Origin of the sequence: Neorhizobium galegae bv. orientalis str. HAMBI 540, assembly GCF_000731315.1 — a bacterium.
GTDB classification, from domain to species: Bacteria; Pseudomonadota; Alphaproteobacteria; order Rhizobiales; family Rhizobiaceae; genus Neorhizobium; species Neorhizobium galegae.
In genome coordinates this window covers 3893715-3951385 of record NZ_HG938353.1, presented here as the reverse complement: position 1 = coordinate 3951385, position 57671 = coordinate 3893715, and the positions used below count along the sequence as shown (strand labels likewise).

46 protein-coding genes and 1 pseudogene (2 of these 47 cut by a window edge) are annotated in these 57671 nt (G+C 62.3%); 38 read left to right on the top strand and 9 right to left on the bottom strand.

The window, feature by feature from the left end; genetic code table 11:
* Window positions 1–705, bottom strand: the 5' portion of a protein-coding gene (locus RG540_RS19130; protein WP_038591187.1) for an HpcH/HpaI aldolase family protein. Its footprint begins 51 nt before the window's first position; only the first 705 of its 756 coding nucleotides appear in the window; it begins with the start codon at window positions 703–705; the stop codon falls past the left edge of the window.
* 195 nt (window positions 706–900) lie between these two features.
* Here RG540_RS19130 and RG540_RS31185 point away from each other — a divergent pair, with 195 nt between their 5' ends.
* The 3 genes from RG540_RS31185 to RG540_RS19115 are packed head-to-tail and all read left to right on the top strand — an operon-like array spanning window position 901 to window position 3205.
* Entirely contained in the window at window positions 901–1608 is a 708-nt protein-coding gene (locus RG540_RS31185) for a GntR family transcriptional regulator (RefSeq protein WP_051909526.1), read from the top strand.
* On the top strand, window positions 1605–2699 hold the full coding sequence (locus RG540_RS19120; protein ID WP_038591184.1) for an LLM class flavin-dependent oxidoreductase: 1095 nt from the start codon (window positions 1605–1607) through the stop codon (window positions 2697–2699). Before RG540_RS31185 ends, RG540_RS19120 begins: the two co-directional genes overlap by 4 nt.
* Window positions 2696–3205 carry a flavin reductase gene (locus RG540_RS19115; protein WP_046601858.1) on the top strand — a complete coding sequence of 170 codons (510 nt, stop codon included), beginning with the start codon at window positions 2696–2698 and terminating at the stop codon, window positions 3203–3205. The genes RG540_RS19120 and RG540_RS19115 overlap by 4 nt, the downstream gene beginning before the upstream one ends.
* Window positions 3206–3248: 43 nt before the next feature.
* Here the strand turns inward: RG540_RS19115 and RG540_RS19110 are convergent, their stop codons facing one another.
* Window positions 3249–4526, bottom strand: a complete 1278-nt coding sequence (locus RG540_RS19110) for a cysteine desulfurase-like protein (protein ID WP_038591181.1) — start codon at window positions 4524–4526, stop codon at window positions 3249–3251.
* Window positions 4527–4775: 249 nt separating this feature from the next.
* Between RG540_RS19110 and RG540_RS19100 the strand changes: the two genes are divergently transcribed.
* Window positions 4776–5468, top strand: a complete 693-nt coding sequence (locus RG540_RS19100) for a GntR family transcriptional regulator (RefSeq protein WP_038591175.1) — start codon at window positions 4776–4778, stop codon at window positions 5466–5468.
* A 42-nt stretch (window positions 5469–5510) separates the two neighbouring features.
* Here the strand turns inward: RG540_RS19100 and RG540_RS19095 are convergent, their stop codons facing one another.
* On the bottom strand, window positions 5511–6329 hold the full coding sequence (locus RG540_RS19095) for a sugar phosphate isomerase/epimerase family protein (RefSeq protein WP_038591172.1): 819 nt from the start codon (window positions 6327–6329) through the stop codon (window positions 5511–5513).
* A gap of 401 nt (window positions 6330–6730) precedes the next feature.
* On the opposite strand from RG540_RS19095, the gene RG540_RS19090 reads away from it, so the two are divergent.
* From RG540_RS19090 to RG540_RS19010, 17 genes are all read left to right on the top strand, one after another.
* A complete protein-coding gene (locus RG540_RS19090; RefSeq protein WP_038591169.1) occupies window positions 6731–8362 on the top strand; it encodes an ABC transporter substrate-binding protein in 1632 nt (543 codons plus the stop codon).
* Window positions 8363–8471: 109 nt separating this feature from the next.
* On the top strand, window positions 8472–9485 hold the full coding sequence (locus RG540_RS19085) for an ABC transporter ATP-binding protein (RefSeq protein WP_038591167.1): 1014 nt from the start codon (window positions 8472–8474) through the stop codon (window positions 9483–9485).
* Entirely contained in the window at window positions 9482–10465 is a 984-nt protein-coding gene (locus RG540_RS19080; protein ID WP_038591164.1) for an ABC transporter ATP-binding protein, read from the top strand. Before RG540_RS19085 ends, RG540_RS19080 begins: the two co-directional genes overlap by 4 nt.
* Window positions 10466–10477: 12 nt before the next feature.
* A complete protein-coding gene (locus tag RG540_RS19075; RefSeq protein WP_038591160.1) occupies window positions 10478–11404 on the top strand; it encodes an ABC transporter permease in 927 nt (308 codons plus the stop codon).
* A 12-nt stretch (window positions 11405–11416) separates the two neighbouring features.
* Window positions 11417–12298, top strand: coding sequence for an ABC transporter permease (locus RG540_RS19070; RefSeq protein WP_038591157.1), 882 nt, complete (start codon window positions 11417–11419; stop codon window positions 12296–12298).
* Between the two features lie 378 nt (window positions 12299–12676).
* A complete protein-coding gene (locus RG540_RS19065; protein ID WP_038591154.1) occupies window positions 12677–13330 on the top strand; it encodes a TerC family protein in 654 nt (217 codons plus the stop codon).
* Between the two features lie 279 nt (window positions 13331–13609).
* A complete protein-coding gene (locus RG540_RS19060) occupies window positions 13610–14566 on the top strand; it encodes a VOC family protein (RefSeq protein WP_038591151.1) in 957 nt (318 codons plus the stop codon).
* A 15-nt stretch (window positions 14567–14581) separates the two neighbouring features.
* The gene (locus RG540_RS19055; protein ID WP_038591148.1) at window positions 14582–15310 is read left to right on the top strand and encodes a PIG-L deacetylase family protein; all 729 of its coding nucleotides are present in this window, start codon (window positions 14582–14584) and stop codon (window positions 15308–15310) included.
* A 16-nt stretch (window positions 15311–15326) separates the two neighbouring features.
* Window positions 15327–15998: a 4-carboxy-4-hydroxy-2-oxoadipate aldolase/oxaloacetate decarboxylase gene (gene ligK / locus RG540_RS19050; RefSeq protein ID WP_038591146.1), complete on the top strand. Its 672-nt coding sequence runs from the start codon at window positions 15327–15329 to the stop codon at window positions 15996–15998.
* Window positions 15999–16051: 53 nt separating this feature from the next.
* Entirely contained in the window at window positions 16052–17107 is a 1056-nt protein-coding gene (locus tag RG540_RS19045) for a 4-oxalomesaconate tautomerase (protein WP_080724984.1), read from the top strand.
* 15 nt (window positions 17108–17122) lie between these two features.
* Window positions 17123–17995: an NAD(P)-dependent oxidoreductase gene (locus tag RG540_RS19040; RefSeq protein ID WP_038591142.1), complete on the top strand. Its 873-nt coding sequence runs from the start codon at window positions 17123–17125 to the stop codon at window positions 17993–17995.
* A gap of 181 nt (window positions 17996–18176) precedes the next feature.
* Entirely contained in the window at window positions 18177–18911 is a 735-nt protein-coding gene (locus tag RG540_RS19035) for a GntR family transcriptional regulator (protein WP_155414832.1), read from the top strand.
* Between the two features lie 161 nt (window positions 18912–19072).
* A complete protein-coding gene (gene ligM, locus RG540_RS19030; protein WP_038591138.1) occupies window positions 19073–20485 on the top strand; it encodes a vanillate/3-O-methylgallate O-demethylase in 1413 nt (470 codons plus the stop codon).
* A 92-nt stretch (window positions 20486–20577) separates the two neighbouring features.
* A complete protein-coding gene (locus RG540_RS19025; protein WP_038591136.1) occupies window positions 20578–21501 on the top strand; it encodes a methylenetetrahydrofolate reductase in 924 nt (307 codons plus the stop codon).
* Between the two features lie 81 nt (window positions 21502–21582).
* Window positions 21583–22833 (top strand): LysR substrate-binding domain-containing protein, encoded by a 1251-nt coding sequence (locus RG540_RS19020; protein WP_051909524.1) that lies wholly within the window; start codon window positions 21583–21585, stop codon window positions 22831–22833.
* Between the two features lie 93 nt (window positions 22834–22926).
* Window positions 22927–23706, top strand: coding sequence for an IclR family transcriptional regulator (locus RG540_RS19015; RefSeq protein ID WP_038591133.1), 780 nt, complete (start codon window positions 22927–22929; stop codon window positions 23704–23706).
* Window positions 23707–23882: 176 nt separating this feature from the next.
* Complete coding sequence (locus RG540_RS19010; RefSeq protein ID WP_038591131.1) at window positions 23883–24896, top strand: amidohydrolase family protein; 1014 nt, start codon at window positions 23883–23885, stop codon at window positions 24894–24896.
* Window positions 24897–24950: 54 nt separating this feature from the next.
* On the opposite strand, the gene RG540_RS19005 is transcribed toward RG540_RS19010, so the two are convergent.
* Entirely contained in the window at window positions 24951–25754 is an 804-nt protein-coding gene (locus RG540_RS19005) for an MBL fold metallo-hydrolase (RefSeq protein WP_038591128.1), read from the bottom strand.
* 197 nt (window positions 25755–25951) lie between these two features.
* On the opposite strand from RG540_RS19005, the gene RG540_RS19000 reads away from it, so the two are divergent.
* From RG540_RS19000 to pbpC, 12 genes and pseudogenes are all read left to right on the top strand, one after another.
* On the top strand, window positions 25952–27031 hold the full coding sequence (locus RG540_RS19000) for an acyltransferase family protein (protein WP_038591125.1): 1080 nt from the start codon (window positions 25952–25954) through the stop codon (window positions 27029–27031).
* Between the two features lie 60 nt (window positions 27032–27091).
* Window positions 27092–27673: a DUF2239 family protein gene (locus RG540_RS18995; protein WP_038591122.1), complete on the top strand. Its 582-nt coding sequence runs from the start codon at window positions 27092–27094 to the stop codon at window positions 27671–27673.
* A 165-nt stretch (window positions 27674–27838) separates the two neighbouring features.
* Complete coding sequence (locus RG540_RS18990; protein WP_038591119.1) at window positions 27839–28642, top strand: SDR family NAD(P)-dependent oxidoreductase; 804 nt, start codon at window positions 27839–27841, stop codon at window positions 28640–28642.
* 325 nt (window positions 28643–28967) lie between these two features.
* Window positions 28968–30824 carry a TRAP transporter large permease gene (locus RG540_RS18985; protein ID WP_038594265.1) on the top strand — a complete coding sequence of 619 codons (1857 nt, stop codon included), beginning with the start codon at window positions 28968–28970 and terminating at the stop codon, window positions 30822–30824.
* Window positions 30825–30870: 46 nt separating this feature from the next.
* Entirely contained in the window at window positions 30871–31890 is a 1020-nt protein-coding gene (locus RG540_RS18980) for a TRAP transporter substrate-binding protein (protein WP_038591116.1), read from the top strand.
* Between the two features lie 35 nt (window positions 31891–31925).
* A complete protein-coding gene (locus tag RG540_RS18975) occupies window positions 31926–32801 on the top strand; it encodes an IclR family transcriptional regulator (protein WP_046600749.1) in 876 nt (291 codons plus the stop codon).
* A 16-nt stretch (window positions 32802–32817) separates the two neighbouring features.
* Window positions 32818–33987, top strand: coding sequence for an acetyl-CoA acetyltransferase (locus RG540_RS18970; protein WP_038591111.1), 1170 nt, complete (start codon window positions 32818–32820; stop codon window positions 33985–33987).
* Window positions 33984–35612 (top strand): annotated as a pseudogene (locus RG540_RS33185) (acyl-CoA synthetase); the annotation flags it as partial. The gene RG540_RS18970 and the pseudogene RG540_RS33185, both read left to right, overlap by 4 nt.
* Before the next feature lie 21 nt (window positions 35613–35633).
* Complete coding sequence (locus tag RG540_RS33530) at window positions 35634–36488, top strand: PCC domain-containing protein (RefSeq protein WP_167551694.1); 855 nt, start codon at window positions 35634–35636, stop codon at window positions 36486–36488.
* Between the two features lie 2 nt (window positions 36489–36490).
* Entirely contained in the window at window positions 36491–37240 is a 750-nt protein-coding gene (locus tag RG540_RS18960) for an SDR family NAD(P)-dependent oxidoreductase (RefSeq protein ID WP_038591108.1), read from the top strand.
* Between the two features lie 137 nt (window positions 37241–37377).
* The gene (locus tag RG540_RS18955; protein ID WP_038591105.1) at window positions 37378–42825 is read left to right on the top strand and encodes an alpha-2-macroglobulin family protein; all 5448 of its coding nucleotides are present in this window, start codon (window positions 37378–37380) and stop codon (window positions 42823–42825) included.
* Between the two features lie 16 nt (window positions 42826–42841).
* A complete protein-coding gene (gene pbpC, locus RG540_RS18950; RefSeq protein ID WP_038591102.1) occupies window positions 42842–44923 on the top strand; it encodes a penicillin-binding protein 1C in 2082 nt (693 codons plus the stop codon).
* 881 nt (window positions 44924–45804) lie between these two features.
* Here the strand turns inward: pbpC and RG540_RS18945 are convergent.
* The 5 genes from RG540_RS18945 to RG540_RS18925 all read right to left on the bottom strand — a co-directional run bounded on the left by RG540_RS18945 (window position 45805) and on the right by RG540_RS18925 (window position 51216).
* The gene (locus tag RG540_RS18945; RefSeq protein ID WP_244446589.1) at window positions 45805–46659 is read right to left on the bottom strand and encodes a dipeptide ABC transporter ATP-binding protein; all 855 of its coding nucleotides are present in this window, start codon (window positions 46657–46659) and stop codon (window positions 45805–45807) included.
* Window positions 46656–47513: an ABC transporter ATP-binding protein gene (locus RG540_RS18940; protein WP_080724982.1), complete on the bottom strand. Its 858-nt coding sequence runs from the start codon at window positions 47511–47513 to the stop codon at window positions 46656–46658. The genes RG540_RS18945 and RG540_RS18940 overlap by 4 nt, the downstream gene beginning before the upstream one ends.
* Window positions 47514–47515: 2 nt before the next feature.
* Complete coding sequence (locus RG540_RS18935) at window positions 47516–48382, bottom strand: ABC transporter permease subunit (protein WP_046600831.1); 867 nt, start codon at window positions 48380–48382, stop codon at window positions 47516–47518.
* Window positions 48383–48459: 77 nt separating this feature from the next.
* The gene (locus RG540_RS18930; RefSeq protein ID WP_038591099.1) at window positions 48460–49464 is read right to left on the bottom strand and encodes an ABC transporter permease subunit; all 1005 of its coding nucleotides are present in this window, start codon (window positions 49462–49464) and stop codon (window positions 48460–48462) included.
* A 156-nt stretch (window positions 49465–49620) separates the two neighbouring features.
* Window positions 49621–51216, bottom strand: coding sequence for an ABC transporter substrate-binding protein (locus tag RG540_RS18925; RefSeq protein WP_038591096.1), 1596 nt, complete (start codon window positions 51214–51216; stop codon window positions 49621–49623).
* 528 nt (window positions 51217–51744) lie between these two features.
* On the opposite strand from RG540_RS18925, the gene RG540_RS18920 reads away from it, so the two are divergent.
* From RG540_RS18920 to RG540_RS18900, 5 genes are all read left to right on the top strand, one after another.
* Window positions 51745–53178, top strand: coding sequence for a M20 family metallopeptidase (locus tag RG540_RS18920; RefSeq protein WP_038594248.1), 1434 nt, complete (start codon window positions 51745–51747; stop codon window positions 53176–53178).
* 131 nt (window positions 53179–53309) lie between these two features.
* A complete protein-coding gene (locus RG540_RS18915; protein WP_038591093.1) occupies window positions 53310–54665 on the top strand; it encodes an aspartate aminotransferase family protein in 1356 nt (451 codons plus the stop codon).
* Between the two features lie 74 nt (window positions 54666–54739).
* Window positions 54740–56200, top strand: coding sequence for a cardiolipin synthase (cls, locus tag RG540_RS18910; RefSeq protein ID WP_038594245.1), 1461 nt, complete (start codon window positions 54740–54742; stop codon window positions 56198–56200).
* Between the two features lie 63 nt (window positions 56201–56263).
* Window positions 56264–57094 carry an endonuclease/exonuclease/phosphatase family protein gene (locus tag RG540_RS18905; RefSeq protein WP_038591091.1) on the top strand — a complete coding sequence of 277 codons (831 nt, stop codon included), beginning with the start codon at window positions 56264–56266 and terminating at the stop codon, window positions 57092–57094.
* Between the two features lie 87 nt (window positions 57095–57181).
* On the top strand, window positions 57182–57671 hold the 5' portion of the coding sequence (locus tag RG540_RS18900) for a threonine ammonia-lyase (RefSeq protein WP_038591088.1). The gene runs 485 nt beyond the window's last position; only the first 490 of its 975 coding nucleotides appear in the window; it begins with the start codon at window positions 57182–57184; its stop codon lies off the right edge, out of view.

Here is a 57671-nt window from a genome sequence, read left to right as displayed (position 1 = left end):
CCTCGTATCGCTTGAGAGCAGATAGAAGCTGATGCCGGCCTCCGACCATTTGCCGATGTCATCGGCGGAGGGGCGGAAGATGCCGACGGCCTTACCTGCCTTGCGCGCGGCTTTGGTGATCTTGAGAATGGCCGCGTCCAGCTTCTCGGCTCCATCCGGCCCTATCGCGCCGATCGAAACGGAGAGGTCGCCGGGGCCGATGAAGACCACATCGATGCCTTCGACGGCGACGATTTCCTCGACATTGGCGAGTCCTTCCGCGGTCTCGATCTGAATTGCGAGGACGAGGGTTTCATTGGCCGATTTCAGATAGTCGGGAATGCGGTAGCCGTAGCCCGCGGCACGTCCGGGGCCGACGCCACGTTCGCCGATCGGCGGATAGCGGGTTGCCAGAACGGCGGCCTTGGCCTGGGCGGCGGTCGAGACGCGCGGCACCAGGACGCCGGCAGCTCCGGCATCCAGCACGCTGGCTATCGATTCCGGGGCGTGGCCCGGAACGCGCACCATGGCGGGCACGCGATGGACATCGGAGGCACGGACGAGGTTTTCGATCAGCTCACGGCCGATCTGGGCATGCTCGGTGTCGATGCAGATGAAGTCGAGGCCCGCCGCAGCGGTCACCTCGATTGCGACGGGATGCGGGATCGCCGCGAATGTGCCGATGACGCGCTCGTAACCGATACATTTCCTGCGGAAGTCGCTCATCGGGATACCTTCTGAAATCTGCTGAAACAGCTTTGAAACCTGTGGCAAATTAAAGTTTAAGCCTAAAATTCCGAACGCTGCAAGTGAATTAAACAGTATACGAAAACTGATGATCTCTCGCAGGTAAAGCGCAGAATTACGAAAATATGCTTGAAATACGGTAAAATCGGTATACGGTTTTGGCAGGAGATTTCTATGTTGAAACCGAGCGACAATCTGGTGGATGCGATCTATGCCGATCTGCGGCTGAAGCTGCAGCGGAGCGCCGTTTCGCCGACCGACCGCCTGGTGGATACCGAAATCGCCAATGCCCACGGTATTTCCCGCATGCCGGCGCGCGAGGCGCTGCTTCGGCTGGTTTCCGAAGGTTATCTTGTCGGCACGACGCGCGGCTTTGCGGTGCGGGAATTGTCGCTGGAGGACATTTCCGGGCTTTTCGAGGTGCGCCGCCAGCTCGAGCCGCGCGCCGCAGCCTGCGCCGCCCGCGACATGACGCCGGAGATCGAGGCGGAGATCACGACGGCGATGAACCGGGTGGAACGGGCGTTGAGCCAAAGCGATATTCCAGCCTTGCTGGCGGCCAATGTCGATTTCCGCAATGCGTGGCTTAAGGCGGTCAACAATCCGCATATGGCGGCGACGATTTCCCGCTTCATCGATTATTTCCAGTCGGTGCGGCTCGGCACGTTCGCCGACCCGGCTACGGCCTATCAGTATATCAACGGTCTTTCCCGCATTCATGCGGCCTTCCTCGCACACGACCCGCTGATGGTCCAGGACCGCATGATGCTTTTCATGTTCGCGGCGGAGGAAGCCTACCTTTCCGTCCGGCGGCGCCAAGTGGAAGAGGCGGAGACCGCGCGTCCCGCTCGCAGAAGAATACAAAAGAGAGGAACAGCATGATCAAGCCGCATCCGCTGAAAGGCCCCAGCAGACTGAAACTCGGCGTCTTTTCGCCGAATGCGGACGGGGGGCTTGCGATTACCGACGTGCCGGAACGCTGGCAGGCACGCTGGGAAGACAATCTCAATGCCGTGCAGATCGCCGATCGCGGTGGGCTCGACTTTTTCCTGCCGATCGCCCGCTGGAAAGGTTTCGGCGGCAAGAACCGGGTGCGCGAATGGTCCTTCGAGACCTTCACCTGGGCCGCCGGCCTTGCTTCCGTCACCGAGCGGATCGGGCTGTTCATGACCGTGCATGTGCCGCTCGTGCATCCGCTTTATGCGGCGAAGGCGCTGGCGACCGTCGATCATATCAGCAACGGCCGGGCGGGCCTCAACATCGTCTGTGGCTGGAACCCGAAGGAATTCGGCATGTTCGGGGTGCCGCTGGTCGAAAAGGGTTATGATCAGGCTGACGAATGGCTGGAGATCATGGAACGGGCCTATACGTCGGACGCGCCATTCGATTACGACGGCACCTATTACAAGCTGAAGGACGTCGTCAGCCGGCCAGCCAGCCTGCAGTCGCCGCGGCCGGTCACCATGAATGCGGCCTTCGGCGGGCCGGGTCGGGATTTCGCGGCCAAGAACTGCGAATACTTGTTCACCACCTTCACCGAGATCTCCGAAGCCGGAAAACACGTGGAGGACATCAAAGCCCGCGCTGACAAGCTCGGGCGCGATGTCGGCGCCTATACGGTCTGCCACGTCGTTTGCCGTGAAACCCAGCAGGAGGCGGAGGATTATTACGAGCGTTATGCCGTGACGATGGCCGATCACGCGGCGGTCGATGCGCATATGGCCGGCAAGAAGGAATTCACCCAGTCGCACGACAAAAATGCTTACGATCTTTATCGAAAGCGGTTTGCCGGCGGCGCCGGCGGCTATCCGTTGATCGGTACGCCGGAAAAGATCGTCGAAGACATGATCGCGATCGCCGAACAGGGGTATTCCGGCATTGCCATGTCCTTTGTAAACTACACCTATGAGCTGCCTTTCTTCTGCGATCGCGTCGTGCCTTTGTTGAGAAAAGCGGGACTGAGGGTCGAATGACGATAAATATTCCAAGCGACGAAGTGGACGCGACGCGGCTCGCCTTCCGGGAAGGCATGGCGCAGCTGGCGGCGGCAGTGAACATCGTCACCACAGACGGGCCGGGCGGGCTTGCGGGCTTTACGGCGTCAGCTGTCTGCAGCGTGACGGACCGGCCGCCGACGCTGCTCGTCTGCCTCAACCGATCGAGTTCGGTCGCCGGCATGTTCGAGAGAAACCGGGTGCTCTGCGTCAATACGCTGGCCGCAGGCCACGAGCCGATGTCAAAGCTATTCGGCGGTTCGACGCCGCAGGACGACCGGTTCGCTGTAGGCGATTGGGTGCTTGCCGCGACGGGATCACCGCGGCTAACCGATGCGGTCGTGTCTTTCGATTGCGAAGTGGAAAATGCGGTCGAGAGCGGCACGCATCACGTGCTGTTCTGCCGGGTCGTCGGGATCGTCCACGGCCCGGAGGATGAAGAAGCACTCGTCTATTTCCGGCGCCGCTATCATCATCTCAAGTGAGATGGAAACCTCCGCGGGAGTTTGTCCCGCGGAGGTCTTTGCATCACCTGGTCTTGGCGATGATCTCGCCGAGCACCGTGTCAAAACGGTCGATCTCTTCCGCCTTGTTGTAGTGGACCATGGAGACGCGCATGCAGCCCGTTTCCATGGTCAGCCCGAGGCGCTTCATCAGGCGCGGCGCAAACATGTGGCCGTCGCGGCTGCCGATGCTGTTCTTGCCGAGTTCGGACGACAGATATTGCGGCGTCAGGCCCGGAATATTGAAGCAAATGGTCGGAACGCGCTTTTCCACCTGCGCTTCGTCGGACACGCCGTAGATCGTGGCGCCGTGCTTCTTCAACACCGACAGCATCTTTTTCGACAGCGTCTGCTCATAGGCGCGGATGGCGCCCATGGCGGCGGCAAGCGCATCGCGGCGGGAATGTTCGCCTTCGGGCAGGAACCTGCGGCCGAGCTCTTCGAGATAGAGAACGGCAGCATTCATGCCGGCGACGTTCTCGTAGGTGAAGGTGCCGACTTCGATCTTGTAGGGCGGCACGTCCGGAATGAAGTCTTCCTTGAAGGTGGGCAGCTTGACCAGCGCGTCATAACGCCCCCAGAGGAAGCCCATATGCGGCGAAAAATTCTTGTAGCCGGAGCAGACGAGATAGTCGCAATCCCAGGCCTGAACGTCGATCAGCGCGTGCGGGCCGTAATGCACGCAATCGAGGAAGACCTCGGCGCCGGCCGCATGCGCCAGCTTGCCGACGGTTGCCACGTCGACGATCGTGCCGATCGAATGGGCGGTCACCGTGCAGGCGACCAGGCGGGTCTTGTCGTTCAGGAGCGGCTTCAGGTCGTCGGTATGCAGCATTCCATCTTCGCGCATCTTCCACCAGACGATCCTGGCACCGTCTGCCTCCAGCGCCATCCAGGTGGCGATGTCGGCGTCATGGTCCATGTCGGTGACGATGATCTCGTTGCGCTCCTGGAGCATCTTTGCGATGCCGAGGCTGACGAGGCGGATGAATGAGGTGGCGTTGAGGCCGAAGGAGATTTCCTCCGGACGGTAGGCATTGACCAGCAGGCCGACCGACACGCGAGCTTCGGAAATGGTGCGGTCGACGCCCTGGCTGTGGAGATAGGGTGCCATGCGCTGCACGTTGCAGTCGACGAGGTGGGCTGCGACCGCATCGACGACCGCCTGGGGCACCTGGGCACCGCCGGCATTTTCGAAGAAGATGAAGTCCTTATATTTCTGGAGAGCCGGAAATTTCAGCCTGAGTTCGTCGACCGGAAAAGCCTTGGCGAGGTTATCGCCTGCCGTGACATGCGTGTTCATGGATTTCTCCCAGGGTGTCGTCTTCATCGAAGAAGAGGGGATGCAGGTGACAATAAGCCTCCCCCTTATTTATGTTTGTTCGCAGCCCAATGAGCATTTGATCAAACTTTCAAATGTTCTATTGTGCCATTGGCATTTGATCAAGGGGAAACGCGTCGCGAACGGGAGATGGCCGGACGCCGGGAGACTTGAAGAGCGCGGCCCGTTATGCGAGGCCTGGTTGTGATATGAATGGATCAGAGGACAAGAATGGCGGATAGCGGGCTTTTGAAGGTCACGTCGCGCGTGACTGTTCAGGATACGGTCTACGAACAGTTGCGCCGGGCGCTGATGTGGGGTTCCTTTGCCCCGGCGCAGGCGATCACTATTTCGTCGCTGGCGACCGAGTTCGGCACCAGCCACATGCCGGTGCGCGAGGCATTGAGACGGCTCGCGGCGGAGAACGGGCTAGAGATCGGCCATAACGGATCGGCGCGGGTGCCGGCGGTTTCCCGCGAGCGGCTCGACGATCTCTGCCAAGCGCGCATCGCGCTCGAAGGTCTGGCGACGGAACTCGCCGCCGCGCATATGACCGATGAGGATATCGACCGTTCGGAAGCGCTCGCCCGCGAGCATGACGAGACCGGCAAGGCCGGCGACGTCTATGGCATGCTGCGCAAGAACCAGGCATTCCATTTCGGCATCTACGAGGCATCGCGCTCCGAAGTGCTGCCACAGCATATCGAAATGCTCTGGCTGCGGTTCGGCCCCTATATGCGGATGCTGACCAATTACGTGGAAAAGGAATTCGACAAGGGCGTTGTGTACCCGTTCTCGTCCTATCATTTCAGGATCGTCGCGGCGCTTCGCGAGCGGAATGGTGCGCTTGCGCGGGAGATGATGGTGGGGGATATCCTCGCCACCCAGTCGCACCTGCGGGATATGTCCCCGGAACTGCGGTAACCCCGGCGCTGTGCGCCGGGGCGTGGGCTTTTAAAGTCTGGCTTACTGGCCGAGGCCGAGGGAAGCGAGATACTCGACCGAAGCCGGAATCTTCGACTTGTCCTTGATCTCGACGATCAGGCGCGGATTGCTGGTGAGATCGGCAAGTGCCTGGAAGACCGACGGCCAGAGGATATTGCCTTCGCCGAGCGCCCAGTGGCGGTCTGCGTATCCGTCGGCGTCCTGTAGGTGGACGTGCTGCAGGCGGTTGCCGGCTGCCTTCACATAATAATCGACCGGCGGTGCGCCGGTAGAACCATGCGCGTAATGGGCATGGCCAGTGTCGATCGAGACCGCGACGGCCGGCGAGTTGAAGCTGTCGGCGAGTGCCACGCGGACGTGCTGGTCGATATCCTCGATGTTTTCTAGAACGATCACGGCGCCGATATCCTCGGCCTGCTTGACGGCGTCCCTCATCGTCAGATGCACATGCTCGACGACGCGCTCGGGCTCGCCCTTGTTGTTGTCGAGGTTGTTGTAGGACCAGGTCGTATAGGGGCTGTGGGCGACCATCTGCGTCGCGCCGATCGCGGCGCAGACGTCGAGGCCCTGCTTCAGGCGCTTGGCGACGACGGCGCGGATATCCGGGTCATTCGAGGCAATGGTGAAGCCCCAGAACGGGCCGTGGATGCCCAGGCGGCCTTCAAAACCATCCAGCAGCTTCCTGGCGCGCTCGGCGAGCAGCGTCCAATCGCCGTTCAGGACGTCGGCGGTGGTGAAATCCTGGAGTTCGAGATCGCGCTGTTTTTCGAAAAGCCAGTTGCGGTGAACTTCGAGCTCGCCAAGCGTCATGGCGGCGCCGATCACGGGGAGGGAGGACATGGAAAACTCCATCAAAAACAAAGGAAATATCGGGGAGAAGGACACGCAGGAAGAAATCTGCGCAGGCTCCCCATCTCAGAATTTTGTGTCGGTAGTATTACATTTGTAACGCAAGATGATGAAATTTGCATCCGTGTTCAATTTCATCCAATCGCCAAGTTAGCGTCACGGAACTGATACACAGGCTGGCCAAATAGCCCCTGCAAATCAGGGGGTAGTCGTGAGCTGCAGCAAGACGCTTCTCATCGTTGTTCATCGGACCGGGCGGCTTTCGCATTCGAAGCCCGAGCGGATGGCGTGCCGTTGGCGGGCCAAGCTCTGCGAACCCCTTAAGCCGTCACCGCTCAAGCTCGCAGGGCTGATCGAGCTCGTCCATTAACCGAAGCCAAAGGACAATTTCCATGGTCAACTTCACCCGCCGCAGCACGCTCGGCCTTGCTGGCGCCGCTGCCGGTTCGCTGATCCTGCCACGCTTCTCGTTCGCCCAGGGCGCCAAACGCCCGTCGATCACGATCGCCGTTCAGAAGATCACCAACAACAACACGCTCGACATCTGGAACGAACAGTCGAACGTTGGCGAGCGCGTTTTCTTCCCGAACCTCTGGGAAGGCCTCATCCTGCGTGACTGGATGGGCAACCAGGGGCCGCTTCCGGGTCTCGCAACCGAATGGAAGCGCATCGACGACAAGACGCTCGAACTGAAGCTCCGCAAGGGCGTCAAGTTCCACAACGGCGACGAACTGACCGCAGAAGACGTCGTCTTCAGCTTCTCCGCCCAGCGCCTGTTCGGCACCACCCAGCCTGCCGGCGGCAAGACCATCTTCGCCGACGACAATAAGCCGGTGACCGCCAAGGAATTGCCGGCCGCCATCCCGGGCATCGGCCGCCGCCTGTGGCCGGCACTCGCCGGCGTCGAAGCCGTCGACAAATACACCGTCCGTTTCCACAACGCGACGCCGGATGTCACGCTCGAAGGCCGCCTCTACGCCTTCGGCAGCCAGATCGCCAATCGCCGCGCCTGGGACGAAGCCAAGACCTACGTTGATTGGGCCCGCAAGCCTGTTACGACCGGTGCCTACATGGTCGGCGAATACAAGCCGGACGTTTCGCTGACGCTCGTCGCCTTCGACGAATACTGGGGTGGCCGTCCGCCGCTCGCCCAGATCCGCTTCGTGGAAGTTCCGGAAGTCGCTTCCCGCGTCAACGGCCTGCTTTCCGGCGAATACGACTTCGCCTGCGACCTGCCGCCGGACCAGATCGCGACCGTCAAGGCTGCCAAGGGCTTTGAGGTTCAGGGATCGACGATCAACAACCACCGCATCTCGGTCTTCAACACTCGGAACCCGATCCTTGCCAACCCGCTGATGCGCCGCGCCATGACGCATTCGATCGACCGCCAGGCGATCGTCGAAGCGCTGTGGGCCGGCCAGACCAAGATCCCGGCTGGTTTGCAATTCCCGTTCTACGGCCCGATGTTCGTCGAAGGCTGGAAGGTTCCGGAGTTCAACGCCAAGCTTGCCCAGGACCTGATCAAGCAGGCCGGTTACAAGGGCGACGTGATCCCGTTCCGCCTTCTCAACAACTACTACACCAACCAGACCTCGAACGGTCAGATCATGGTTGAGATGTGGAAGCAGGTCGGCCTCAACGTTCAGATCGAAATGAAGGAAAACTGGGGCCAGATCCACGATCCGGCTGGCGTCAAGGGTGTTCGCGACTGGTCGGCCTCGGCCGCCTTCAGTGATCCGGTCTCCTCGATCGTCGCTCAGTTCGGTCCGAACGGCGAGGTGCAGCAGAAGAAGGACTGGACCAATGCGGAAGCCAACCAGATGGCGTCGATCCTGGAAACCAGCACCGACGCGGCTGCCCGCAAGAAGGCTTTCGCCCGCATGCTGGAAATCTGCGAGCGCGAAGACCCCGTCTACCAGGTCCTGCACCAGAACGCCGTGTTCACGGGCATGAAGTCGTCGCTTAAATGGAAGGCCGCTCCGGCCTTCGCGATGGACTTCCGCTCCTCCAACTGGGCGATCTGATCGGATTGTTCTCCTCTGCTCCGGCGACCATGCGGCCGCCGGAGCATCTGTTTTCAAAACGGTAATGTCTTCGGTCCGGAAACGGCGGAAGGCAGGAGTATGGCGGGATATGGATAGAGCATCGTCCAATCTGGTGGAGCTGCGTGACCTGAAGGTCGCCTTTGACGGCGTCCAGGTTCTGCACGGCATCGATCTCAATGTGGGCCGGGGCGAAGCAGTCGGTCTCGTCGGAGAATCGGGATGCGGAAAATCGGTGACGTGGCTCGCGGCTCTGGGACTGCTTCCCGGCAAGGCGAGTGTCAGCGGTTCCGTTCAGCTTGATGGGCAGGAACTCGCCGGCGGTCCCCGTGAGGTTTTCGAGCGGGTGCGCGGCGGCCGGATCGCGATGATCTTCCAGGACCCGTCGAGCTCGCTCAATCCGGTGCTCAGGATCGGCCGCCAGATCGTCGAGGCTCTGTCGTTGCATCGTGGCCTCCGGGGCGATGCGGCCAAAAGAGAGGCGCTGCGGCTGCTGGACATGGTCGGCATTCCCGATGCCCGCCGCCGTTTCGATCTCTATCCCCACGAATTCTCGGGCGGTCAGTGTCAGCGGCTGATGATCGCCATGGCGCTTGCCGGCGAGCCGGACCTCTTGATTGCAGACGAGCCGACCACCGCGCTCGACGCGACGATCCAGGCGCAGATCCTCGACCTGCTGATCCAGCTCCGGGCCGAGACCGGCATGGCGACGGTGTTCATCAGCCACGATCTCGGTGCCGTTTCCCAGGTCTGTGAGCGCGTCTGCGTCATGTATGCCGGCCGGATCGTCGAGGAAGGCAGCGTCGCTCAGCTTTTCTCCGAGCCGCGTCATCCTTATACACGCGGTCTTTTCGACGCGATCCCGCGGATCGACGGTCCCCGCCAGCGGCTGATCCCGATCCCCGGTACGGTTCCGAACCCGAAACATCTGCCCGAAGGCTGTTCGTTTTCGCCGCGCTGTTTTCGCGCGGTCGAGGCCTGTCGGAGCGAGCGCCCTTCGCTCGAAACGTCGGCCGACGGCCGGCAGCTCGCCTGCTTCCGGCCGGTTCCGGCCAATGAGCCTGTCGAGACAAGAACCAGAATGACCGAGGACATGCTGCAATGACCGCCCTTGTCGAAGCGGACAATCTCGTTCGCGTCTATCAGATCCGTCGCGGCCTGTTCGCACAGCCGCATCCGGTGCGTGCCGTGGACGGCATTTCGCTGGCGCTGAAGCCTGGCGAGACGCTTGGGATCGTCGGCGAGTCGGGGTCCGGCAAATCGACGCTCGGCCGAATGCTGCTCGGCATCGACGCCGCACAGGGCGGAGAAGTGCGGTTCGAAGGCAAGCCGATGCCGCACCTGAAGACGCCGGAATGGCGCGCGCTGCGGGCCAAGATGCAGTTCGTCTATCAGGATCCGCTGGCAGCGCTCGACCGACGCGTGACGATCGCAAAACAGATAGGCGAGCCGCTGGACATCCACAGGCTCATTCCGAAGCAGCACCAGGAAGCCCGCGTTGCCGAGTTGATGACGGCCGTCGGTCTGCGTCCGGATCAGGCCGGGCGCTACCCTCACGAACTGTCGGGCGGCCAGCGGCAGCGCGCGGTGATCGCCCGCGCGCTTGCCGCACGTCCCAAGCTTCTGGTCTGCGACGAGCCGGTTTCCGCGCTCGACGTCTCCATCCAGGCACAGGTCGTCAACATGCTGCGCGATCTGCAGGAGCAGAACGGCGTCGCCATGGTGTTCATCAGCCATGACCTCAAGGTGGTGCGCAATATCGCCGACCGGGTGGCGGTGATGTATCTCGGCCGGATCGTCGAGGAAGCCTCGTCCGACGTGATTTTTCACTCGCCGCAGCATCCCTATACCAAGGCGCTGGTCTCCAGCGTGCCGGTGCCGGGCAAGATCCTCCAGGGACGCGTCATCCTTCAGGGCGAGCCGCCGAATCCGGCCAATCGCCCGCTCGGTTGCGCCTTCCACCCCCGTTGCGCGCTGGCGCAGGACGTCTGTCGCACTGTCGTGCCGCAGCTCCGCCCAATCGGCAATGGTCGCACGGCCGCCTGCCATGTCGTGGCCGGCGAAGCCGCCTCGATTGCGGCCTGAGAGGAGTTCCTGATGATCCGCTTCATAGCCGTCCGACTGCTACGGGCAATGATCACCATCTTTGCCGTCGTCACCTTCGCCTTCGTCGTGCTGCGCATGTCGGGAGACCCGGCGCAGGTCATGCTCGGCCCGGATGTGCCGCAGGAAGCCGTCGATGCGTTCCGTCGTTCCTGGGGGCTCGACCAGCCGCTCTGGATCCAATACCTCGCCTATATCAAATCGATCTTCACCGGCGATTTCGGCGTGTCGATGCGTGACAAGGCGTCGGCGCTGGATCTGGTGCTGCAGCGCCTGCCCGCGACGCTGCAGCTCACCCTGCCGGCGCTGCTTCTCAAGCTGGTGTTCGGCATTCCGGCGGGCGTCTACGCGGCGCTGCATCGCCAGAGCTTTGCCGATCGTGGCGTGATCCTGCTTGCGGTGCTCGGCTTCACGATCCCGTCCTTCGTGATGGGCCTCCTCCTGGTGCTGATCTTCGCGGTCATCCTCGGCGTGCTGCCATCCGGTGGTCAGGACACCTGGGTGCACGGCATTCTGCCGACGGTGACCATGAGCATCGGCGGTATCGGCATCCTCGCCCGTTTCTCGCGCAGCGCCATGATCGAGGTGATGGGTCAGCCCTATATCCGCACCGCTTCCGCCAAGGGCCTGAAATGGGGCGACGTGGTCTGGAACCATGCGCTGCCGAACGCGGCCGTGCCGATCGTGACGATCGTCGGCTTCATGGTCGGCTCGCTGATCGCCGGCGCCGTGGTGGTCGAATCGATCTTCTCGTGGCCGGGCATCGGCCGCCTGCTGATCGTCTCGGTCAGCAACCGCGACCTCGCGGTCGTCCAGTGCATCCTGCTGATCATCGCCGCAGCAATGGTGGTTTCGAACCTCGTCGTCGACCTGCTCTACGGCTGGCTCGACCCCCGCCTTCGCTCAAACGCGGCGCATTGAGGATAAAGAGATATGGCTACGATCAATCTGTCGGAAACCGCGCGGACGCCGGGCTGGTATGCGACGCTCATCACGCGCCTGCGTCGCAACGTGCCGTTCACCGTCGGTATCGGCATTCTCTGGCTGGCGGCCGTGGTGGTGGTTGCCATTTTTGCCGACCAGATCCGCCCCTACAACATCACCGCCATGGACCTGTCGAGCCGCCTTTCCCATCCGGGCGCTCTCAAGCACCTGCTCGGCACCGACGAACTCGGTCGTGACGTGCTTTCACGTCTCCTCCAGTCGGTCCGGGTGTCGCTGATCATCGCCTTTGGCGCCACGATCCTATCTGCGGTGTTCGGCACGGCGCTGGGCTTCGCGGCAGCCCAGTTCCGGGGTGCGGTCGAGCATCTCGTGCTGGTGCTTGCCGATTTCCAGGCAGCATTGCCGTTCCTGATCATGTCGCTCGCCGTGCTCGCCTTCTTCGGCTCCTCCATGGTGCTGCTCGTCTGCCTCATGGGGTTCTACGGTTGGGAACGTTACGCCCGCATCGCCCGCGGCCTGGCGATCTCGGCAAGCTCTCAGGGATATGCGGCCTCCGTCGTGCAGCTCGGCGCGACGCCGGCGCGCGTCTATTTCCATCACATCCTGCCGAACGTCGCCTCGACCCTAATCGTCTCGATGACGCTGACTTTCCCGGAAATCATCCTGATGGAAAGCGGTCTTTCCTTCCTCGGCCTCGGCGTGCAGCCGCCGGAAACGAGCCTTGGCAACATGGTCGGCTTCGGCCGCGAATACCTGACCCGCGCGCCGTGGATCATGCTCGCTCCTTCGGTGGTGATCATGCTGACCACGCTGTCGATCAGCATCGTCGGCGACTGGCTGCGCGACAAGCTCGACCCGACCCTTTCGTAGTCCAAGGCGCGGCGTAATCTCAGGTGGCGGCCGCAAGACCGGCCGCCACCTGCATCTGTATTACGGGGCGGAATTGCAACGGATCGTCAACGATCCGGCCGGAAATAGCGCTATTCCGGGCCGTTTCATAAACTCGCCACTTGAGTTTCTGCAATCATGCCGCTAAATCTCAGGCCACCAGGACCGGGCCCCTCTGACAGTTCATCTCTGAGCTGTGATGTCGGACTGGATTAGTCCAACTTGGGTGCCTGGTGTTTGTGGAAATCATGTGACGACAACGGCGGTGACCTACGGCAGGCGGAATGCAGGTCGTGAGCGTCTCAAGTTCGTCTCGGTCCACACGCGGGCACTCCCGCCTTTTAAGAGATTGGGTGCCAAATGATGGAATTCTTTACGCCGGAGGCGTTGTCCGCCCTCCTGCAGGTTATCATGATCGACCTCGTGCTGGCCGGGGACAACGCGATCGTCATCGGTCTCGCGGCTGCCGGCCTGCCGAAGGAACAGCGGTCCAAAGCCATTCTGGTCGGTATCATCGCGGCCACCGTGCTGCGTATCGGTTTCGCGCTTGCCACGACCCAGCTCTTGCAGATCGTAGGCCTGCTGCTGGCCGGCGGTGTCCTGCTTCTCTGGGTTTGCTGGAAGATGTGGCGGGAACTGCGCACGCCGCATCATCATGAGGATGAAGCCAGCGAAGCGCTCCAGGAGGCCGACCTCAACGCCGACGGCACGGTTGCCGGCGGGGCTCCGCGCAAGACTTTCGCCCAGGCCGCCTGGCAGATCGTCATTGCCGACGTCTCCATGTCGCTCGACAACGTGCTCGCCGTTGCCGGTGCCGCCCACGAACATCCGGGCGTGCTGATTTTTGGCCTGGTCCTGTCGATCGCGCTGATGGGTATCGCCGCAAGCTTCATCGCCCGCCTGCTCAACAAGCATCGCTGGATTGCCTATGTCGGTCTCGCCGTCATCCTTTACGTCGCGCTCGAAATGATCTGGCGCGGCTTTCATGAAGTTGCGCCCTATATCGGCGGGTAATGTCTTCCGGCGCGGCGGTCCTGCCGTCGCGCCGTTTCCTTCGGGACTTAAAGCCCCGTCTTCGCTCGCCATTTGCCGAGCCGCTTTTCCCTGATCTCAACCAAAACTTATGCCGCGTCAGCAGAACCTATTCGTCAGGCTGCCGATCTGCTTTTATGTCTTCATGCCAAGCTGCGGTGCCCATGCGCCGGCCGTGTTGGAGTGGAGGACGCGGGCTCGATTTTTGGAGGAGATGCGCCTGTCCGCCGGGCGCGATAGATCGATCATCTAGGAAAAGCCATGACCGAACCCTGTTATGATGTCGCCCATCTCGGCCACGTCGAGCTTTACTCAGACCGTTTCGACGAGTCGCTCGACTTCTTCACCCGCGTCTACGGGTTGACCGAAAGTGGCCGCGAGGGCGACAGCGTCTACCTGCGCGCCTATGACGACTACGAATTCCACACGCTGAAGCTCACCAGACATCATACCACCGGTGTCGGCCACATCGCCTATCGTACGTCGTCAGCCGAAGCACTGGAACGCCGCGTCAAGGTAATCGAGGAAAAGGGCTGGGGCGTCGGCTGGACGGAAGGCGACCTCGGTCACGGCCGGGCCTATCAGTTCAAGAGCCCCGACGGCCATCTGTTCGAGCTCTATTGGGATACCAGGGAATATGTGGCGCCGCCGGAAGAAAAGCCGGCGCTCAAGAACATCGCCCAGCGTTACCACGGTCGCGGCGCGAGCCCACGCCGCCTCGACCACGTCAACCTGCTTGCCGCCGATGTCAGCCTGATCCGTGAATTCATGACCACGGCGCTCGGCAGCCGGGTCACCGAAATGATCCAGCTCGACAACGGCCGCCTCGGCGGCTGCTGGTTCACCATCAACAACAAGACCTATGACCTTGCCTGCTCCGAGGACCATACCGGCTCGCATGGCCGTTTCCACCATGTCACCTATGCCTGCGACCAGCGCGAGGACATCCTGCGCGCCGCGGACATCTTCCTGGAAAACGGCGTTCACATCGAATCCGGCCCGCACAAGCATGCGATCCAGGGCACGTTCTTCCTGTATGTCTGGGAGCCTGCAGGCAACCGCGTCGAGCTCGCCAATGCAGGTGCGCGACTGATCCTTCGTCCCGACTGGAAGCCGGTCGTCTGGACCGAAGCCGACCGCAAGAAGGGCCAGGCCTGGGGGATGAAGACGATCGAAACCTTTCACACGCACGGCACGCCGCCGGTGGCACACAAGTAAGTCAAGAGGCATCCCATGGCAAAGACAGCATTGGTCATCAGCGCCCATTCGGCGGATTTCGTCTGGCGTTGCGGCGGCGCGATCGCGCTTCACGAGGAAAAGGGCTACGACGTCACCGTCATCTGCCTGTCCTATGGCGAGCGCGGCGAAAGCGCCAAGCTCTGGAAGAACCCGGGCATGACGCTCGAAAAGGTGAAGACCGAGCGCCGCAAGGAGGCGGAGAACGCGGCAAAAGCGCTAGATGTCACCGACATCCAGTTCTTCGACCTCGGCGACTATCCGCTGGTCGTCGACCAGGACGCCAAGTTCAAGCTGGTCGACGTGATCCGCAAGGTGCAGCCGGAATTCATGCTCTCCCATTCCAAGTGGGACCCCTACAATACCGACCACATGTACGCGACGCAGGTTGCGATCGAGGCCCGGATGATCGCCCAGGCCTGGGGCCACAATCCGGGCGAAAAGATTCTTGGGGCGCCGCAGCTCTACCTGTTCGAGCCGCACCAGACCGAGCAGATGGAATGGAAGCCGGACGTCTTCCTCGACATCTCTCCCGTCTGGGAAAAGAAGTGGGCGGCCATCCAGTGCATGGAAGGTCAGGAACATCTCTGGCACTTCTACAAGAACGTCGCCGAGAACCGCGGCAACCACTTCATGCGCAATTCCGGCGGCCAGGCCAGCGGACGCAAGTCGACCCATGCGGAAGGCTTCCAGTCGGTCTTCCCGCGTACCGTCGACGAACTTTGATAGGAGGCGGACTCTGATGGTCGTCGTCGTCCAGAATATCGAGCGCGCGGATCAGTCGGTCATCGACCGGCTGGCCGCCTGCGGTGTCGCCACGGTGCATGAAGCGCAGGGCCGCAAGGGCCTGCTCGCCAGCTACATGCGGCCGATCTATCCGGGTGCGCGCCTTGCGGCGAGCGCCGTCACCATCTCGGCGCCTCCGGGCGACAACTGGATGCTGCATGTGGCGATCGAGCAGTTGAAGGCCGGCGACATCCTGCTTCTCGCTCCGACCAGCCCCTGCGAAGACGGTTATTTCGGCGACCTGCTTGCGACCTCCGCCCAGGCGCGCGGCTGCAGGGGCTTGATCATCGATGCCGGCGTGCGTGACGTGGTCGATCTGACCCAGATGAAATTCCCGGTCTGGTCGAAGGCCGTCTATGCTCAGGGCACGGTCAAGGAGACACTCGGCTCGGTCAATATTCCGGTCGTTTGCGCTGGCGCCTATGTTCGGCCCGGCGACGTGATCGTTGCCGATGACGACGGCGTCTGCGTGGTTGTCCGCGAGGAGGCCGAAGCGGTTGCCAAGAAGGCGGAAGCCCGTGTCGCCGCTGAAGAAGACAAGCGCAAGCGGCTTGCCGCCGGTGAACTCGGCCTCGATATCTATGACATGCGCGGCAAGCTCGCCGAAAAAGGCTTGAAGTATATCTGAGCGATGGAGGCCGTTTTCTCTTTTCCCCGCTGGGGAGAAGAAGGGAGATCGAGATGAGTGAAACTGAAACCGGCGTCCGTTGCATGTGGATGCGGGGCGGCACCTCCAAGGGCGGCTATTTCCTCGCCTCGGACCTGCCGGCCGATCGCGACAATTTCCTGCTGCGGGTGATGGGATCGCCCGATCCCCGCCAGATCGACGGCATGGGCGGCGCCCATCCGCTGACCTCCAAGGTGGCGGTGATTCGGAAATCCGAGCGGGAAGGGGTCGATGTCGATTATCTCTTCCTGCAGGTCTTTGTCGATCAACCGATCGTCACCGACGCACAGAACTGCGGCAATATCCTCGCCGGCATCGGGCCTTTCGCCATCGAGCGCGGGCTGGTGCCGGTCAAGGGCGAAAAGACCGAAGTCTCGATCTTCATGGAAAATACCGGGCAAATCGCCATCGCGACGATCGAAACGCCCGGCGGCGAGGTGACCTACAAGGGCGATGCCCGGATCGACGGCGTGCCGGGAACCTCCGCGCCGGTGCCGATCGTGTTTGCGGATACGGCGGGTTCCTCCTGCGGGGCGCTGCTGCCGACCGGAAATGCGGTCGACGTGATCGAAGGCATTGCCTGCACGCTGATCGACAACGGCATGCCTTGCGTCGTCATGCGCGGCGATGTGCTCGGCATTACCGGCACCGAGAGCCCGAAGGATCTCGAAGCGAACCAGGAACTGCGCGCCAAGCTGGAGGCGATCCGGCTGAAAGCCGGGCCGATGATGAACCTCGGCGACGTTACCAAGAAATCCGTGCCGAAGATGACCATGGTCTCTGCACCGACGGCGGGCGGGGTGATCTCGACCCGCACCTTCATCCCGCATACGTGCCATGACGCGATCGGCGTGCTCGGCGCTGTCAGCGTTGCGACCGCCTGCCTTCTGCCGGAAGGCCCGGCTTCGGAACTGGCCGTCATTCCGGAAGGCGACGAGAAGCTGCTGTCGATCGAGCATCCGACCGGCGAGATGAGCGTCATCGCCACCATGAAGGATGGCGAAGTCCATCGTGCGGCGGTGCTGCGCACGGCGCGCAAGCTTTTCGACGGCGTGGTTTTCGGCGACTGAGAATAGGATACGACCATGAGGATCGCATTTCTGGGTTTTGGCGAAGCGGCACGCGCCTTCCATGACAGCCTGGCGCCGAAGCTCGAGAATGGCGAATTCCGGGCCTATGACCTGCTGCTCGACGACGCCGAGAAGGCGGGGGAGATGCAGGTGGCGATGGCGAGCCGTGGCGTCAGGCCGGAAGCGTCGCCTGCGGGTCTTGCCGATGCCGAATGGATCTTCAGCGCGGTCACCGCCGACCAGAGCCTCATTGCCGCCCAGTCGATCGCGCCGCATCTCGGCCAGGGCGCGCTGCTGATCGACATCAATTCCGTGTCCCCCGGCCGCAAGCGCGAGACCGCGGCGCTGGTCAACGAGACCGGCGCCGATTATCTCGACATGGCCGTGATGGCCCCGGTCCATCCGAAGGGCCATGCAACGCCGGTTCTGATTGCCGGCAAAAACGCGGCCGAGCTTCTGGAACGTTTTCGCGATCTCGGCTTCAGCGCCGATGTTGCCGGAGAAGCAGTCGGCTCGGCAACGGCCATCAAGATGGTGCGCTCTGTGTTCGTGAAAGGTCTTGAAGCAATCACTGTCGAGGCGTTACTCGCAGCTGAGGCGTCAGACTGTTTCGAGGAAATTCTCTCTTCGCTCTCCCAGAGCTTTCCAGGCCTCGACTGGTCTAAATTCCCGGATTACCAGTTTGAGCGAACGACCCGCCACGGCCGCCGCCGGGCCGCCGAGATGCGTGAAAGCGGCGTTACGCTCGATGCGCTGGGGCTGAACGGCGGTCTTGCCCGCGAGATTGCCGCCGTCCAGGACGAGATGGCGGCGAGCGGCGTGAAGCCGGCCGGCGATCTCAGGGAAACCGTTGCGCGGGTCCTTTCGGCGCGGCGTCAAGGCAAATAAGCTCGCCTCTTCAGCGCGTTGCCTTGTATACGCGCCATGCATTTGCGCTCCAAACCCGCATCGTCATCCACAGCCTCTGCCCCCTGTATACATGAGGCTTGGCCAATCCATCAGATGTGGCTAAGATTTGCGGACCGACAGGCGGAGGTTGCGCCGGCTTGTCTCAGGCAAAGGTGCGGATTTGGAAGAGACCTCGAGAACGACCCACACGATGCGCGCGCTGATGGAGCTGCGCAAGAAAATCCTGAGCGGCGACTACCCCGGCGGCACCCGGCTGTTCGAAGTTTCGCTGGCCGAGACGCTGCAGATTTCCCGAACGCCGGTGCGCGAGGTGATGTCGCGTCTTGCGGAAGAGGGATTGCTCGACCGGTTGGCGAATGGCGGTTTCGTAGTCCGAAGCTTCACCTATGCGGATGCCGTCGATGCGATCGAACTGCGCGGCGTACTGGAAGGGACGGCGGCGCGGCTTGCCGCCGAACGCGGCGTCTCGCAGGCAGGATTGGATCAGCTTCGGGAAATCCAGGCCCGGCTCGACGATTGTTTCGGCGAAGCCGCCGACGAGGTGGATCTGGAAGCCTATTCTGAGGCGAACGCAAGGTTTCATGTGGTGCTGGTCGAGCTCTCCGGCAGCACGGTAATCCAGCGGGAGGTCGAGCGCGCGACACGGCTTCCGTTCGCGTCGCCATCGGCTTTCCTGTCAGGCCGAGCCCATGTGGCGGCCTTCCGTCAGTCGCTGCATATCGCGCAGGAACAGCATCGTACTTTGGTGCAGGCGATCGCCGGGCGCGAGGGTGCGCGGGCGGAATTTATCGCCCGCGAACATGCCCGCATTGCCCGCAAGAACCTCGAATACGCCGTGTTCGAGGATCCGGAACTGATGCTGACCGTTCCGGGCCTGGTGCTCCTCAACCCCTGAGACCCGACCGCCTGCCGCAGGTTTTGATGGCCGGAAGCCTTCGGTTTACTATCGCGGAGGCGATCGTCAGCCTGCCGAATATTTCCCCTTGAATTTGTCTTCCGATGCCGTCATGTATACACGACATCGCAAGCCACAGACAAACCATAGGGAGGAATTCCGTGACTCAGGCCAATCTCACTCAAGTTTTGAAGGATGCGGGCAACACCGTCGAGCATCTGCGCAACTCCAAGACCGGCATCTATGTATACCCGGTCGTGGCTCCGGAATTCTCCAACTGGCGTTCGGAACAGGCTGCATGGCGTGAAGGCGCGGTTCTTTTCGACCAGTCGCATCACATGGACGAACTGGTCGTCGAAGGCCCGGACGCTGCCAAGTTCCTCGAAAGCCTGTCGATCAACAGCTTCGCCAATTTCGGCGTCGACCGCGCCAAGCACTACGTTCCGGTAACGCCTGCCGGCCACGTCATCGGCGACATGATCATCTTCCGCGAGACCGAAGAAAAGTTCGTTCTCGTCGGCCGTGCGCCGACCGCCAACTGGCTGCTCTACAACGCATCGCTCGGCAAGCACAACGTCAAGCTGACCCACGATCCGCGTTCGCCCTCGCGTCCGGACGGCAAGCTCGTCACCCGCATCCACTACCGTTTCCAGATCCAGGGTCCGGATGCGCCGAAGGTCTTCGAAAAGATGAACGGCGGCCCGATCCCGGAGATCAAGTTCTTCCACGTCGACTGGATCAATGTCGGCGGCCGCAAGGTCCAGGCTCTGCGCCACGGCATGGCCGGCGCTCCGGGTCTCGAAATCTGGGGTCCGTATGCGGAGAAGGACGAAGTTCGCGCCGCCATCATCAAGGCTGCTGAAGAAGCCGGCGTCGATCTGCGCCCGGTCGGCAGCCGCGCCTACGCCACCAACACCCTGGAATCCGGCTGGATCCCGTCGCCGCTTCCGGCGATCTACACCGGCGACGAACTGCAGGCCTATCGCGACTGGCTTTCTGCCCAGAGCTACGAAGCTTCGGGTTCGATCGGCGGCAGCTACGTCTCCGACAAGATCGAAGACTATTACCTGAACCCCTACGAACTGGGTTACGGCGTCTACGTCAAGTTCGACCACGACTTCGTCGGCCGCGCCGCCGTCGAAAAGCAGAAGGCGACCCCGCAGCGCCGCAAGGTCACCTTCGAGTGGAATTCCGACGACGTCGTCAAGGTCATCGCTTCGGCTTTCCAGCCCGGCGAACAGGCCGCCAAGTGGATCGACTTCCCGCTCTCCAACTACGCTTCGTCGAGCTTCGACAAGGTTCTGAAGGATGGCAAGGTCGTCGGCCTGTCGATGTTCAACGGCTATAGCTACAACGAGCGTTCCATGCTGTCGCTCGGCGTCGTCGATGCCGACATCAAGGAAAACGACATCCTGACGCTCATCTGGGGCGAGCCGGATGGCGGCACCTCCAAGACCTCGGTCGAGCAGGGCCATAAGCAGGCCGAGATCCGCGTTCGCGTCGCAGCCGTGCCCTACGCTCAGGAAGCGCGTGAAAATTACGCCGAAAGCTGGCGCACAAAGAAGGCCCTCTAAGCGATGGGCGTGCGAGAACGGATTGTTCTCGCACGCCGCTCCGTCCGTCTGACCGGACGTTTTTCATTGGCTAAACGGGGGGAGGATCAACAATGGCACTTTTAAATTTGTTCAGGAGCAAGCAGGAAGAGAAGTCCGTGGAGCCGGCCCGCTTCAGGGACCTTATCGACGGCTATTCCATCGAAGTCATGCCGCGCACGGCGGCGAAGATCGAAGATTTCAAGACACTGCTGCCGAAGGGCACGCGGGTCTATATCGCCCATATCGACGGGACGCCGATCGAGGACATGGTGCAGACCGCAAGGCGCCTGCACGAAGACGGCTTCCCCGTCATGCCGCATTTTCCCTCCCGCATCATTGCAAGCCATGCGATCCTAGAGGACTGGATCAAGCGCTATAGAAACGAGGCGGGTGTGGAACAGGCGCTGCTGCTCGGCGGCGGCGTATCGACCCCCGCTGGCGATTTCGACAGTTCCATCCAGCTGATCGAGACCGGCCTGTTCGACCGCTACGGCTTTAGGCGGCTGCACGTCGCCGGCCACCCGGAAGGCAACAAGGACATCGACAAGGATGGCGGTCACAGGATCGTCGACGAGGCGTTGAAGTTCAAACAGGCCTATTCCGAGCGCACCGATGCGGAGATGGCGATCGCCACCCAGTTCGCCTTCGATGCCAAGCCGGTGATCGCCTGGGCCGAGCGGATTGCCGCCGCCGGCGTCAAGCTGCCGATCCACCTTGGCATTGCCGGCCCCACCAAACTGCAGACGCTTATCAAGTTTGCGATCGCATGCGGCGTCGGCCCCTCGCTCGGCGTGCTGCAGAAGCGCGCAATGGATCTCAGCAAGCTCCTGGTTCCCTACGAGCCGACCGAAGTGCTGGCTGACATCGCCAACTACAAGACCGCCCATCCGGAAAGTCTGCTTCAGCAGATCCATGTCTTCCCGCTCGGCGGCATCCGCGCCAGCGCGGAATGGATGAACGAACAGCTGACCGGCGAGCGCAGCATCGCATTGTGACTTAACCGAAACGGGGCAACTGCTGGGCTTGCACCGTTTCGACCCGCTGCCGGGAGGAGATTGGCAGGGGAGGACAGATACGTGGACTATCCCAATCTGCGCCATATCCGTCTTTTCTGCGCCTGCCTGCGCACCGGCTCGCTGACGCAGGCGGCCGATATCGTGGGGGTGACCCAGCCAGCGGCATCGCAGGCGATTTCCCGGCTTGAAGAACTTTTCGGCACCAAGCTTCTCGAACGTGGTCCCGGGCATGCGATGGTGACGCCCGAGGGGCGCGTCGTCCAGACCCGATCGCTCAGGGCGCTCGATCTTATCCGGACCGGCTGCCAGAAACTCCAGGCGGATTCCGGCTCGCGCGGCTCCGGTGCGGACGCGCGGCTGACGATCTCCCACCTGCGCGCCCTGCAGGCCTTTGCCCAGACCGGCGGCTTTCCGGGTGCCGCGCGCATCCTCGAACAATCGGGTGCTGCGGTTCAGCGCACCGCGCGCAATGCAGAAGCGATCCTCGGTGCAAACCTTTTCGAGGCCGACGGCCGGGCGACGCGGTTCACCAGTGCCGGCCGTGCCGTTGCCCGCTGGGCCGGCCTTTCGCTAAAGGAACTCGGCAACGCCACCGAGGAAGTGCAGGAGTTGCGCGGTAAGTTCGATGGCCTTGTATCGATCGGCGCGCTGCCGATGGCGCGTACCACCATCGTGCCCGATGCCATTGCTTCGCTGGCCCTCACCCATCCGCTGGCACGGTTCGAGATCCTCGAAGGCAGCTACGAACAGCTCCTCAGCGATCTGGAGATGGGACATATCGATTTTCTGATCGGCGCGCTGCGCAGCCGCCTGACGCCGTCGCTGATTCAGGAGCCGCTTTTCGATTTCCGCCTCGCGGTTGTCGCCGGTGCCGGTCATCCGCTGTCCGGCAAGGCGGATGTCTCGGCAACCGAACTTGCTTCCTACCCATGGGTCGTGGCCCGCAAGGGCACCCCCAACCGCAGAACGTTCGATGCCCTGGCGGCAACGTTTCCAGATGGACCGCAGACGCAAGGAACTGTCGAGACCGGCTCGCTGACGGCGTTGCGCGGCATCCTGATGCAGACGGATCGGTTGGCGCTGCTGTCCCGGCATCAGCTCCGGCACGAATTGAAGGCCGGGTTCCTGACGCTTCTGAACTACGAAGTGCCGGGAAAGCCGTTGTCGGTCGGCATCACCACCCGCCGCAACTGGCAGTCGACCGCTCTCCAGGCGGAATATCTGGCAGCGATCCGGCGGGTAGTCGCGACGGAAGACACAGTCAGCGCTGCTGACGGCAGCCGTTTGCCTTCGCTGAATGCCGCCGAGTAGCGCCACTTGCCATTGCAGTTTTCGTGGTTATCGTTATCCGCATATGCCCGGCCCGCTCGATGTTGCGCGCCGTCAGCGGAGAGCGGGAGCATCTTGAGAAAAAAGGCCGTCAACAGTCTCGAACGCCTTCAAGCAGTTCTTGAGGTCTTCACCGAGGACCGTCTGGAATGGACGCCGGAAGAGCTGATGGAGGAGCTGGGTTATAGCCGGCCGACGCTCTATCGCTACCTGAAGATCCTGAAAGACAGCGGTTTTCTGACCTCCATGCCGAATACCGGCTTCACCCTTGGACCAAGGGTGGTGGAGATGGATTATCTCCTGCGGAAGTCGGACAATCTGATCCTCTCCGGCGCGCCCTATCTCCAGAAACTCACCGGTCGATACGAATGCACGGCGCTTCTGGTGCGCTGGTACGGCGAAAAGATCCTCTGCGTCGATTCGATCAGTTCCAGCCGCGAGGCGATCAGCAGTTATCCGCGCGGACGGCCGATGCCGCTCAGCCGCGGCGCGATCGGCCGGTCCATCGTCGCCTTTCTGCCGCGCCGCAATCTGGTGCCGCTGATCAATCGCACGCTCGACGACTGGCAGGCAGCGGGCGCCGGCGATACCGTTGAAGCGGTTCTGGACGGGCTGAAGTCGGTGCGCAAGAAGGGTTATGCCGTGGCTCATGGCGAGGTGACACCTGGTGTCGTCGGTTTCGCGGCACCGATCTTCGATGCTGGCCAGAGCCCCATCGCCAGCTTTTCCGTAACGATCGCTCAAGATCAGGTCGGCGGCTCCGCTGTGGAGGAGATCGGCCGGGAAGTCTTGTTCGCAGCCGGCGAGATCACCGCCGCGCTTGCCTCGCATCGACATCGAATTTCAAGCCGGTAATCTCATATTGCAAGAAAATGTGTTGACTTTCGGCGACCGTCTTCGCATTTTGCCGCGACGGAGCATGGCCGAGATCTCGACATTGCTCGGCTCGCGGATTTTTTAAACCCCTCGGGGGCACTGAACTTCCCTTAAGTTCGCGGTGCCGTAGCAGGGATAGACAGGAGGAGCATTCCATGAAGAAGATTGACGCTTTCAACCACATCTGGCCGAAGCCGTTTTTCGACAAGCTGATCGGCTATATCGGCACGATGACAGACGTCACCATGCGCAGCGGTGCGGTGCCGATGATGACCGATCTCGACCGTCGTTTCCAGGTGATGGACATGTTCGGCGGCGACTATCAGCAGGTCCTGTCGCTCGCTTCCCCGCCGCTGGAAAAGCTGGCCGGCCCCGAACGCGCCTATGACCTCGGTCGGATCGGCAACGATTCGCAGGCGGAACTCTGCGAAAAGTATCCGGAACGCTTCCCGGCCTTCATCGCCACCGTGCCGATGGAAAACCAGGAATGGATGATGGCGGAAACCAAGCGGGTCGTCGAAGATCTCGGCGCCTGTGCGGTCCAGATCTTCACCAACTACAGCGGTAAGCCACTTGACCTGCCGCAGTTCGAGCCATTCTTCGAATATATGGCAAAGTCCGGCAAGCCGGTTTTCCTGCATCCGTCGCGTGGCGCCAACTTCCCGGACTACCTGACCGAAGACCGTTCGGAATACGAGATCTTCTGGACCTTCGGCTGGCCGTATGAAACCTCGGCGGCGATGGCGCGCCTCGTCTTCTCGCGCATCTTCGACAAGTACAAAGGTCTCAAAGTCGTCACCCACCATGCCGGCGGCATGGTGCCCTTCTTCGAAGGCCGCGTTGGTGCCGGCTGGGACCAGATGGGCAAACGCACGACCGACCGCGACCTCTCGGTCGTGCTGAAGGCGCTCGAGCGCCCGCATCTCGAATATTTCAAGGAATTTTATGCCGACACGGCGAGCTTCGGTTCGACCAAGGCAATCGAACACGCCATCGAATTTTTTGGCGAAGACCGGGTGCTGTTCGCGTCCGACGCGCCGTTCGATCCGGAAGGCGGCCCGATGTACATCCGCGAGACCATCAAGGTTCTCGACAACATGGACATCTCCGACGCTACCCGCCAAAAGATCTACGAGGGCAATGCCAAGAAGCTTCTCGGCCTGAAGTAGACGATCCGGTTTTCGGAATTATCGAACGCGCGGGTGGCAACACCCGCGCGTTTTTTATTTGGAAAGCCGGTCGATATAACGCTTGGCGGAGCGGGCGACGATCGCCTGGCCATCCTGGCGGACATTCTGATGCGAAAAGGCGCCGTAGATGCGCTCGAACGGCCAGGGTGCCAGCCGCTCGGCGACATCGGCAACTTCAGCGGCGCTGAGCGGCAGCATGTTGGGATAACTCCACATGAAGGAGACATGGTCGGTGCCCGGCGTGACCTGGACGATGTCGCCGGCGAGCAGCACGCCCTTGCCGTCCTCGCCCGTCCAATGCAGCACGGTGCCGCCGGCAAAATGTCCGCCGCCATGGACCAGCGTGACGGAAGAGGAGAGCACCAACGCGTCCTCGTCCCAGAGCCGGACGTAATCCGATGGGCGGCAGATCCATTCCTTATCGGCGGCATGCAGATAGATCGGCGCGTCGAAGGCCGCGGCCCAGTCCTGCATGGTCGAGTAATAATGCGGATGGGAGATCGCGATGGCGCTGAGGCCGCCCAGAGCCTGAATGATCTTCCTGGTCGCGTCGTCCAGCAGCGCGATGCAATCCCACAGGATATTTCCAGCCGGTGTGCGCAGCAGCAGGGCGCGCTGGTTAATGGCGAAGGCTGGAACGGTCTGGATTGCCATCAGATCCGGCTCGAGCTGCGTCCAAGCATTTCGATGCGTCCGTGCAAGCTTTTCCGTCGTCGTCCAGGCCTGGCCGGAAGGCGGTATGTACTGCCGCTCGTCTGTGCAGATGGGGCACGTTTCCGGCGCCTCTTCGGCTTCCTCGAAGGAGGTGCCACAGGCGCCGCAGAGAAAAATCGACATCGAAACCTCCCTCAGGATCTTGTGTGGGTCCTGTCATGAATTTGATAGGAAACGATATTCCGCAAGGAAAGGGAAGTCCTTGGCGTTACCTGAGGCAGTCCAGTCGGATCCGCTCATATTCTCGGGGAAGGATTCACCTTTTCCAAAGGCAGGTGCGATAGGGTCCGGCATTAGGCTATTTCACCCCAGAGGATCGGATGACGGCCCCGAAGACGCCAAGGCTGCTGAACCTGGATATCCTACGCCTTGTCTCGGCGCTGATGGTCATGACGTTCCACTACGGTTTCCGCATGCGGATTTCCGGCGAGGGCGCTGGCATCGGCTTTCCCGAACTCGCACCCCTTGCCATGTGGTTCGATACCGGCCTGCTGATCTTCTTTGCGATTTCCGGCTATGTCATCACCATGTCGGCGGAGGGCCGCACGGCCTATGATTTCGCCGCCGGTCGTTTTGCCCGGCTCTGGCCGACCTTCATCGTCTGCGCGACGATTACAGCCGTCGTGCTCGCCGTCTGGCATGTGCCGACCCTCGATCCGCCGACGGTCAAACAATGGCTGGCGCATGTCGTCATCATCTCGCGCGGCCTCGGGCAGCCCTTTCTCGACGGTGCCTATTGGACGATCGCCTACGAGATCATCTTCTACTTCTGGGTTTTCCTGCTCATTGCCACTGGCCTTTTCGAGCGCGGCTGGCGGGTTGTCGTGCTGGCATGGCTGGCGATTTCGATCGTCAACGAGGCCTTCATTGGCAGCGGCGCGATCCAGAAATTGCTGATCACCGAATATTCCGGCTATTTCGCCTTCGGCCTGGCGCTCTACAAGGTGAGGCAGCATGCGTCCCTTTCGAGCCTCTGCGTGTTCGCCGCTGCCGTCTGCTGGGCAATCGCCACACCCTTCCTGACCGAACCGGATTTCATCGCAACATACGGGCTGAGCCGCAGCGCCGTCGGGCTCGCGCTCATCGGGCCGTTGGCGCTTGCAGCGGTTGCGGTCTGCGCCACGGCGCCGTCGCTGCGCATTTCTCCGGCATTGGCGATCGGTCTCGGTGGCCTCACCTATCCGCTTTACCTGCTGCACCAGAATATCGGTTACGCGGTGTTTGCCCGTTTCGGCACGGATCAGAACCGCTGGCTCGTTGCCCTGGTGCTGGTTGCCGCCCTGCTCTTCGTCGCCTGGGTGATCGCAACGACCATCGAACCGGCGGCGCGGCGGGCGATCATCCGCGCTGCTGGTCATCTTCGCGACGGTCTCGGCCGCCTGAGACAGCGAACCGCCTGATCCCGAATTGACGATCCTATTTTACCCGGATAAATCTTCCTCTCAATACAGAGGAAGCAGATGGCAGATTTTCATTGGACAGCTTTTTGGGGTGAAAACCGCGTTGCAGGTGGATCACCGGCGGAAGTCGTAACGGCGGTCAAGGCTGGTGGCCATGAAAGCGTTCTGGTCTTCGACGATGCGACCGGAAAGCCGGTCGATCTCGATCTCCGCGGCACACTCGAAGACTGTCTCGGCCGCCTTCCCAGGGATAATGTGGAGCCTGTCGAGCCGGTGGAACGGCGGCCCGGGCGGCCGAAGCTCGGTGTAGTGCCACGCGAGGTGACACTGCTGCCGCGGCATTGGGAATGGCTCGGCCAGCAGCCGGGCGGGGCCTCGGTGGCTCTGCGCAAGCTCGTCGATTCGGCGCGTGCAGCCGGCAGTTCGGGAGACGACACGCGCCGGGCGCAGGAGGCCTCCGATCGCTTCATGCGGGCGCTCGGCGGGGATCAGCCGGGATATGAGGACGCGGCGCGGGCGCTTTATGCCGGGCAAGAGAATCGCTTCAAGGAGCTGACGGAGAGCTGGCCGAAGGATGTTCGAGAACATGCCCGGTATCTCGCCCGAGCCGCGTTCGGGGCCGGCTCCGCCGAAGAAAAATAACTCCCGTTATTTCGAGTAGTCGCCGAAAACACCGCTGACATCAGGCAGTCCGGAGCAATCAGGTACTTTTTGAACATGTTCTGTCCGCGATTGAACATGGACCGGATGAAAACCGCACCGTAAGTTGCTTCGCGCCGCCGGGGAGGGTGGCTCGGAGGAGCAGTTATGGATCGCATGAAGAATAAGGTCGTTCTCGTCTTTGGTGCCGGTTCGGTCGGCCCGGGTTTCGGGAACGGCAAGGCTGCGGCCGTCGCCTATGCGCGTGAGGGCGGCAGCGTCATCTGCGTCGACGTCGATCTCGATGCGGCGAGGAACACGGTCGACGTCATCGAATCCGAGGGAGGCTTAGGCGTGGCGCTCGCCGCGGACGTCACCAGATCCAGTGATATTTCTGCCGTTGTCGAAGCGACCATGGAGCGTTTCGGCCGCATCGACGTGCTGCACAACAATGTTGGCATCAACCTGCCGGGCGGTGCGGCGGAGGCAACCGAAGAGAGCTGGCGCAAGGTGATGGACGTCAACCTGACCAGCGCATTCCTCACCTGCAAGGCCGTTCTGCCGATCATGGAGAAGCAGGGCGGGGGGGCGATCATCAATATTTCCTCGCTCGCCTCCATCCGATGGACCGGCTATCCCTACGTTTCATATTATGCATCGAAGGCGGCGCTGAACCACTTCACGCGCGCGATTGCGATCGAATATGCGGCCAAAGGCATCCGGGCCAATGCCATTTTGCCAGGGGTGATGGACACACCGCACATTCAGAAACAGATCAGCGGCTACTATGCTTCAGCCGATGAGATGAAAGCAAAAAGGGATGCGCTTTCGCCGATGAAACGCCAGGGAGACGGCTGGGACATCGCCTGGGCCTCGGTTTTCCTCGCTTCCGACGAGGCAAAATACATTACCGGCGTCGAGCTTCCGATCGACGGCGGGCTGCATGTGACGGTGTCCGGCAGCTTGAACTGAGGCAATTGCAGGTGCGCTGGGGTGAGATCCATGATGTGGATCGGTTTTAAAGTTTTCTACTCCGGTGGCAAATTTAGGCTTGCCTAATCTGTCGGGCTTCAGCAAACTCCGGCAACTTGAAGAAGAATAAGATCCAGATAATGGACCACTGCGGATGGCTGGAGGAGCCGGACGTCGGGAGGAGAAGCGGTCGCGCCGGAGAGGGGCGTGGTCCGCGCGGATTTGCGGCTTGGTCCGCGAATATCCGGAGCGTTTCTTCCGTTTGTCCGCTTCGCAGCACAGAGGAGGATGATGTGTGACGGCAGCCCATAATACGATCGAGCCCATGGACGAGGCTTCGCTGCTCGCCGGCCTCGAAGGCGTGGCGCCGCAGCAGAGCGGTTCCGTCTGGATGCGGCCGGCGGAGGCGATTGCTGCCGGGCTTCTCGTCGGCATTATCGCGCTGCTATTGGCCGGGGTTGTTTCCCGCTATGTTTTTTCGCTGCCGATCGTCTGGATCGACGAGGTGGCATCGATCTCTTTCCTCTGGCTTGCCATGCTCGGCTCGGCCATGGCCGTCGACCGCAGCGAGCACCTGCGGCTGACGCTCTTCGTCGGCATGCTGCCGGAAAAGGTGCAGGGATTGGCCAACACGCTGGCCCTGTTGCTGATGGCGCTTTTCCTCGGCGTGATGCTGCGGCCGGCCTATGAATATGCAATCGAGGAATCCTACATCACTTCGGCGGCGCTCAACATTCCGATGAGTTTTCGCGCCGCCGCCCTGCCCGTTGGTGTCGGGCTGATGTTGATCCTCGCGGTTGTCAACGCATTGAAGGGATCGACCTTGAGGCAGGTCGCGATATCTGTGGTGGTTATCGCCGTCGTGACCATGCTGCTCTGGCTTGTCGGGCCGGGCCTGAAGCAGATCGGCAACTGGAACATTCCGATCTTCCTCGTCGGTTTCGTGGCGCTGTTTCTCGTGCTCGGGGTGCCGATCGCCTTCTGCTTCGGCCTTGGGACGCTGGCATTCCTGACGTTCACGACGTCAGTTCCGGTGTTCGTGATGATCGGCCGCATGGACGAGGGCATGTCGAGCATCATCCTGCTGTCGGTGCCGATCTTCGTGCTGCTCGGCTGCGTGCTGGATGCGACCGGCATGGGCAGGGCGATCGTCGAGGTGCTGGCCTCGCTGCTCGGGCATGTGCGGGCAGGGATGTCCTATGTTCTGCTCGGCTCGATGTTTCTGGTGTCCGGCATTTCCGGTTCCAAGGTCTCCGATATGGCGACCGTCGCGCCTGCCCTGTTTCCGGAAATGAAGCGTCGCGGCCACAGGCCGCCGGAGATGATCGCGCTGCTGGCAACCGGTGCTGCAATGGCGGAAACCGTGCCGCCGTCGATCGTGCTGATCGTGCTCGGCTCCGCCGCCGGCGTCTCGATCGCCGGGCTTTTCACGTCGGGTTTCGCGATCGCCATGGTTTTACTTCTGGTTCTTGCGATCCTGGCGCGCTGGAAGGCGCGGCATGAATCCATGGCCGGTGTTCGCCGCGCGCCGATCTCGGTGATCAAGAAGGCGTTTCTGGTCGCCGCTCCGGCACTGGTGTTGCCCTTCCTGATCCGCACCGCCGTCGGCGAGGGGATTGCCACTGCGACCGAGGTTTCGACGATCGCGGTTCTCTACGCGATGATCATCGGCGCAACGCTTTATGGCGGCATCAGCCTGAAGAAGCTCTATTCCATGCTGGTGGAGACGGCAGCGCTTTCCGGCGCGATCCTGATGATCCTGGGTGCGGCGTCCGCGATGGCCTGGGCACTGACCCAGACGGGGTTCGCAGCGCAGCTTGTGCAGGCGGTCCAAGGCCTGCCGGGTGGTTGGATGACCTTCATGGGCGTCACCATCCTGATATTCATGGTGCTCGGCTGCGTGCTCGAGGGCCTCCCGGCGATCGTGCTGATGGCGCCGATCATGTTTCCGGTCGCCCGCTCGCTCGGAATCAACGATATCCACTATTCCATGGTGGTGGTGACGGCGATGAATATCGGCCTGATGACGCCGCCGATCGGCATCGGTTTCTACATCGCCTGCAAGATCGGCAATGTTTCGCCGGACGAAGCGATGAAGGCCATCTGGCCCTATATCGGCGCGCTGATGATCGGCCTTCTGGTGATCGCAGCCGTGCCCTATTTCTCGACCGCCTTTCTCTAGAGGCTGTGAGGCAAAAAACTGGGAACTGAATTCGGAGGAGGATTTCATGAACGTCAATCGCAGAACGCTTCTTTTGGGCGCGGCCACGACCGGCATCGCCACGACCTTTTCGATCCGCACGCGGCCGGCCAATGCCGCCGAGTTCACCTATAAGTTCGCCAACAACCAGACGCTGACGCATCCGATGAACACCCGCGCCAAGGAGGCTGTCGCCAAGATTCTGGAGGAGAGCGGTGGTCGCATGGCGATCAATATCTTCCCGTCGAGCCAGCTCGGCGCCGATACGGATATGCTGAACCAGGTGCGTTCGGGCGGCGTCGAAATGTTCAGCCTTTCGCCGATCATCCTGTCGACCCTGGTGCCGAATGCCTCGCTCAACGGCGTTGGTTTCGCGTTCCCGAGCTACGACAAGGTCTGGCCGGCCATGGACGGCGAACTCGGCAAATATGTTCGCGGCGAGATCGAGAAGAAGGGTCTGCTGACGCTCGAGAAGATCTGGGACAACGGTTTCCGGCAGATCACCTCGTCCAAGGGACCGATCGAAAAGCCGAAGGACCTCGAAGGTTTCAAGATCCGCGTGCCGGTCAGCCCGCTCTGGACCTCGATGTTCACCGCCTTCGGCTCGGCGCCCGCCAGCATCAACTTTGCCGAAACCTATACCGCGTTGCAGACCGGCATCGTCGACGGCCAGGAAAATCCCCTCGCCATCCTGACGACGGCAAAGCTGTTCGAGGTGCAGAAATACGTCTCGATGACCAACCACATGTGGGATGGTTTCTGGATCCTGCTCAACCGCCGCTCCTGGCAGGCGCTGCCGGCAGATCTGCAGGGTATAGTCTCGAAACACTTCAACGCCGCCGCCGAGCTGCAGCGCAAGGACGTCATGGGCCTCAACGCCACCGTTCAGGCCGAACTCGAAGGCAAGGGCATGAAGTTCAACAAGCCGGACGGCGCCCTTTTCCAGGAAAAGCTGCGCGCCGCCAATTTCTACAAGGACTGGAAGTCGAAATACGGCGACGAGGCCTGGGCGATCCTCGAAAAGGCCATCGGCAAGTCATTGAGCTGATCGGTGGCGGACATGCATCTGATGGGAAACGGCATATGCAACAGGTGATCGAGATCCCGTCGGGTCTTCGGGAAGGTGCCGTTTCCGGCTCGCAGGCGGTGGAGCGGGCGCTGCAGCTTCTCTCCGTCGTCGGCCGCGGGGCGGAAAAGGGCGTGGCGCTGGCCGATGTGGTCGCCGATAGCGGCCTCAACAAACCCACGGCCCGGCGGCTGCTGATGGCGCTGATGCGGTCCCGCCTCGTCGAACAGGACGAGCTTACCCGCCGATATTACCTCGGCGGGGAGCTTTACGTACTCGGCATGCTGGCCTCTCGCCGGCATGGCCTTCTGGAGATGGCCGGCGAGAGTCTGAAGCGGCTTTCCGGCAAATCGGCCGACACGAGTTTCGTCTCGATGCGGCGTGACGACTACGCCGTCTGCCTGCATCGCGAGGAGGGTACGCATCCGGTGCGCACCCACGCGCTGCTGACCGGCGACCAGAACCCGCTCGGCGTCGGCGCCGGTTCGCTTGCGATGCTGGCGGCATTGCCGGACGCGGAAGTCGAGGCGGTCCTCGGCCGCATTGAAGGCGTCATTGCCGCGCAATATCCGGGCTATTCCCCTCAGATTATCCGAGAGGATGTCGGCCGCACACGCGAGCTTGGCTACGCGCTCAATCCGGGGCGGGTAATCGCCAATTCCTGGGGGATCGGCATGGCGATCCTGCTGCCCGACGGGCGGCTTGCAGGAGCGTTGTCGATTGCCGCAATCGACAGTCGCATGGGCGAGGCGCGTCAGAAGGAACTTGTCGGGCTGCTGGCTCATGAAGTCGAGCGGGTGCAGGGCAAGCTTAAATCGCTGTTCAGTTCGGAGAAACCGGCGCTTCGAAAGACGCCGCAAGCGGCACGGTCGAGAACACCGGAACGCGTTTGAAACGAAGGAGAAGGTCATGGCAGGAGCGCAGATCGTCGGTTGGGCGCATTCGAAGTTCGGCAAGTCCGAAGCGGCCTCGACGCGGGAGTTGATGGCCGAGGTGATCAATCCGGCCCTCGAACATGCCGGCATCACGGCCAAGGATGTCGACGGCATTTTCGTCGGCGTGTTCAACAACGGCTTTTCCAAGCAGGATTTTCAGGGTGCCCTCGTGGCGATGGCGGCCGACGGGTTCGACCATGTGCCGGCGGTTCGGATGGAGAATGCCTGCGCCACCGGTTCGGCGGCGCTCTATACAGCGCTCGACTTCATCGCTGCCGGCCGCGGCAAGATCGCGCTGGTCGTCGGTGCCGAAAAGATGACGGCGCTGCCCACGAAGGAGACGGGCGACATCCTGCTGTCCGCCTCCTACCGCGAGGAGGAAGCGGATGTCGAAGGCGGCTTTGCCGGCCTCTTCGGCCGCATCGCCAGCCATTATTTTCAGCGTTACGGAGATCGTTCGGAAGAGCTGGCGATGATCGCGGCCAAGAACCACGCGAACGGCATGAAGAACCCCTATGCGCATATGCAGAAGGATTTCGGCTTCGATTTCTGCAACACGGTGTCCGACAAGAACCCCTATGTGGCAGCGCCGCTGAGGCGCACCGACTGCTCGCTGGTTTCGGATGGTGCGGCCGCTCTGGTGATCGCCTCGCCCGAAGTCGCAGCCGGTATGAAGCGCGCCGTCGCCTTCAAGGCGCATAATCACGTCAACGATATCCTCGCCATGTCGCGGCGCGATCCGATCGCTTTCGAGGGCGCGCGCATGGCCTGGCAGAAATCACTGGCTGAGGCGGGCGTGTCGCTGGATGACCTCAGTTTCGTCGAAACCCATGACTGCTTCACCATCGCCGAGCTCATCGAATACGAGGCGATGGGGCTCGCCGAACCCGGCAAGGGCTATCGCGTCATCCGTGAAGGCATCACCCGCAAGGATGGTCGCCTGCCGGTCAACCCTTCCGGCGGGCTGAAATCCAAGGGCCATCCGATCGGCGCAACCGGCGTTTCGATGCATGTCATGGCGGCGATGCAGCTTTGCGGCGAAGCCGGTGACATGCAGCTGCCGAAGGCGACGATGGCCGGGGTCTTCAACATGGGCGGTGCTGCCGTCGCCAACTATGTGTCGATCCTGGAGCGGACGAAATGAATGCGACGACCTCGGTTGGCATCGGCAATCGGACCGAACCGAAGGGCGGGCTGAGCCCCCGCTCGACGCAGGTGATGAACCTTGCCCGCTTCGTGACGCAGGCGATGCGTCGCGAACCGCAGGGCATCGCGCTGGTCTGGGCCGAGAAGACCTGGACCTGGGAAGAGTTCGAGGCCCGCATCGACGCGATGGCTGCGGCGCTGCAGCAGCGGTTCGGGGTGAGCAAGGGCGACCGCATCCTCGTCCAGTCGCAGAACTGCAACCAGATGTTCGAGAGCATGTTCGCCTGTTTCCGGATCGGCGCCGTCTGGGTGCCGACCAATTTCCGGCAGACGCCGGAAGAGGTCGCCTATCTCGCCAAGGCGAGCGGCGCGACCGGCCTGATATGCAGCGCCTCGTTTCCGGATCACGCCCGGGTGGTGCGGGAGAACAATCCCGAAATCGGTTTCGCTATTGCCATCGGCGAAGCGGATTTCGGGCCGTCCTATGATGCAATTGTCGACGAATTCGGTGGCAGGAAGCCGGCCGAGGCGCGCGTCGAGCGCGACGATCCATGCTGGTTCTTCTTCACGTCGGGCACGACCGGGCGGCCGAAGGCGGCGGTGCTGACCCATGGCCAGATGGCCTTCGTGATCAACAACCATCTCTGCGACCTGATGCCCGGTGTCACCTCCGCCGACGCGGCGCTGGTCGTTGCGCCTTTGTCGCATGGTGCGGGCGTCCACCAGCTAACCCAGGTGGCGCATGGGGTGAAGACCATCCTGCTGCCGACCGAGAAATTCGACATCGACGCCGCCTGGTCGCTGATCGAAAAATGGCGCGTGTCGACCATGTTCACCGTGCCGACCATCCTGAAGCTGCTGGTCGAACATCCGGCCGCCAAGAAATACGACCATTCTTCGCTGCGCTACGTCATCTATGCCGGCGCGCCGATGTATCGCGAGGACCAGAAGCGGGCGCTGAAAAGCCTCGGGCCTGTGATCGTGCAATATTTCGGGCTCGGCGAGGTGACCGGCGCGATCACCGTTCTGCCGCCGGCGCAACATTCTGCCGAGGACGGCGAAGCCGCCAGGATAGGCACCTGCGGCATGGAGCGCACCGGCATGCAGGTGTCGATCCAGAACGATGCGGGCGAGGAGGTCGCGCCTCACGAGACAGGTGAGATCTGCTGCATCGGCCCGGCGGTCTTCGCGGGCTATTACGACAATCCGGAGGCTAACGAGAAGGCGTTCCGCAACGGCTGGTTCCGCACCGGTGACCTTGGCCATATGGATGCGGAGGGTTTCCTCTACATTACCGGCCGTGCCTCGGACATGTATATTTCCGGCGGCTCGAACGTCTATCCGCGGGAGATCGAGGAGAAGCTCCTTACCCATCCGGCAATCAGCGAGGTGGCCGTGCTCGGCGTACCCGATCCACTCTGGGGCGAAGTCGGCATCGCCGTCTGCGTCGCCAAGCCGGGTTCGGCGGTGACCGAGAAGGACCTGTTCGCCTTCATCGACGGCCGGATGTCCCGCTACAAGATGCCGAAACGCTTCATCTTCTGGGAAGCTCTGCCGAAATCGGCCTATGGCAAGATCACCAAGAAGATGATCCGCGAAGAGCTTCAGGCACGCGGCGAACTCGACGATAAGCCGGCTAACGACATGCCGGCGCTGCGCCAGCTCAAGCATCCAGGCCCTGCCGCTCCGATCAGGCGCGAGGCGGTGCGGACCGCTTTAAAGCCGGTCGAGGGCATGCTGCGGCCGGGCGAGGTTTTCATGGCCGAGGTAGCGCGCGTTTTTGCGGAGGCCGGCTGCAAGGGTGGTTTCCTCAATATCGAAGGTGGAGCCTGCGATCCGTTCCGTTATGTCCTGCCGGCCTTCTCGCCGGACAAGGACCATGCGGCCTGGTACAGCGCGACCTTCGCGCCGGAAGCGGGCGGCAAATTCCACTCGGCGACTGCGATGGTGGGTGAGCGGGACGGCACGCCGTTCCTGCATTGCCACGGCATCTGGGATACCGGCGAAGGCGCCCTGCGCATGGGGCATGTGTTGCCCTTCGACAGCATCGTCAGCCGGCCGATCACTGTCAAAGGGTATGGCAGCGCCACCGCGACCTTCTCGTCGATCCCCGATCCGGAAACGAATTTCACGCTGTTTTCCGCCAAGGGCGAAAGCGGCGAGGGCAACGGCATCCTGCTGCGGGTGCGCCCGAACGAGGATGTCGGGATAGCGATCGAAGAGGTCTGCCGCGAGCATGGCATCGAGCGCGCCCGCATCTACGGCATCGGCAGCATCAACGAGCCAGTCTTCGAGGATGGGCGCCGCGTGGTCTGCCTCGCGACCGAGATCGCCATAGAGAACGGCGTGCTCGAAATGACGCCGGATGGGCTCCGGGCCTCGATCGATGCTGCGGTCGTCGATACGGACGGCGTGATCTATCACGGCCGGCTGGCGCGGGGTGACAATCCGGTCGGCGTCACCTTCGAACTGGTCATCATCGAAAATCGGGAGAGCTGAACATGCGCAGCGTCGTCGTCACGGGTGCGGGATCGGGTATCGGCCTTTCGACGACGGAGCTTCTGATCGAAGCCGGCTGGCATGTGCTGGCCGCCGACCGCGATGCCGCAGCACTCGATCGGCTGATGGAACGGCTCGGCAATCGCGCCGGTCTCCTCACCACCGTTCTTCTCGATATCACCGACGAGAAGGCGATCGCGGATCTTGCCGATCGCTGCCAGGCGCTTCAAAGTCCGCTGCAGGCACTGGTCAACAGCGCCGGCATCGGTTCGAATGTTCGTTTCGCCGATACTACGACCGATCAGCTCCGGCGGATCTACGAGGTCAATGTCGTCGGCGCGTTTGCGCTGTCGCAGGCACTGGCGCCGATCATGCGGGAAAACGGCGGCGGGTCGATCGTCCACATCGCTTCGGTCTCCGGCATCAAGGGCAATCTCGGCCGTTCCGCCTATGGCGCGTCGAAGGGCGCGCTGGTGACGCTTACCAAGATCATGGCGGTCGAACTTGCCGACGACCTGATCCGCGTCAACGCCATTGCGCCGGGTCCGATCGAGACGCCGATGGTCAAGGAGAACCACACGGCGGTGACGCGTGAAGAGTGGAACCGCACCGTGCCGATGCGCCGCTACGGTCGGCCGGAGGAGATTGCCACGGCAATCGCCTTTCTCGTCGACGAACGCCAGTCCTCCTATGTGACCGGCCAGATTCTTGCCGTCGACGGCGGATTTACGGCTGCCGGGCTGATGGCCTGAACCGTTCCGGCACGACATTCGTCATATGACAATCTCTTCACGAAAATAGGTGGCTCCACGCATCGAGGCTCGTTGACAAGTCACGGGATAGATTAGAAAACTGCCGACTTCCGACGGCAGCCACGGGGGGACTTTCAATGTCTAGGCGCGCGTTATTCGGCTTTCTCGCTCTCATCGTTTTCGCTTTCGCTCTCGTCTCGCCGCTGACTGCGGCCGACCGGCGGATCGAAAGCACTCCGAACAGCGATTATCTCGGTTTCGATCTTCGAACCGTGAAGAATGTCAGCCAGCCCCAGTGCGAGGCGGCCTGCATCGGCGACAATGCCTGCAAGGCTTTCACCTATAACGAGAAAGCCAAATGGTGCTTCCTCAAGTCGGATTATAGCCAGCTCAACCCGTTTCCGGGTGCGACCGCCGGCAAGATCGTCGTAACCGCCGTTGAACCCGATATCGGCGCCCCGCCAAAATTGTCCTTCCTTTCGGAAGAAGTTCTCCAGCAGGCGCGCGATCAGAAGGATGGCCTGACGCTTGGCGGCAACCAGCAGGGTTACGGCGTCGAAAACCTCAGGACGATCGCCCAGGGCCAGGTTCTGGCCGGCAATGTCGATACGGCGGTCTACAATTTCAAAGGCGCGCTCTCGATCATCCCCGACGACGGTGCGCTGTGGATCGAGCTTGCCCGTGCTGCCAGCACCGCGAAGAACAACACCACGGTCGATGGCGAAGGCACGCTTGCCGCCGTTAATGGCTACCAGCTTTCGCGCACGACCCAGACCCGCGCCGATGCGCTGGCGGTTCTCGGGGCCGCGCTTGCCAAGCAGCAGAATTATCGCGCCGCGCTCAACGCCTACAAGGCAAGCCTGGCGCTGGTGAATGCCCGCACCGTTCAAGCCGCCTATAACGATCTGCGCGAACGTCAGGGTTTCCGGATGACCGGCAACACGGTCGATGCCGACAGCGCCAACCCGCGCGTCTGCGTGCAATTCTCCGAGCCGCTGGTGAAGATCGGTGTCGATTACGCGCCCTTTGTCGTGCTCAACGGCCAGGCGCCGAAGGCGATGGAGGCCAAGGACAACCAGATCTGCGTCGAAGGCCTGACCCATGGCCAGCGCTACAAGCTGTCGCTACGCCGCGGCCTGCCGTCTTCCGTGGATGAGCCGCTCGCGGCCCAGGTCGATATCGACATCTACGTCAAGGATCGCTCGGCGACCGTGCGGTTCACCGGCGACAGTTTCGTGTTGCCGTCGACCGCGCGCCGCGGCATTCCGATCGTGTCGGTCAATACCGAAAAGGCCAATCTGAAGCTCTACAGGGTGGGGGACCGCAGCATTGCCCCGCTGCTCGCCAATTCGCAGTTCCTGACCCAGATGGACGGTTATAACGCCACCCAGATCCAGGAGCAGAGCGGTGAACTGGTCTGGCAGGGCACGATCGACATCGCCCAGGACCTCAACAAAGACGTGGTGACGAGTTTCCCGGTCGACGAGGCTCTGCCGACCCGCAAACCCGGCGTTTACATGCTGACGGCGGCCGCCGCCAATGCGACGAGCCAGGAATACGATACCAAGGCGACGCAATGGTTCGTGGTGTCGGATATCGGTCTCACCACCTATGCCGGCACGGATGGCCTCAACGTCTTTGCCCGCTCGCTCGGCAGTGCAAAGCCGATGGCCGGCGTCGACCTGCAGCTTCTCGCCAAGAATAACGAAATCCTCGGCACGGCGAAGACCGATGCGGATGGCCGCGCGGTATTTACCGCCGGCCTGATGCGCGGCACGGCGGCGATGGTGCCGGCGGTGCTGGCGGCCCAGAACAACGGCCAGGACTATGTCTTCCTCGACATGGCCCGTGCCGGCTTCGATCTTTCCGACCGTGGCGTTACCGGGCGCCCGGCGCCTGGTGCGATCGATATCCTGCCCTGGACGGAACGGGGCATCTACCGCCCCGGCGAAACCGTGCATGCCTCGGCGCTTGCCCGCAATATCGATGCGACGGCGATCGAGAACCTGCCGCTTACCTTCGTCTTCCTGCGGCCTGACGGCGTCGAGGATCGGCGCATCGTCAACAACGGCTCGCTCGGCGGTTATGCGCTCGATCTGCCGCTGCTGGCGACCTCGATGCGCGGCACCTGGACGATGCAGATCTTCACCGATCCCAAGGGGTCGGCAATCGGTGAAAAGACCTTCCTCGTTGACGACTTCGTGCCGGACCGCATCGAATTCGACATGACCAGCGACGCCAAGGATATCGCGGTCGGGGAACCGGTGCCGATCAATATCGACGGCCGTTATCTTTATGGAGCGCCGGCTGCCGGCCTCAATCTCGAAGGCGAGATCGCGCTGAAGACGACGCGTGAAAATCCGGCCTTCCCGGGCTACCAGTTCGGCCTTGTGGATGAAGAGGCGAGCGAAGCGGTTCGCATTCCGCTGGAGGCGCTCGAACCGCTCGACGACGACGGCAAGGCAGTCTTCGACGCGACCGTTGCCGAGGCGCCTTCGACGACGCAGCTTGTCAATGCCGATATCGTCGTGCGCATGCAGGAGGCGGGCGGCCGGGCGATCGAGCGTTCGATCACCCTGCCGGTGAAGGCGGAAGGTGCCCGGATCGGCATCAAGCCGGAATTTTCCGGCGATCTCGGCGAAAACTCGGTCGGCAATTTCACCGTGATCATGGTGGACGAGGCCGGCAAGAAACAGGCGATGCAGAACCTGCCCTGGAAACTGATCAAGATCGACCGAGATTACCAGTGGTATCGCGACGGTTCGTCCTGGCGATATGAGCCGGTGACCCGCACCAGCCAGGCTGCCAACGGCACGGTGAATGTCACCGCCGATGGCGGCAGGGTTTCCGTTCCGGTCAAGTGGGGCCGCTACCGGCTCGAAGTCGAAACCGCCGATATCGGGGGACCCACCTCCAGCGTCGAGTTCGATGCCGGCTGGTTCGTGACTGCGACCTCGACCGAAACCCCGGATGCGCTGGAAATTGCGCTGGACAAGCAGAGCTACAAGGTCGGCGAGACGGCCAAGCTCAAGGTGTCGTCGCGTTATGCCGGCGAGCTGATGATCACGTCGGGTTCCGAGAACCTGATTGCGGTCAAGACCGCCAGCATCGGCGCGAATGGCGGCGAAGTCGAGATTCCGGTCACCGCCGCCTGGGGTGCCGGTTCCTATGTCACGGCGACGCTCTATCGTCCGGGCCAGGCGCAGGAAAGCCGCATGCCGATGCGCGCCATCGGCGTCACCTGGCTGAAGGTCGATCCGGAAAACCGCGATTTGCAGGTGTCGATCACGGCGCCGGAAAAGACGCTGCCGCGCCAGCCGCTCAATATCTCGCTGCAGGTCGCCGGAGCAGGCGCAAACCAGGACGCCTATGTCACCGTCGCGGCGGTTGATGTCGGTATCCTCAATCTGACGCGTTACCAGCCTCCGGCGCCGGACGACTGGTATTTCGGCCAGCGCCGCCTCGGCCTCGAAATCCGCGACCTCTACGGCCGCCTGATCGATGGCTCGCTCGGCGCGACCGGTCGACTGCGCACCGGCGGCGACGGCGGCAGCGCGGCGCTGCAGAGCAGCCCGCCGAAGGAAAAGCTGATTGCCTTCTTCTCCGGCCCGGTGAAACTCGATGCGCAGGGCAAGGCGAATGTCTCCTTCGACATTCCGCAATTCAACGGCACGGCGCGCGTCATGGCGGTCGCCTGGTCGAAGACCGGCGTCGGGCATGGCGTCAAGGACGTGGTGATCCGCGATCCGGTCGTGGTGACAGCCAGCCTGCCGCGCTTCCTGGCACCTGGCGACCAGACCAATCTCAGGCTCGACGTCGCCAATACCGATGCGCCGGCCGGCGATTACCAGCTCGCCATCACTACCAACAAGCCGGTCTCCGTCGATCAGAAGGGGACTGGAAAGATAACGCTTGCCGCTGGCGGCAAGTCGGATCTCACGCTGGCGCTTCACGGCGTCGAGCCGGGCGACGGGTCGATCTCGATCCGCCTTTCGAATGCGTCGGGCATGTCGCTCGACCAGGTGCTCGATATTCCGGTGCGGCCGGCCGCGATGCCGATCACCCAGCAGCGGCTCGTCGAGCTGAAGCCCGGCGCCAGTGTCACGGTCGATGCCAACCTGCTTGCCGACAGCATCCTGCCGGGTGCCTCGATCAGCGTGAACGTCAGCCGCTCCACCGCCTTCGACATTCCGGCGCTGCTGATGAGCCTCAGCCGTTATCCCTATGGCTGCGCCGAACAGACGACCAGCCGCGCCTTGCCGCTTCTTTATCTCAGCCAGATGGCGGTGCAGAACGGTCTTGCCGACGATACGGAGGTCAAGAAGCGGGTCCAGGATGCGATCTATCGCGTGCTCTCCTACCAGTCCTCGGCCGGCAGTTTCGGCCTCTGGGGTCCGGGCGGCGGCGATCTGTGGCTCGATTCCTACGTGAGCGACTTCCTCAGCCGGGCCCGCGAACAGGGTTACGACGTGCCCGAACAGGCGCTCGTCCAGGCTCTCGACAGCCTGCAGAACTCGCTCGGCTTCACCAACAACATCAAGGATCAGGGCAACGAGATCGCCTATGCGCTCTATGTGCTCGCCCGCAATCGCAAGGCCGCGATCAGCGACCTTCGCTACTATGCCGACACGATGCTGAACGACTTCCCGACGCCGCTCGCCAAGGCTCATATTGCCGCGGCGCTGGCACTTTATGGCGATGCGCAGCGGTCAAAGAATATCTTCGCGGCCTCGCTGCAGATGTCGCAAGATGCGCAGATCCACCGGGTCAGCCTGTCGCGCTCGGACTATGGCTCGTCCTTGCGAGACGGCGCCGCGGTCCTGGCGCTCGCCGCCGAAAGCCGGCCGGTGCCGCCGATCGTCCCGGCGCTCGCCACCATCGTCGCCAAGGAATGGGGGCAGAAGAAATATACCAGCACCCAGGAACAGACCTGGATGCTGCTCGCCGCCCGTGCGCTGCAGAACGGTGACGACGGTCTGCGCCTGCAGGTCAACGGCGCCGATCATCGCGGCACGCTGATGTCGCAGATGACCGGCGATGCGCTGATCGGTCATCCGCTGATCGTCAAGAACAACAGCGCCGATCCGCTGTCTGCCTCGATCACCACGGTCGCGGCGCCGGCGCAGCCGCTGCCGGCCGGCGGCGACGGTTTCCAGATCACCCGCACCTACTATTCGATGGATGGCGAGGAGGCCAATGTCAGCGAAGCGGAGCAGAACCAGCGTTATGTCGCGGTGATCAAGATCACCGAGAGCAACAGCTGGCCGTCGCGCATTGTCGTCACTGATCTTCTGCCGGCCGGGTTCGAGATCGACAATCCGAGCATCGTCAACAGCGCCAGCCTTGCCAATTTCGACTGGATCGAGGAAGTGCAGGCGGCCCATACCGAATTCCGCAACGATCGTTTCGTGGCGGCCTTCGACCGGAGCGCCGGCGACAACCGCGAGATCACGCTCGCCTATGTGGTCCGCGCCGTAACCCCTGGCGTCTACGATCATCCGGCTGCCCAGGTCGAGGACATGTACCGTCCGCAGTTCTCGGCCCGCACCGCGACCGGCAAGATGGAGGTGCTGGCCGCCCAGTAAGCGGCAGCTCGTCCCGATGAAGCTCAGGTGGAAACTTTCGATCGGTCTGGCTATCGGCCTCGTCACTGCGGCGGGGCTGATCGTCGGACTCGAAGCGGCCGACAGGGCCTATCCGCCGCCACTCGAAAGGGCGCGGGTGGTTTCTGCCGAAGTGCTGGATGCGGATGGCGAACTACTGCGCGCCTTCGCGGCGCCGGAAGGCCGCTGGCGGCTTCGCACGACCATCGAAAACGTCGACCCGCGCTTCCTGAAAATGCTGGTCGCCTATGAGGACCAGCGTTTCTACGAGCATGCCGGCGTCGACTCGTGGGCGCTTGGTCGCGCCGTGCTGCAACTCGTCACCAATGGCCATGTGGTCTCGGGCGCTTCGACGCTGTCGATGCAGGTGGCGCGGCTGATCGAACCGCGGGAGAGCCGCTCTCTGACGGCAAAGCTCCGCCAGGTCGTCCGTGCGGTCCAGATAGAACGGCGGCTGTCCAAGAAGGAAATCCTCGAACTCTACCTGACCCACGCGCCCTATGGCGGCAATCTCGAGGGCGTGCGGGCAGCAAGCCTTGCCTATTTCGGCAAGGAGCCGCGGCGGCTGACGGTGGCGGAAGCGGCCCTCCTCGTTGCCCTGCCGCAATCACCGGAGGGCCGGCGGCCGGACCGGCATTTCAAGATTGCCCAGGCGGCTCGCGAGCGGGTGCTGATGCGCTCGGCCGTTGCCGCGGTGACCGGCGACGGCGAAATGGAGCGGGCGGCACGCGATGGCATCCCGGCACGCCGGCTGCAATTGCCGGCCTATGCGGCGCATCTCGCCGAGGCGGCGATCCGCAAACAGCCCAAGACCGAGCAGCACAGGACGACGCTGAAGCGCAGTATCCAGCAGGGGCTGGAACAGGTGGCGAGGGAGGCTTCGGTCAAGCTCAGCCCGAAGGTTTCGGTTGCCATGGTCATGGCGGATATCACCACCGGCGCGATCGTCGGCGAGGTCGGTTCGGCCGATTATTTCGATGCGAGCCGCTCCGGCTGGGTGGATATGACGCGGGTCAACCGCTCGCCCGGCTCGACGCTGAAGCCGTTCATCTATGGCCTCGCCTTCGAGCAGGGGCTGGTGTCCCAGGAAACGATCATCGAGGACCGGCCGGCGGATTTCTTCGGTTACCGGCCGAAAAATTTCGACATGACCTACCAGGGCGATGTCAGCGTCCGCCAGGCGCTGCAGCTGTCGCTCAACGTGCCGGCCGTGCGGCTGCTCGATGCCGTCGGCCCGTCGCGGCTGATGATCCGCTTTCGTCGCGCCGACGTGCGCCCGGTCCTGCCGGCCAACGAGGCGCCGGGCCTGGCGATCGGCCTCGGCGGCGTCGGCATCACGCTCAAGGATCTGGTGCAGGCCTATGCGGCGCTCGCCAATCGCGGCAATCCGATGCGGATCGGCAATGGCATCGAGGACCAGCCGGGCATGATCGACGGCGAGCCGCTTCTCGATCCGCAGGCGGTGTGGAACGTTGCGGACATTCTGTCCGACGTTCTGCCGCCGCAGGGCAGCCGAAGGCTCGGCATCGCCTACAAGACTGGCACGAGCTACGGTTATCGCGACGCCTGGTCCGTCGGGTTCGACGGACGTCATGTGCTGGGCGTCTGGGTCGGGCGGCCGGACAATGGCGCGGTGCCGGGCATTGCCGGTTATCAGACTGCGGCGCCGATCCTGTTCGAAGCTTTTTCCAAATCCGGCGTGCCGATCACGCCGCTGCCATCGGCGCCGTCGGGTGCCGTGCGCATTGCGCAGGCCGAACTGCCGATCAGCCAGCGGCGGTTCTCGATGACCGCGAACGGGCTGTTTTCCGCCTCGACGCGGGAGCCGGCACCACAGATCGTCTATCCGCCGGAAGGCGCACGGGTCGATCTCGGGGCGTTATCGGGCGATATCTCGCCGCTGGTCCTGAAGCTGCAGGGCGGCCGTGCGCCGTTCCGGTGGCTCGCCAATGGCAAGCCGCTCAGCGAGCTGTCCCGCCGCCGAACCAGCGAGTGGAAACCGGATGGAGCCGGTTATTCGACGCTGACGGTGATCGACGCCGCCGGCCGTGCCGCGAGCGTTCGGGTTTTCGTGGAATAGAAATGTTGGAGCTTCGCGAGGAAGGCGTTCGGGCGTCCGCTTGGCTTCGGCCAATACTCCGGAGCCCCGCGCAGTCGCCTGCCGTGGTTTTCAAAGATCGGAGAGCCCACACGAATGCGGAACCTCATTTTGTTTAGTATGTGTGGCTCCGCATTCGCGTGGCCTTCGGCGTCTTGTCGAGGCTTCCGGCCTCTACAGGTGATCATCTCGCCTCGCTGCGTGGCTGTGTTCACGGCTTCCTTTCGGGAAACCTTGCCACTTGCACGGCTCAACCGAACCGGACATGGCTGTCCGGGGGAGGCTTGATAGGAATGGTCGTCTTTCGACTTGCACTCCATGGCTTTCACCTCCCTCACCTTCCCCGCACGTTACGGATCGAATGAGGGCGCCGGCTCCCGCTTGCCCGCGAACGTCTCGCGAAACACTCCGGCGACGGAAGCGAGGCAATTGTAGGCATGGGTTTGAAGGGCGGGGATGACGATGTGGTTAAGTCATTGGAGATGCTGGAGGGTGGCGATCAATTATCCACGAGCAAACACGGAAAGACAGCATTGGACGGCGCACCCTGCCATACCCCCCTCTGTCCTGCCGGACATCTCCCCCTCAAGGGGGGAGATCGAAGGAGGCCTGTTCAGCGGTCCCTCTCTGATTTGTGCGGCGGCAGGAAGCTGGCAGGGAGTGGAGTTCGGCAAGCTCAAAGCTTTTGGTCGGGTAGGACCTTGCCTCCATCGATCTCCCCCCTTGAGGGGGAGATGCCCGGCAGGGCAGAGGGGGGTGCCTCACGGCACGACCTCTCTCAAATCGTCGAGCCACCGCCCGGTTCAACACTCCGCGAAAATCGGCTTTTCGGAAAGCATGATGCGGTCGCTTCGAAGGACGTTTTAAGCCGCCGCTGTCGCCTTTTTCTTCGCCACACGAGCCCGGATGGACTCGATATCCGCCTTCGGCGTCGCCTTGAAAAGCGTGCGGGTATAGTCGTGCTTCGGGTCCGAGAAGACCTCTTCGCGGGTGCCGTATTCCACGGCCTCGCCGAAATACATCACCATCACCTCGTCGGCGATATAGCGCACGACAGAGAGGTCGTGGCTGATGAAGACGTAGGTGAGGTTGAACTCGTCCTGCAGGTCGGCGAGCAGGTTCAGCACCTGGGCCTGGACGGAGAGGTCGAGCGCCGAAACCGGCTCGTCGAGCACGAGAAGCTTCGGGTTCATCATCAGCGCGCGGGCAATCGCGATGCGCTGGCGCTGGCCGCCCGAGAACATGTGCGGATAGCGGTTGTAGTGTTCCGGGCCGAGGCCGACCTTCTTCAGCATTTCGCTGGCGCGGTCGCGGCGTTCGCCGGCCGACATGGTCGTGTTGATCGCCAAGGGTTCGCCCAGCACATCGCCGATCTTCTGTCGCGGGTTCAGCGAGCCATAGGGGTTCTGGAAGACGATCTGCACCTTCTGGCGCATGTCCTGGGTCAGGTGACCGGGGCGGGTGTCGACCTTCTTGTTGTCGATCAGCAGGTCGCCGCCGGTCGGTTCGTCGATGAAGGTCAGCATGCGGGCAAGGGTGGATTTGCCGCAGCCGCTCTCGCCGACGATCGCCAGCGTCTTGCCGCGTTCGAGCTTGAAGGAAACGCCCTTCACCGCATGGATGATCTTCTTCGGCTTGAAGAGGCCGCCCGGCAGTTCGTAATCGCGCTTGATGTCGCGCACTTCGAGCATGGTGTTGTCGGTCATATTATCGCTCATGCGCGTGCCTCCGGCGCGGGTTCCGGATTGCCGTCGAAAAAGGCGGAAACGGTGGTGAGGCGGTCGCCGGTCGCGTTTTCCGGCAGGGCCGCCAGCAGCGCCTTGGTATAGTTGCTCTTCGGGTTTTCGAAGAGGGAGAGCACGTCGGCCTCCTCCATCTTGCGGCCCTTGTACTGCACGACGACGCGGTCGGCGGTCTCGGCGACGACGCCCATGTCATGGGTGATCATGATCAGGCCCATGCCGTTCTTCGCCTGCAGCGCCATGATCAGGTCGAGGATCTGCTTCTGGATCGTCACGTCGAGCGCCGTGGTCGGCTCGTCGGCGATCAGCAGTTTCGGATTGCAGGCGATCGCGATCGCGATCATCACGCGCTGGCACTGGCCGCCGGACATCTGGTGCGGAAAATGGTTCAGCCGCTCTTCCGGGTTGGGCAGGCCGACCTGGCTGAACAGCTCGATGGCGCGGGCGCGGCGGGCCTTGCTGTCCAGGCCGAGATGGATGCGCAGCACTTCCTCGATCTGGAAACCGACCGTGAAACACGGGTTGAGGCTGGCGACCGGCTCCTGGAAGATCATCGCGATATCCTTGCCGATCAGCTTGCGGCGCTCGGCCGGGCTGATGTTCTGGATGTCGCGGCCTTCGAAGAGCATGCGGTCGGCGGTGATCTTGGCCGTCCACGGGAGCAGCCCCATGACGGCCAGCATGGCGACGGACTTGCCGGAGCCGGATTCGCCGACGATTGCCAGAACCTCGCCCTTTTCGACCGAGACGGAGACGCCGTCGACGGCGCGGAACCAGCCGGTTGCGGTTTCGAATTCGACGGTCAGATTGTCGATTTGCAAGAGCGCCATGATCAGGACCTCTTCAGTTTCGGGTCGAGCGCATCGCGTAAGCCGTCGCCCATCAGGTTGATGGCGAGAACGGTGACGAGAATGGCGACGCCGGGGAAGGTGACGACCCACCAGGCGCGCAGGATGAATTCACGCGCTTCGGCAAGCATCGTGCCCCATTCCGGTGCCGGCGGCTGGGCGCCCATGCCGAGGAAGCCGAGGGCGGCTGCGTCGAGGATGGCGTTCGAGAAGGAGAGCGTCGCCTGGACGATCAGCGGCGCGGTGCAGTTCGGCAGGATGGTGCGGAACATGAGGCGAATGGGGCCGGCGCCGGCAAGCCTTGCGGCGGTCACGTAGTCGCGGGTCTTTTCGGCCATCACGGCGGCGCGGGTAAGGCGCACGAAATGCGGCTGCAGCGTGAGCGCGATGGCGATCATGCCGTTGGTGAGGCTCGGCCCGAGGATCGCGACGAGCACGAGGGCGAGCAGCAGCGACGGGAAGGCGAGGATGATATCCATCAGGCGCATGATGACGGTATCGATCCAGCCGCGGTAATAACCGGCGATCAGGCCGACGATGATGCCGCCGGTCAGCGACAGCGTCGTCACGAAGACGCCGATGAACAGCGAATACTGCGCGCCATAGACCAGGCGGGACAGGATATCGCGGCCGACAGGATCGGTGCCGAGCAGATAGGACGGGTTGCCGCCCTCAGCCCAGGCCGGCGGAAGCAGGGCGAAATCGCGATATTGCTCGAACGGCGAATGGGGGGCGATGAACGACGCGAAGATCGCCACGATGACGAGGCACACGAAAACGATGAGGCCCAGAACGGCGCCGCGATTTTCGGAAAAGTAGAACCAGAACTCGCGGAGCATCTGGCGGCGCATCGCGGCGCTGGAAACCGGTTCGGCGATCTTGGTAACAGTGGTATCGGCCACGGGATTTTCTCCTTCTTGGTGCCGGATCAGTGTCGGATTCTGGGGTTGATCAGGCCGTAGAGCAGATCAACGACGAGATTGACGAACATGATGATGGCCGCGATCAGGAGCAGGCCGCCCTGGATGACGGCGTAGTCGCGGCGGAAGACGCTGTCGACCATCCATTTGCCGATGCCCGGCCAGGAGAAGATCGTCTCGGTCAGAATGGCGCCGGCGAGCATGACGCCGATCTGCAGGCCGATTGTGGTGATGACCGGGATCATGGCGTTGCGGAGCGCATGGATGCCGACGACGCGGAAGGGCGAGAGGCCCTTGGCGCGGGCGGTGCGGACGTAGTCTTCCGAGAGCACTTCCAGCATGGCGGAACGCGTCTGGCGGGCAATGACCGCGAGCGGAATGGTCGCAAGCACGATCGACGGCAGCGCAAGATGGCTGATCGCCGAGGCGAAGGCGCCCTTCTGTCCCGACAGCAGCGAGTCGATCAGCATGAAGCCGGTGACCGGCGGGAAGAAGAACATCAGCGAGATGCGGCCGGAAACCGGGAACCATTGCAGGGTGCCGGAGAAGAGGATGATCAGCAGCAGGCCCCACCAGAAGATCGGCATCGAATAACCGACCAGCGCAATGCCCATCAGCCCCTGGTCGAAGATCGAGCCGCGCTTGATCGCGGCGATCACGCCGGCCGGAATGCCGAGCGCGATGGCGATGACGATGGCACAGAAGGAAAGTTCGACGGTCGCTGGAAACAGCGCCCAGAACTGGTCGAGGATCGGCTTCTTGGAAACGATCGACGAGCCGAAATCGCCGGTCAGCACGCCGCCGAGATAATCGAAATACTGAACGACCAGCGGCCGGTCCATGCCGAGCTGGGCGCTGATCTGGGCGTGCCGCTCCGGCGACATGACACGTTCGCCGGAAAGAAGCGCAACCGGATCACCCGGCAGAAGTCGGATAAATGAAAAAGCAATGATCGAGACCCCGATGAAAGTCGGGATCAACACGGCGATACGCCGCAACAGGAAGCCAAACATTCGAAACCTTCGTGGTTTTTGGTTCGTGGCCGATTCACGGTTTTGTCAAGCCATGAAGGCGGCAATCGTGGCGTCTGCGCCAAATTTTGGCGTCTCATAAGAAAATGCCGCGGGAAACGCAACGCGTCCCGCGGCAAAATCGTCGTGAAGCAGAAATTACTGCGCGATATCGACCGCTTCGAAGGTGAAGTCGCCGAGCGGGCTCTGGGTAAAGCCGGTCACGCCCTTGCGCATCGGAACGACGGCGAGGGAGTGATCGATGGTTGCCCAGGGAGCGTCCTTCTTGAAGACCGCCTGAGCCTGTTCGTAGAGCTTGGTACGCTCGGCCAGGTCAGAAACGACCTTGGCCTTCTTCACCAGTTCGTCGAATTCCTTGTTGCACCACTGAGCACGGTTGTTGCCGCCGACGGCGTCGCAGCCGAGCAGCGTGTCAAGGAAGTTGTCCGGATCGCCGTTGTCGCCGGTCCAGCCCATGATGGCGGCGCCATCGCGGTTCTTGTCCTTCGAACGCTGCAGGTATTCAGCCCATTCGAAAGAAACGATCTCGACCTTGACGCCGATCTTGGCGAAATCGTCCTGGATGATTTCGGCCGCGCGGCGGGCGTTCAGCATGTAGGGACGCGAAACCGGCATCGCCCAGACCTTCATGGAAAGGTCCTTGACGCCTGCGTCGGCGAGCATCTTCTTGGCCGCGTCGAGGTCGTACGTGTCGTCCTGGGTGGACTTGCTGTAGGACCACATGGTCGGCGGGATCGGGTTGACGGCGGGTGTCGCCATGCCCTGGAAGACGGCATCGACGATCGCCTTCTTGTTGATCGCCTTGTTCAGCGCCTTGCGGACTTCGACCTTGTCGAACGGAGCCTTGGTCGTGTTGTAGGCGAGGTAGGCGACGTTCAGGCCTTCTTGCTCCAGAACCTGGAGGTTGGGATCAGCCTTCATGGCCTTCACATCGGCGGCGTTCGGATAGGGCATCAGGTGGCATTCGCCGGCTTTCAGCTTCTGGTAACGAACGGCGGCGTCGGTGGTGATGGCGAACACGAGGTCGTCGATCTTCGGAGCCGGGCCCCAGAAATCGGCGTTCTTCTTGTAGCGGATGACCGCGTCCTGCTGGTAGCCGACGAAGGTGAACGGACCGGTGCCGACCGGCATCTGGTTCAGCTGTTCCTTCTTGCCGGCCTTGTCGAGGCTGTCGGCATATTCCTTCGACAGGATCGAAGCGAACGGCATTGCGACGTTGGCGAGGAACGGTGCTTCCGGACGGTTGAGCGTGACCTTGACGGTCAGGTCGTCGACCTTCTCGATCGACTTGATCAGCTTCGGGAAGCCCATGCCATCGGCATATTCCCAGGTCGCGCCGGAAATGTACTTGTTCCAGGCGTTCTTCTCGTCGATCTGGCGGCCGAGCGAGAAGACGACGTCGTCGGCGTTCAGATTGCGGGTCGGCTTGAAGAAGTCGGTCGTCTGGAACTTGACGTTCGGACGCAGCTTGAAGGTATAGACGGTGCCGTCGGCGGAAATCTCCCAGCTCTGGGCAAGGGCGGCTTCCGGCTGGGTCGTGCCCGGCTTGAACTCGAGCAGGCGATTGTAGATCGGATGCGCCGAAGCGTCGAAGGTCGTGCCCGCGGTATAGATGCCGGGGTCGAAGCCTTCCGGAGAACCTTCCGAGCAATAAACGAAGGTCTTGGCGCTGGCGGCGCTTGCGAAGAATGTTGCCGACAGCAGCGCTGCGGCAAGGGTGAGTTTGTATTTCATATGGATCTCCCGATGACCTGTGGCCGGCTTATGTGCCGTGCCCGGTGGATGTCTTCAGCTGGAATGGCGCGTATATAGCGCCCAACGACTGGTATTCCCGTGTTCACCTCCTGGCCGGCGATATTTCGCTGCGGCCGGCCTCAAAATGCGTTTCTCCTGGCGGGTCTGCTCCGGCCTTCAGGCCGGGCATGCCCTTGTTCCTTGATTCCGATCAACGGCTCCGGCCGTATCGAATTTCGCACCCGCTTTATTTTTTAGAAAATTTTCCACAAAATCGGCAAAATTCCCATGTATTTTTATTCTTTTAGGCTCGTTTCATAGATTTGCCTGCGGGCCATGGCGCGGGAGCATACCGATTATGATCCGGTTGTCGAGATGCTAACATTCGCGTGCCATTCACATCCGCATTCCTTTCGCCCAATCCCTCAGCACAGCCTACTTTTGCTGCAATGCCGCATTGCCATCGGCCAGGAATTGGGTACGGTTCGGGCCTTCCGACCAGCATAGATGTATCGAGGCAACGGTTTCATGACGACAGGCAATTCCAATCTCCCGCTCGTTTGGGATTTCATCGACCGCAAAAAAGAGGTCTTCACGGAACTCGCGGACCGCGTTTGGGAGACGCCGGAAACCTGCTACATGGAGAAGCTTTCGGCTGCCGCGCATCGCGAGATGCTGGAGGCGCAGGGCTTCAAGATCACCGAGAATGTCGCCGGCATTCCCACCGCGCTGATCGGCGAGGCGGGCGAGGGCGGCCCGGTGATCGCCTTTCTCGGTGAATATGATGCGCTGGCGGGCCTCAGCCAGAAGGCTGGCCTCACGCAGCAGGATCCGATGACCCCCGGTGCCAATGGCCATGGCTGCGGCCACAACCTTCTCGGCTCCGCATCGCTGCTTGCCGCGACCGCGCTCAAGGATTGGCTCGAAAAGACCGGCACGCCCGGCCGGGTGCGGTATTACGGCTGCCCGGCGGAAGAAGGCGGTGCCGCGAAGGCGTTCATGGTGCGGGCCGGCGCCTTCGAGGATGTCGACATCGCGATCAGCTGGCATCCGAGCAATTTCGCCGGCGTGCAGCGGGAGACCTCGCTTGCCAACTGCCGGATCGACTTCACGTTCACGGGCCGCGCCGCCCATGCGTCCGCGGTGCCGGAACTCGGCCGCAGCGCGCTCGATGCCGTCGAACTGATGAGCGTCGGTGTCAATTATATGCGCGAGCACATGCCGTCCGAAAGCCGCATCCACTATGCGGTCCTGGACAGCGGCGGTATCTCCCCGAACGTCGTGCAGGCGCATGCCAAGGTGCGCTACGTCGTCCGTTCCGCGGACCTGCCTGGGCTTTTCACCCTGATCGAGCGTGTCAAGAAGGTCGCCGAAGGTGCGGCGCTGATGACCGAGACCAAGGTCGAGAGCACGATCCTCGCCGGTGTTTCCAACCTTGTCGTCAACACCCCGTTGATGGACGTCATGCAGGATGTCTGGGACAGCATGGGTCCGCCGCCGTTCGACGCGGCCGATATCGAATTTGCCGAGCAGATCCGTGCAACGGTGACGCCGGAAGACATTGCGGCAAGCTGGAATCAGGAGCGCCTGGAGCAGCGGGATATTCCGCTTGCCGATTTCATCCTGCCGCCGCACGCCGAAAACCGCCAGATGGGCGGATCGACGGATGTCGGCGATGTCAGCTGGGTCGTGCCGACCGTGCAGGCCTATGGCGCGACGCTTGCGGTCGGCACTCAGCTTCACACCTGGCAGGTGGTGGCGCAGGGCAAGAGCCCGCTTGCCCACAAGGGCATGGTCTCGGTCGCCAAGGCGATGGCCGCGACCGGGCTGGCCGCCATGACCAGCGATCAGCTTCGCGAGGCGGCCTGGGCTGATCTCAAGAAACGGCGCAAGGGACAGGACTACAAAAGCCCCATTCCGGCCGGCGCCGAACCTCCGGTCGCGGCAATGACGCTGAAATGACCAAATAAACTGATCGACGCGTCAACTATTTTGAACGATCAGCCTATACGAAAACGGCGATTTGGGCTGTCCAATATCGCCGTTTCCCCCTATGAAATTCATAGGCCGTTGCGTCTTACAGGAGGTCCTTCGTGACTATTCAGCCCAATTCCATCGAAGCCCGGGACAAGGCTTACCAGCTCCACTCCTACACCAATGCCCGCGCGCTGGAGCGTGACGGATCGCTGGTGATCGACCGCGGCGAGGGCATCTATGTCTACGACGTCAACGGCAACAAATATATCGAGGGCATGGCCGGCCTCTGGAGTGTCGGCGTCGGTTTCGGCGAAAGCCGCCTTGTCGAAGCGGCTGCCAGGCAGATGGCGAAGCTCCCCTATTACCATACCTTTACCCTGCGCAGTCACGGCCCGTCGATCGATCTTGCCGAAAAGCTGATCCAGATGGCGCCGGTGCCGATGTCGAAGGCCTATTTCACCAATTCCGGTTCCGAAGCCAATGACACTGCCATGAAGATGGTCTGGTATCGCTCGAACGCGCTCGGCAAGCCGGAAAAGAAGAAAATCATCTCGCGCATCAAGGGTTATCACGGCGTGACGATCGCCAGCGCCAGTCTCACCGGCCTGCCGAACAATCACCGCTCGTTCGACCTTCCGCTGGCCGGCGTCTTCCACACGACCTGCCCGCATTACCGCGCCTTCAAACAGGAAAACGAGACGGAATTGGCCTTCGTCGAACGTTGCGCCAAGGACCTCGAAGACCTGATCCTCAAGGAAGGTCCGGAAACGGTCGCCGCCTTCATAGGCGAGCCGGTCATGGGCGCTGGCGGCGTCATCGTTCCGCCGGCCGGTTACTGGGATGCGATCCAGAAGGTGCTCAGGAAATACGATATCCTGCTGATCGCCGACGAGGTGATCTGCGGCTTCGGGCGCACCGGCGAGATGTTCGGCACCACGACCTATTCCCTGCAGCCGGACATCATGACGCTGTCGAAGCAGATTTCGTCGTCCTACCAGCCGATCTCGGCGCTGCTGATCAACGAGAATGTCTACGGACCGCTTGCCGATGAATCGGCGAAGATCGGCACGTTCGGTCATGGTGTGACCGCGGCCGGCCATCCGGTCGCCGCAGCGGTTGCGCTCGAAAACCTGGCGATCATCGAAGAGCGTGACCTTGTCGGCAATGTCCGGGCGCTGGCGCCGAAGTTCCAGAGCCGGCTGAAGGCGTTGGAAAGCCATCCGTTGGCGATCGAAGCCCGTGGCGTCGGCCTGATCGGTGCCCTGGAGCTGAAGCCACGCGAAGGTTTCTCAGCTGGCCAGCTCGGCCCCAAACTGCTGGCGATCATGCTCGAAAAGGGCCTGATCTCACGGGCGATCGGCGACTCGCTGGCGCTCTGCCCGCCGATGATCATCACCGAGAGCCAAATCGACACGATCTTCGATACGTTCGAAGCTTCGCTCGAAGCCTTCGCGAAGCAGCTCGCCGCCTGATATCCTCCCGGAGCCGCTAACCTGTTGGTGCGGCTCCGATTGCGCTTGGGCCATGCGCGCCTATATTGCTCGCCATGCTGGATCTCATCGAACCCTATTGGCCGCATATCCTCTTCGTTTTGTCGGTCCTGATGGGGGCCGCAGCTGCGATCCACGCGGCGATGACCAAGGAAGAGGTCCGCTCCGCGATCGGATGGGTCGGCGTCATCGTTCTGTCTCCGATCGTCGGCGCGCTGCTTTATCTTGTCGCCGGGATAAATCGCATCCGCCGTTCGGTGATCAGCGATCGCCGCGCGCTGCTGCAGGGGGAAATCCGGGCGCATGTGGTTTCCTACGACGCGACCAACGACCTGATCATCGAGGAGTTCGGACATCGCTTCCGGGCGATGAAGACGCTTGGCGACCGGGTGACGCGCCACCGGCTGACGACCGGCAATACGATCGTCGCGCTCGATACCGGTGACGAAGCTTATGGGGCGATGCTGAAGGCGATCGCCAAGGCGAAACGCAGCCTTATTCTCGAGACCTATATCTTCGACCGGGACAGGATCGGCACCCGGTTTGCAGATGCGCTGATTGCCGCGGTCAAGCGCGGCGTCGAGGTGCGTGTGCTGATCGATGCGGTCGGCGCCCGATATTCGGTGCCGAGCGTGCTCGGTATGCTCAGAGAGGGCGGGATCACGGTCGACGTCTTCAACGGCAATGTCATCATGGGGCTGCGGTTGCCTTATGCGAACCTGCGCACCCACCGGAAGATCCTGGTCATCGATGGGCGGGTGGCGTTTACCGGCGGCATGAACATTCGCGAGGGTTTTTCGAGCGAATTCAGCGGCAACAAATGCTCGTTCGACACGCATTTCAGGGTAACCGGGCCCGTCGTCGCCGACCTGTTCGCGATTGCCTCCGCGGATTGGAGATATGCCGCCGACGAGGCGTTGGAGGGCGCGGCTTGGGCGCTGCAGGCGCCGGAGACGGAGCCCGGTTCGCCGGTCATTATCCGCGCCGTTTCCTCCGGGCCTGACCGCAGCGTCGAGACCAACCACAAGATGCTGATGGGCGCGTTTTCCGTGGCGCGTTCCTCGATCCGCATCGTATCGCCCTATTTCCTGCCGGACCGCGAACTGATCACCGCGCTCGTCACCGCCGCCCGGCGCGGGGTTGAGGTCGATATCGTCGTGCCAACCGCCAACAATCTCGTCCTGGTCGACCGGGCGATGACCGCGCAGTTCGACCAGATGCTGAAGAATTATTGCCGGATCTGGCGGGCATCGGGGCCGTTCAACCATTCCAAGCTTCTGGTGATCGACGGGCGCTGGGCCTATGTCGGTTCATCGAACCTCGATCCGCGATCGCTCCGGCTCAATTTCGAGGTCGATCTCGAAGTCCTGGATTGTCCCTTCGCGGAAGCGTTGGAACGAAGGATCGATCTGGCGATTTCTTCCGCAACCGAAGTGACGCTGGATGGGTTGATGGCAAGGCCCTTCCTCGTGCGTCTCATCGAGCGGGTGTTTTGGCTGGGCTCTCCCTATCTCTAGTTGCTGGATAGATAGGCACCTTGCCTTATAGATTTCATTGATCGGCGAATAGTCAAAAGAACCATGCGGGAAAAACGTCCCAATCTTCCGAAAAGCATTCTGGCTTCCATCCGGGCTCGAAGGAACCGCGGTGCCGGAACGCATGAGGAGCGTGAACGCGGACACGGCATGCTGATTGCCTCCTACAACGTGCACAAATGCGTCGGCATCGACGGAAAGTTCGATCCCGCCCGCACCAGCCACGTGATCCGTGAGATTGGCGCCGATGTGATCGCGCTGCAGGAGGCGGATTCCCGGTTCGGCGAGCGGCGTGGCCTGCTCGACCTTGCCTGGATGGAGCGGGAGACGGGGCTTTTCCCGGTGCCGGTTTCGGGTGTCGCCAAGGCTCATGGCTGGCATGGCAATGTGGTCTTCTTCCGCGAAGGTCTCGTGCGCGACGTCCACCAGGTGAAACTGCCGGGGCTCGAGCCGCGGGGCGCTCTGATCACCGAGCTGGAGCTCAAGGACGGCAGCGCGTTTCGGATCATCGCCGCCCATCTCGGCCTGCTCAACCGCTCGCGGCAGCAGCAGGCCCGGATGATCCTCGATATCCTGCGCTCGCGTGACGAGCAGCCGACCGTACTCATGGGTGATCTCAACGAATGGCGGCTTGGTGACCGCTCTTCCCTGAACACGCTCGCGACCGTGTTCGGTCTCCCAGCTGCGGTGCCGAGCTTTCCGTCGCGCCTGCCTGTCCTGGCGCTCGACCGCATCATGGCGAACCAGCCCGGGCTGATCGATGCCGTCGAAACCCATGACAGCCCGCTTGCGCGGCTTGCTTCCGATCACCTGCCCATCAAGGCGGTGGTGAAGCTCGGTTCCCCGCCGTTGTCTCAAGCCCCGGAAGCCGGCTGAGCCGATCGTTTTCCGCCCTTTACCGAAACCGAAACCGCCGATAGGTTTGCGGCCTCACCGCCTCGCCCTCCGAATGGAATTTCCCGCATGACCGATATCGCCATGATCGAAGCTGCCCGTGTCCGTCTCGATGGCCACGTGCGCCGCACTCCGCTGCTGTCTTCGCCCTTCCTCGACGACATCGCCGGGCGGCGCATCTTCGTGAAGCCGGAATGCCTGCAGCACACGGGGTCGTTCAAGTTTCGCGGTGCCTGGTCGGCAATCTCGGCACTGTCGCCCGACGTCCGGGCCAAGGGCGTGATCGCTTTCTCCTCGGGCAACCATGCCCAAGGTGTGGCGCTGGCGGCGAGGATGCATGGTATCCCGAGCGTGATCATCATGCCGTCCGATGCGCCGCGCATCAAGATCGAGAATACCCGCGCTTATGGCGCGGATGTCGTGCTCTATGACCGCCTCAACGAGGATCGCGATGTGATCGGCGCGCGGCTGTCGCAGGAGCGCGGCCTGACGCTGATCAAGCCGTTCGACGAGCCGCTGGTGATCGCCGGCCAGGGTACGACCGGGCTCGAAATCGCCG

Excerpts from the sequence above, each read along its gene's own strand:
- RG540_RS31185 (WP_051909526.1), top strand. The coding sequence starts at position 901 with ATGTTGAAACCGAGCGACAATCTGGTGGATGCGATCTATGCCGATCTG.
- RG540_RS19000 (WP_038591125.1), top strand. The coding sequence starts at position 25,952 with ATGACGGCCCCGAAGACGCCAAGGCTGCTGAACCTGGATATCCTACGC.
- RG540_RS19090 (WP_038591169.1), top strand. The coding sequence starts at position 6,731 with ATGGTCAACTTCACCCGCCGCAGCACGCTCGGCCTTGCTGGCGCCGCT.
- RG540_RS19045 (WP_080724984.1), top strand. The coding sequence starts at position 16,052 with ATGAGTGAAACTGAAACCGGCGTCCGTTGCATGTGGATGCGGGGCGGC.
- RG540_RS33530 (WP_167551694.1), top strand. The coding sequence starts at position 35,634 with ATGCCGGCGCTGCGCCAGCTCAAGCATCCAGGCCCTGCCGCTCCGATC.
- pbpC (WP_038591102.1), top strand. The coding sequence starts at position 42,842 with ATGAAGCTCAGGTGGAAACTTTCGATCGGTCTGGCTATCGGCCTCGTC.
- RG540_RS18970 (WP_038591111.1), top strand. The coding sequence starts at position 32,818 with ATGGCAGGAGCGCAGATCGTCGGTTGGGCGCATTCGAAGTTCGGCAAG.
- RG540_RS19010 (WP_038591131.1), top strand. The coding sequence starts at position 23,883 with ATGAAGAAGATTGACGCTTTCAACCACATCTGGCCGAAGCCGTTTTTC.
- RG540_RS19055 (WP_038591148.1), top strand. The coding sequence starts at position 14,582 with ATGGCAAAGACAGCATTGGTCATCAGCGCCCATTCGGCGGATTTCGTC.
- RG540_RS18940 (WP_080724982.1), bottom strand. The coding sequence starts at position 47,513 with ATGGCGCTCTTGCAAATCGACAATCTGACCGTCGAATTCGAAACCGCA.
- RG540_RS19040 (WP_038591142.1), top strand. The coding sequence starts at position 17,123 with ATGAGGATCGCATTTCTGGGTTTTGGCGAAGCGGCACGCGCCTTCCAT.
- RG540_RS18995 (WP_038591122.1), top strand. The coding sequence starts at position 27,092 with ATGGCAGATTTTCATTGGACAGCTTTTTGGGGTGAAAACCGCGTTGCA.
- RG540_RS19085 (WP_038591167.1), top strand. The coding sequence starts at position 8,472 with ATGGATAGAGCATCGTCCAATCTGGTGGAGCTGCGTGACCTGAAGGTC.
- RG540_RS18985 (WP_038594265.1), top strand. The coding sequence starts at position 28,968 with ATGGACGAGGCTTCGCTGCTCGCCGGCCTCGAAGGCGTGGCGCCGCAG.
- RG540_RS18925 (WP_038591096.1), bottom strand. The coding sequence starts at position 51,216 with ATGAAATACAAACTCACCCTTGCCGCAGCGCTGCTGTCGGCAACATTC.
- RG540_RS18905 (WP_038591091.1), top strand. The coding sequence starts at position 56,264 with ATGCGGGAAAAACGTCCCAATCTTCCGAAAAGCATTCTGGCTTCCATC.
- RG540_RS18990 (WP_038591119.1), top strand. The coding sequence starts at position 27,839 with ATGGATCGCATGAAGAATAAGGTCGTTCTCGTCTTTGGTGCCGGTTCG.
- RG540_RS19080 (WP_038591164.1), top strand. The coding sequence starts at position 9,482 with ATGACCGCCCTTGTCGAAGCGGACAATCTCGTTCGCGTCTATCAGATC.
- RG540_RS18930 (WP_038591099.1), bottom strand. The coding sequence starts at position 49,464 with ATGTTTGGCTTCCTGTTGCGGCGTATCGCCGTGTTGATCCCGACTTTC.
- RG540_RS18955 (WP_038591105.1), top strand. The coding sequence starts at position 37,378 with ATGTCTAGGCGCGCGTTATTCGGCTTTCTCGCTCTCATCGTTTTCGCT.
- RG540_RS19110 (WP_038591181.1), bottom strand. The coding sequence starts at position 4,526 with ATGAACACGCATGTCACGGCAGGCGATAACCTCGCCAAGGCTTTTCCG.
- cls (WP_038594245.1), top strand. The coding sequence starts at position 54,740 with ATGCTGGATCTCATCGAACCCTATTGGCCGCATATCCTCTTCGTTTTG.
- RG540_RS18920 (WP_038594248.1), top strand. The coding sequence starts at position 51,745 with ATGACGACAGGCAATTCCAATCTCCCGCTCGTTTGGGATTTCATCGAC.
- RG540_RS19095 (WP_038591172.1), bottom strand. The coding sequence starts at position 6,329 with ATGTCCTCCCTCCCCGTGATCGGCGCCGCCATGACGCTTGGCGAGCTC.
- RG540_RS19025 (WP_038591136.1), top strand. The coding sequence starts at position 20,578 with ATGGCACTTTTAAATTTGTTCAGGAGCAAGCAGGAAGAGAAGTCCGTG.
- RG540_RS19065 (WP_038591154.1), top strand. The coding sequence starts at position 12,677 with ATGATGGAATTCTTTACGCCGGAGGCGTTGTCCGCCCTCCTGCAGGTT.
- ligK (WP_038591146.1), top strand. The coding sequence starts at position 15,327 with ATGGTCGTCGTCGTCCAGAATATCGAGCGCGCGGATCAGTCGGTCATC.
- RG540_RS18945 (WP_244446589.1), bottom strand. The coding sequence starts at position 46,659 with ATGAGCGATAATATGACCGACAACACCATGCTCGAAGTGCGCGACATC.
- RG540_RS18935 (WP_046600831.1), bottom strand. The coding sequence starts at position 48,382 with ATGCGCCGCCAGATGCTCCGCGAGTTCTGGTTCTACTTTTCCGAAAAT.
- RG540_RS19115 (WP_046601858.1), top strand. The coding sequence starts at position 2,696 with ATGACGATAAATATTCCAAGCGACGAAGTGGACGCGACGCGGCTCGCC.
- RG540_RS19120 (WP_038591184.1), top strand. The coding sequence starts at position 1,605 with ATGATCAAGCCGCATCCGCTGAAAGGCCCCAGCAGACTGAAACTCGGC.
- RG540_RS19075 (WP_038591160.1), top strand. The coding sequence starts at position 10,478 with ATGATCCGCTTCATAGCCGTCCGACTGCTACGGGCAATGATCACCATC.
- RG540_RS19005 (WP_038591128.1), bottom strand. The coding sequence starts at position 25,754 with ATGTCGATTTTTCTCTGCGGCGCCTGTGGCACCTCCTTCGAGGAAGCC.
- RG540_RS18980 (WP_038591116.1), top strand. The coding sequence starts at position 30,871 with ATGAACGTCAATCGCAGAACGCTTCTTTTGGGCGCGGCCACGACCGGC.
- RG540_RS19100 (WP_038591175.1), top strand. The coding sequence starts at position 4,776 with ATGGCGGATAGCGGGCTTTTGAAGGTCACGTCGCGCGTGACTGTTCAG.
- RG540_RS18960 (WP_038591108.1), top strand. The coding sequence starts at position 36,491 with ATGCGCAGCGTCGTCGTCACGGGTGCGGGATCGGGTATCGGCCTTTCG.
- RG540_RS19060 (WP_038591151.1), top strand. The coding sequence starts at position 13,610 with ATGACCGAACCCTGTTATGATGTCGCCCATCTCGGCCACGTCGAGCTT.
- RG540_RS18975 (WP_046600749.1), top strand. The coding sequence starts at position 31,926 with ATGCAACAGGTGATCGAGATCCCGTCGGGTCTTCGGGAAGGTGCCGTT.
- RG540_RS19070 (WP_038591157.1), top strand. The coding sequence starts at position 11,417 with ATGGCTACGATCAATCTGTCGGAAACCGCGCGGACGCCGGGCTGGTAT.